This is a genomic window from Qipengyuania xiamenensis (assembly GCF_019711495.1).
GTDB classification, from domain to species: domain Bacteria; phylum Pseudomonadota; class Alphaproteobacteria; order Sphingomonadales; family Sphingomonadaceae; genus Qipengyuania; species Qipengyuania xiamenensis.
The window spans coordinates 1,571,767-1,627,558 of sequence record NZ_JAIGNM010000001.1 but is presented as its reverse complement, the minus strand read 5'-3'; the positions used below and the strand labels follow the sequence as shown (position 1 = coordinate 1,627,558).

Genomic DNA, 55,792 nt, shown 5'->3' with positions numbered 1-55,792 from the left:
TCGGCGAGCTTGTCCTCGTCGACCGGCTTCATCAGGTAGTTGACCGCGTTCGCCTCGAAGGCGCGTATCGCGTGTTCCTGGAAAGCCGTGACGAACACGAAGAGCGGCGGATCGATCTCCATCACGCCCTGCACGACCGAAAAGCCGTCGAAGCCGGGCATCTGGATGTCGAGGAAGACGAGATCGGGTTTCAGCGTCTTGATCGCGCGGATCGCCTCGCGTCCATTCTGGCAGGTCTCGATCACCTCGACGTCCTCGAACGGTTCCAGCCTCAACTGGAGGCCCTGGATGGCGAGCTTCTCATCATCGACGAGGATCGTTCGGATAGTCATTTTACCTGGCTTACCTTTTGGGGGGGATTCGGGGATTCAACGATCGAAGGGCTGGCCGGTTTCACCTCCCCTGTCGAACGCGCTTCGGTAGACGGCTCCGCAGCGTCGGCGAATTCGTGCGGAATCTCGATCAGCACGGTGAATCCACCGCTTTCGGGGGAGCGGATTTCGAAGCGGTGATCGTCGCCATAGGCCTGCGCGAGCCGGTCGCGGATATTGGCAAGGCCGACGCCGGTCGAATCGCGGCGCTTGTGGGTCGCCATCACGGCCGGGAGGTCGTCCGCCACGCCGCCGACATCGACGCCGGGGCCGGTGTCCGAAACGGTGATCCGCAATCGCGGCCCGACGATCTGCGCGAGCAGCGAAATGGTCGCCCCTTCTTCCTGCGGGCTGACGCCGTATTTGATCGCGTTCTCGATCAGCGGCTGGAGCAGCATGGAGGGGATCTGCGCCTTGGCGGCGGCTTCCTCGACGCGGAATTCGGTCTGCAGGCGCTCTTCGAAACGCATACGCTCGATATCGAGATAGAGCATCAGCGTCTCGACCTCCTGCGCGACCGTAACCTTGCCGCCCGGCTGGGTGATCAGAGTATGGCGCAGGAAGCTCGACAGGCGGGTGAGCATCGCGTTGGCAGGCTTGGTCTGGTTAAGGAGCACCAGCGTCGAGATGGAATTGAGCGTGTTGAACAGGAAGTGCGGGTTGAGCTGGTAGCGCAGCATGGCCAGCTGCGCGCTGGTCGCCTGCGCCTCGAGCCGTTCGAGCCGGTCGGCTTGCTGTTCGACCTGCAGGAAGAAATTGATCGCGTAATAGAGCGCCGACCAAGCGCCCAGCAGCGTAAGGTCGAAGAAGTAGATGCCGATGAAGATTCGCACGAAGCCGGTTTCGGCCGTCGAGCGGGTCAGACCGAGCACCCAGCTGTCGATGAAGGCATAGGCGCCCACCGCCACGCCAAGCACCAGCGCGGTCCCGCCCCAGGTCACGAGCGGTCGCTGCCGGATCAGGTAGCCGTAGATCACCGAGAGGATCAGGCTGATCGAGAAGCCGGTGATCGTGGCGATCAGGATGACGAAAAAGAATTCGAGAGGCTGGCCGTTGGCGAAGGCCGACATGGCGCGCAGGAGCGCGGTTCCGCCCCAGCCGGCCAGCTGGAGGTTCCAGAACGCCTGGTTCTTGTTTGCAAAGAAGGGCGTTGGACTGAGGGGCAACACGGCCATTCCCCAAGGCCCTAGCGCAATTGCAGCGCATTGCGCCAGCCGCTACTATGCATGGCGGAGAAGGAGAGACCGATGAACAAGCCCGAAAACCTTGCCCATTCGCTTAGCGAACGCGCCAAGTTCCGCGAAATGAAGGAAGGCACCAAGGAAGACTGGGCGATCATCGGCGCGGAATATCGCGAGTTTGCCAAGGACTTGCCCGACCGCGTGCTCACGCATCTCAAGCTGCTCGACGGCGATTTCGGCGGCTTCCCGGTCGACCGCCTCGAACATTCGCTGCAAACCGCGACTCGGGCGCATCGCGACGGGCGCGGCGAACAATATGTGGTCATGGCGCTGCTCCACGACATCGGCGACACGCTGGGCAGCTACAACCATCCCGAAGTGGCAGCGGCAATCATCAAGCCGTTCGTGACCGAGGAGATCCACTGGATCTGCCAGAACCACGGCGCTTTCCAGGGTTATTACTATTTCCACCACCTCGGCATGGACAAGGACATGCGCGAAAAATTCCGCGACTCCCCGCATTTCGATGCCTGCGCGGAATTCTGCGAGAAATACGACCAGTCCGCTTTCGATCCCGATTACGAGAGCGAGAGTCTCGAGTTCTTCGAGCCGATGGTCCGCCGCGTGATGGAGAAGCCGCTCGCCTCGATGTACAAGACCGCGATCGAGGAATAGCTCCTACCGGTCGAGCTTCTCGGCCAGTTCCTGCCGGAAATGGGTGCGCCAGTCGGCTTCGCCCGGCTCCCAGCCGTGCTCGGCGATCAGCGCGTTCAGAGTGACGATTTCCGCCTCGATGAATTCGACGCGTTCGTCCCAGCCGTCATGCGTGCGTTTGCGCAGCAGCCCGCCGCCATGCCTGGGGCCCCAGCGCTCCATCCAGCGAACCGCTCCACGCGGATCGTAGCCCGCGTTCCATAGCAGCCACGGCATGATCCGGTCGGCATCGCGTTCGGACAGCCGGGTGAGGCGACGCTTGCGCCCGGTTTCCTCGAAGGTCGAAAGGTGGCCGAGGAGATTGTGGGCCAGCTCGTGCGCGACCGAGCCTGCGAAGGCGTCCTCGTCCCCATAGGAGAACGGGGGCCATTTGCGGCCCATCGCGACACGCTTGCCGTCGGCCCATGCATCGTCGCCGGAATCGAGTACTTCGAAGCGCGAGGCGCAGACCGGCACCGTCGGGATGGCGAGGCGGATCATCTCGCTGCCCGGCCGTGCGACGATCAGGTCGAGCGTGCCGTCCTCGCCCTCGCTGGCGATTGCACCGATGAGGGTCAGTGTGCGTTGCCACCCTTCCTTGGTCGGCGGCCAGGTGGGCTCGACCATGCGTCCGCCGATGGCGAGGATGGTGTCGTTCTGTCTCAGCCCTGCCACTGCAGCTGGTGATCCGTCGACGACGGCCTGCACGCCGATGTCGCCGCGAAGGCCCAGGTTGGCGCGCACCTGTTCGCTCTGGCCGTAGGATGCGGCGTCATGGATGGCGAAGCCGCTGGCGGGCAGGGTGGTCTCGCAGAAGGGAGCATTGGCCGCCGCGAGCCTGTAGCCCGCGGTGAACAGCTGCTCCTCGAGCTGCTGGTATTCGCGCAGCGCATCCTTCTCCTCCGCCGCGAGCGGGGAGGCGAGAAGAGCGCTCAGGAGAAGGGCGAGCCGCCGGATCAACTGTCCGCGTCGCTCACCGCGGCCTTGAGCTCTTCAAAGCCGACCGCGCCCTCGAAAGCGGCGTCACCGGCGATCCAGCTCGGCGTGCCGGAGAAGCCAAGCTGGCGGGCATAGGCGAAGGTCTGTTCGAGCTCTGCCGTCGCCTCTGCGCTCGAGCCGAAAGCCTGTGCAGCCTCCATGTCGATCCCTGCCGCGCGGGCGGCGGCATTGATGCTTTCCGCCGTTGGCGGTCCGGAAGCGAACATCGCGTGGTAGTAGGCGTCGAACTTGCCCTGCTGCGCTGCGGCGAGACCCATGCGCGCCGCGGCCTCGCTGCCGAGGATCGGATATTCGCGGATCACGACGCGCAGTTCGGGGTCTTCCGCAATCAGGCGGTCGATGTCGGCCACGCTCGCGCGGCAATATCCGCATGCGTAATCGGTAAACTTCACGAGTGTCCGCGAACCATTCGGGTTACCCAGCACTGCGCCGGCGAAAGGTTCGCGCACGTCGTCGGACACCGAGGCAAGGCGGTCCTGCTGCTCCTGCGCCTGATAGGCCCGCGCCATTTCGGGCAGGATATCGGGGTTTTCGAGCAGGTATTCGCGCGTCTGGGCATTGCCCACGCCGGTCAGCGACCAGATTGCCGCCCCGGCAAAGCCAGCCAGCAGTGCAATCAGCACGGTCAGTACGTCTCTCATTGTCTTGCCCCTCGTGTCAGCGCCGCAGGTCGGCGCAACCACGCCCGTTCTTGATCTCGCATTGCTGTTCCATCAGCGCCCGCGCTTCCATCGCGATGTCCTGCGCGCGCAGCCAGTCGGGCGAACCTTGCGGAAGCCCGGCCTCTGCCGCCTGCGCACTGCGCAGGGCGAGCGGATACTGCCGGTTCATCACCTGCTGTTCCGCACTGGCGAGGCGCGCGCGGGGCATGTCGCCGCGCGCTGCATAGACTACGCCGAGCTGGTACCAGGCAAAGGGATTGTAGCGGTCGCGTCCCACCGCGGCACGCAGCACGCGTTCGGCCTCTTCGTAATTCGTCTCTTCCTCGGTGGCGATAAGTGCGTGGCCCAGCAATGCGGCAATAAGCGGTTCGGCGCGGGTGAGTTCGGTTGCCTGCCGCAGCGGCCCGATGGCTTCGCCCGGACGCCCCGATTCGAGAAGGACCTGGCCCTTGAGCTCAAGGAAATAGGGATCGGTCGGATCACGCGCGATCAGCGCATCGGCGGTGTCGAGCGCGCGGTCGATGCGCGCTTCCTTGTGATAGGCGTAGGCGCGCGCCAGCAGCGCGGGGGTCGACTGGTCGCTTTCCGGATAGTCGCGGTAGGTATATTCGGGCTTGGCGACATAGCCCTGCAGCTTGGCCTTCACGCGCTGGAAACGGCGTTCCCAATCAGGGTCGAGTGGGGCTTCCCATGCAGGATCGGCCTCGTAGGTCTCGCGCAGTTTGGAGATACGATCGCCCGAAAGCGGGTGGGTGCGATAGAAACCGGCCTCGTCGTCCTGACGGATGCCGTAACGCACTTCCTTGTTGAGCAGCTTGCCGAAGAAAGCGAGCGAACCGCGGCCGGAAATGCCGGCGCCGGAGAGGTACTTGGCACCGGCGGCGTCGGCACTGGCTTCCTGCGTACGGCTGAAGGCGAGGAACTTGCCGAGCGCGGCCTGCTGGCCCGCCATGATAATGCCCATCGCAGCATCGCCCGCGCCGGCCAGCGCGGCGCCGATCCCGGCCAGCATCGACAGCAGCGTGATGTTGGTCGCCGCGCCATAACCTTCGCGGATGCGGATGATGTGGCCGCCGGTTATGTGCCCGAGCTCGTGCGCAATCACGCCCTGCACCTCGTTCGCCGTGTCGGCGGCGTCGATCAGGCCGGAGTGGAGGTAGACCACCTGCCCGCCTGCAACGAATGCGTTGATCGACGGATCGTTGATCAGCACCACATCGACATTGCCGGGCACCAGTCCGGCCGCCTCGACCAGCGGGGCGGAGATATCGTCGAGGAATGCCTCGGTCTCCGCATCGCGCAGGATCGATTGCGCCGCGACAGGTTGGCCGGCGAATGTCGCCAGGGCCAGGAAAGCGAGAAGGTGGGCAAACAGGCGCATTGGCGGCGAGCCTAAGGGGTTTGCGGCTGAACCGGAACTGAAACCTTTGCCGCCTCGCGCATGAAGGCGAGCACGCGGTTGTGCACCTGCGGGTCGCGGCGCCACGGATTGGCGAGGCCCAGCAGCGGGGCATTGTGGTCGCCTTCGGGGAGGAAGAGCGTATCCGCGCGCCCTCCGGCCCCGCTTACCGCCTTCGCCAGCGCGCGCGAATTGCGCGGTTTCACCAGCGTATCTGCCTCGCCATGGACGAGCAGCATGGGCGGTGCATCGGCGCGCGCGTGATTGACCGGCTGGCTTTCCGCACCCGCCCCTGCCGTGCCGAAAGCAGCCTCGGTCGAAGGCGAATCATACGGGTAGAAATCGTAAGGCCCGGCAAGCCCGATCACGCCGCGAAGAGCGCCTTGCGGAACGCCCTCCTCCTCGAGCCAGCGCCTTTCGAGCGCGACCTGCGCGACATTGTAGGCGCCGGCCGAATGCCCGCCGAGGAAGATACGCTGCGGATCGCCGCCATGCTCTGCGATATTGGCATGAACCCAGCCTACGACTGCCGAGGTGTCTTCCAGCATCGCGGGGTAGCGGCCCGCTTCGCCAAGCCGGTATCCGCCGAGCACGACGACGAAGCCCTCTTCTGCAAAGCTGCGTGCGGCAAAGCCGTAGTGCTGCGGGTCGCCATGCGCCCAGCTGCCGCCGTGGAAGAAAACGAGGACCGGCAAGGCTTCTGCGGCATTTTCCCCGCGATAGACAAGCAGGCGTTGCTGCCGGTGCGGGCCGGTGCTGGCTTCCACGACCTGCTCGACCGAGGTCGAGGGGCCGGCAATGCGGTCGACCGTATCGAGCACGGCATGGGGGTTCTGCCGCAGGGCATAGGACAGCCCTCCGTATCCCACGAGTGCAATGATGATGAGCGAACCTGCGATCCACATGAGCCTGGCCTTCAAACCGTTTCTTCCTTGCTGGCATCCTGGGCATGACCGACGGATTTCACGATCGCTTCGGCATCCTCGTCATCGAGCAGTCCGATCGACCTCAGGAACTTGCGCCCCTCTTCATAGCCCTCGCCCAGCCACAGTGGAATATTGGCTGCCTTGAGCGCTGCCTTGGCGGCGACTTCTTCGGGGCTCATCGCCTCGCCCACCTTGCGGATGAACACTGCTCGCACGCGGTCCGGGTTGTCGATCGCGATGGCGGAGAATGCTGTCAGGTCGCCCTGTGAATCGTCGCCTAGCAGCGCGAACTTGATGTCCGGATAGGTCGCGAGGATCCCCTCGATCGCCGCGCGCTTGTGCGCCCCGTGGCTCGACGAACCGAAGGTCTCGCGGTTCAGCCCCCAGTCGCGCAACTGGATCGGGCCGAGCGGAAGCCCGCGCCCGCGCATGTAGCTGACGAGGTAGGAGAACAGGTTCCATGGGCTCGATGACACGTAGAAGAAGGGGCGGCGTGGTGCGGGCAAATGTTCGCCAGCATGACCCTTGCCCTCGGGCAGGCCCTCGTTCCCGCCCAGCGCATTGTAGAACATGTCCGCGCCAGGCACGAGGATGCGCTCTTCGGGCATTTCCATCAGCACACGGCGCCAGTTGCGCAGGACCGCGCGAAAATCGCCGGTGATGCCGGTCTCGATGATCGTGTCGTCGATGTCCGAAATCATCGCGAGGCCGGTATCGCGTCCCGGTGCGAGAACGTGGCCGTCGGCGCATTGCTTGCCCCGGCCATTCTCCCAGTGGAAGGTGACCGTTTCCCACTCGGGGTGTTCGCCATAGGGCCAGTCCCCTTCGAGCGGGATGTCGAAATGCGCGAAGCCTTCCTTGTCGGTCAGGCCCTGGTGGCGACGCGTTTCGCCCGATGGCGAGACGATCTCCAATTCGACCGGCAGTTCCTTGACCTCGTGGCTCGCGAACTGGCCCATCATCGTGCGCATGGCACGCCACTTGCCGCGCTTTTCGAAATTGCCGACGCGAGAGCGCAGCGCCCGGGCAGTGATGAACAATCGCTCGCGATTGCGGTATCCGAAATAGGGCTGGATACGGACGGGCGCGGTGCTGAAAAACGGCATGGGCCCGGTCGCTAGCGCGCCGGGCCCTGCTTACTCAAGATATTTATCCTGAAGGGGTTACTTGGAAAGCAGCTTGCGCGCGGCACTGCCGATCAGCGCCTGCTCTTCTGGCACTTCGCCAAGAACGGTGAGTTCGCCATTCGGACCGCGCCGGACCATGACGAGCGCGAATTCCGGACCGCGGACCGACAGGTCGTACAGCGTGCGTCCTTCGAGTTCGCGCAGGCGGCCCGCGAGTGCGTCGATGCTTTCCGAAGCATCCTGCGTTACCGCCGGATTGCCCTCGTCGCGCAGGTAGTTCGCAAGATCGTAGGCGAGGCGGACAGCCTCGTAGAGCGCCTTGCGGGTTTCCGCGTCGTCTGCCGCTTCCGAGTTTGCGAGATGGTTCGCGACTGCGAGGCTGTCTTCCAGTTCGCTCGCGGTGATCGGAGCGGGAGCTGCTGCTTCGACCGGTTCCCCGGCTTCGACTGCCTCTTCTGCGACCGCCGAGAAATCGGGCTCGGCATAGACTTCGGCCACCGCTTCGACTTCGAAGTCCGCTTCAGCTTCCGCCTCGGGTTCGGCCACGACATCCGCCTCGGCCAGTTCGAGGACGTCGTCCTCGATCGCTTCAGGGGCGTCCTCTTCGAAGGTTTCGACAGGCTCGGGAGCTTCGAGCACGATTTCCGGCTCGTCCTGGACCGCCTCTTCCTCGACCACGTCCTGAACTTCGGGAGCCTCGAGCACGATTTCGGGTTCTGGTTCCACGTCCACGACGGGCTCGTCCTGCGCTTCGGCTTCGAGCTCTTCGGGCACGATCTCGTCGACCAGCTCGAGCGGCTCTTCGTCGAATGCTTCATCGTGCTCGACCTCGGCATAGGCTTCGACCGGCTCGACAGCTTCCAGAACTTCGGGCTCTTCCGGCTCTTCCTCGAAAGCCACCTCTTCGGCGGCAACGAGTTCATCTTCCGGCTGCTCGACGGCAGGCTCTTCAACCGCTTCGGGTTCCTCGGCGGCGAATTCCTCGACCGCTTCGGCTTCCGGTTCTTCCGCGAACTCGACCGGCTCGGCGAAATCCACCGTTTCTTCGGCCGGATCGTCGCTCGTTTCCTCAGCTGCGAAATAGGTCGCGTCGATTTCGCCGCGCTCCTCCGCTTCCGGAGCGTCTTCCTGATCGCCGGCAGCCTGCTCGTTCCCATGCAGGTCGAGCGATTTCTTTACACGCGCCTGCGGGTTCACGAGCGAGAGCAGGCGGCTGTTGAGATCAATATCGGCGAGCGGGTTGATCACCTCGTCGACGTCGTCATCTTCATATTCGTCCTCGTCCCATTCGGGCAGGCCGTAATCGGCTGCCGTCATCGGACCGCTGTAACCCTGCTCGGGTTCGTCTTCGCCTTCGTCAGCGGGTGCACCGCCGATCGGATTGCCGAGGGCATCGACCGCGCGGCCTTTGCCGCCCAGCGAGGGCGCCGGTGCGGGCCCTGCTTCGACTTCTTCGAAGGCAACCGGCTCGATTACCGGCTCTTCGATGATCGGATCGGGATCGGAGAGCTGGAGCGGATTGCGCTTGCGCAGCGGCGTCGGGTTCGGCGCCTGCGACAGCTGCTGGTTGGCCGTGTCGAGTGCCTCGTCGATCTGCTGCATGAGCGCGTCAGCCGTTCCGGCGTCGGCGACCTCTTTCCAGTTGATGACGGCGTAGACGAAATCGATCGTGTCGCTGTCGCTCGAATAGGGCAGCAGGATGCCGCGATAGAGTACAGTTGCACCCTTGGCGTTGACGAATTCGGCTTCGAAACCGGTCGGTGCCTGTTCGGCGAGGATCTTGAGGTAATTGTCGGCGACCTGACTCAGCAGCGAGGCTTCGGGAACCTCGTTCAGTTCCTCGATGGCCTCGTAAAGGCCGCATTCCTTGCTCAGCGCATCGCCGATGAACTGGATCGTCGGCGTGCTGCTGCCGGTCGAGAAATCGAGCAGGACAGAGTGCGGGCCGAAATCGCCGAGGAATTCGGGCTCGAGATCCTCGATCAGCGGAAAGCGCTTGTTACCCAGCAGGCTCGCCCAGTGGTTGTAGGCGCGCACCTGCATGCGACGCTCGTCCTGGCCAACCGGAGAGGGAGGGGGATTCGAGGTCGCGCTCTCATCATCGACGAAATCGTCGAAGTGATCGTGACCGTCGAACGAATCGAATGCGCCGCCAAGCCTGTCCATAGGTGCAATAGCCCTTGCAAATGCGAGTTTATGTATCCTCGCAGGCTATGGCCCGAGTGTAGTAAAATTAGCGTTAAGGTTACCTGCCGGGCGAGCGGCGGGCGCCCTAGAGCATGTAGCGCATGCGGATCGTCAGGGCCTTGTCTTCCTCGCCCAGTTCGAAAACCGCATCGGAGAATTTGGGCGGCCCCATGCGCACCTTTGCGTCGCGAGAGAAGCCGAAACCTTCCTTGGGCATCATGCCCAGCGCGCGGTCGGCCTTGCCGTTGTCGTTCTCGTCATGCAGCAGCGCGATCGCATAGTGTCCGGGCTTCACGCCCTCGAACGTCAGCGTGACCGAACCCTCGTGCGCGGCGACCTTGGCGGCATGGGCGCCGGCAATGCCCCGGCACTTGGGAAAGCTCTTTTCCTGCGTCGTCATGCAGGCGCGAATCACGCCCTTGGCATTGCGCAGCTCGGTGATCGTGACGGTAACGCTGGCGCCATCGGTCTCGGCCGCCGGAGGCGCGCCCGCGCCAAGCGCGAGTGCTGCGAGCGGGAGGGCGAACAGGCGGGTCATGCGTTGGGGCTCAGCCCCTTGTCGGTCCCGCAAAGCCGATCCCAGAAGCGGAAATAGAGGCCGTAATTGCATCGATACTCTTCATGATGTCGCTGGTGATGGCTGGCGGTTATCAGCCATCCCCCTAACCTCGAGTGAACCATGCGCCGCGGAAACATTTCCCAGCCCATGTGGTTGGTGACGCCCATCACGGTCATCACCAGCAGCACGATGCCGAGCATGGCGACATGGATCGGCACCAGGAACACCAGCGTGGGGATTACCACGGCGCCGGTTATCGCTTCCCACGGGTGGAAGCTCATCGCTGCCCATGCGGTCGGCGGGCGGCTGGCGTGATGGACGGCGTGCATGGTGCGGAACCATGCCGGGCGGTGCATCAGCCGGTGGGTCCAGTAGAACCACGTGTCGTGCAGCGCGAGATAGATCAGCGGGGCCACGGCCAGGTACCACAGCGGCATCGCGTCCCACTCGGTATAGATGCGGGTCCAGCCATGCTCCTGCCAACCCCATGCTATGACGCCTGCGGGGATGCCGTAAATCGCGGCCGAAGCGAGCGACCAGCCGATCTCCTTCCTGATCTGCGGGCCCAGCTTTGCATGATAGCCGGGCAGCTTCCGGTTGGTCACCAGTGCGAAGATCCCGCTCGAGGCGAGATAGCGCAAGGCGACGATCGCGGTCATCGCTAGGGCGGAAAGGATGATGGCGGTCCACATGGCTCAGCCCGGTCTATGGCGCATGGACGAGCCGGATGACAGTGCGAAAGCCTATTCGGTGTTGCCCCATGGCGCGCAGTGTGGATCGCCGGCTACGGTTGCGCGGCGCATGGCCGCACGGGCGAGGCGTTCGACCTCGGTCTTGCGGCGCGCGGCGGCCAGCGGCTGGAGCGGCGCAGGCCGCACGATTTCCCCGTCATAGCCGTCTGCCACCACGATCCCGCAGCAATCTGGGCGATAGTCGTCGTGATCGAGCACGCCGCGATCGAGGTGCGGCGGCAGGCCCCAGTAGAACCGGTCGCAGAAATCGAGATAGTCGGGCCACTTGCCATCACCCAGCAGGTCGCCTCGCTGGACCTTGACCTCGACGATGATCACGCGGCCCTTGGGATCGACACCCATCAGATCGGCGCGCCTGCCGTTGCGAAGCGGCATTTCGGGCAGCAGCCAGACGTCGTTGCGCGCGAACAGGCGCTGGATGCCGCGGCACACGCCAAGGGCGTCGCTCGCGGGTTCGATGACAGGTGAATCGCTCATGGCGACTGATTGGAACAGAATGGGAACGCGGTCAAGCCGCGAAGCGAGTGTCAGGCCTCGCTTGCGAGTGCGGCAATCGCGTCGCGCGCCTTATGGAATTCGCGCCACAGGGTGAGCGCGGCGCTGGTCGTATCCTGGCCCTTGTCGGTCATTGCGAGAAGCGCGCGCAGGCCAGGCTGCATGACCGCTGCCAGGTCGTCGATCCCGCGTGCGACCAGCTCGTATTGCGCTCCGCCGGCCTCGCTAGCCCTTTGCGGGAGGTCGCGCAGACCTTCGTCGAGTTCTTCGGGGCCGAGCTGCGCGAGTGTCGCAACTGCCGAAGCTGCCTCGTGCACCGCATCCCACTTTGCGGCAACCTGCGCGGGCGTAAGCACCGCATCGCTGCGCTCGCCGCGCGGCGGGAGCATGGTGGCATGCGAAAGGTCGAATTCGTGCGACATTGAGCTCATGGGGGATGAAGCTACGCAAGGCCGATTGCTAAAATCCTAATGAGCCGGTTACCGTGGTTGAAATGGGCGGGGGCCGATTTCACTGGCGAGCAGCCGCCCGCCTTGCTAAGCGCCCGCGCCACGGCATGCACCCGTAGCTCAGCTGGATAGAGCGCTGCCCTCCGAAGGCAGAGGCCACAGGTTCGAATCCTGTCGGGTGCGCCAATTTCTCCATGCATTCACGCTCTGTCGCCATCGGTCAGGCGCAGCGGAAGTCGAACTTCCGGAAATGCGTCACGCCTGGAGCGCTTCGACCGCCTGCTTCACGACGTCGCCCTGCATCTTTTCGAGGCACTCGAGAATGCGCCGGGATTCGCTTTCATGGTTCGCGCTCATCTGCTCGATCTTTTCGAGGATGCGGCCGACGCCGGGCTCCCTGATGTCGAACAGGTAATCCTGCTGCCGGAAATGGGCGGCAAGGTCGGAATACTTGCTCGCCCATCCGAGGATGATCGCCGGAACGCCGCTGCGATAGGCGAACACGACCGAATGATATCGCGAGGCGACGACGTATTTGAACCTAGCGATGATGTCGATCAGCTCGGGACTGGCGTACTCGCCCCGGATCACTTCCACGCGGTCCCTGTTACGGGTTTTTTTCAGGACTTCCTCGACCGGCTCGATATCGGCGGTGGAGGTCGTCAGGACGCAGACTTTCTCCCCGTCGTCGACGAGCTTGTCGAGCATCTGGGCATAGAGGTCGAGCACCGCATCGGGCTCGCCGATCCGGAAGACGTTCTCGTTGATGATGAAGCCGACGGAATCGGGCGCGGGATAGCTGACCTCCCGCGCTTCGCCCGGCGCATAGATGTCGCTGGCACTCGGGAAGAACTTTTCCCTGATGACGAGGTCCGTCGACAGCTCGACATTGTCGAGGCCGAGCGCGGTGAGGCAGTCATACCCCTCCTGCTCGCGCGCGAATATCTTTGTGCAGTAGCTCAGATCTTCCCTGACCTGCTTGAGGAATTCCTCGCTGCCTTCCTCGTCCCAGTCGAAGGGGCCGAAGCTTTGCGGCATCAGCACGATCGGCTTGCCGTAGCGCTTCGCCAGCTCGATCGTCTGCAGCAGGAGGCCGCCGCCCGCCATGCTCCACCCCGAACCGAGCGTATAGCCGCTTGCATCGAAGATGGCGTCCGCTTCCTCCAGCGCCTTTTCCATCTCGGCGATCTTGCCGTCCCACTTGTCGCTCTTCTTCCACTGGCTGGCGAGCGACGTCAGCACGGGCGCAAGGAAGGGCACCTCGTTAAGCCGGTATTTGAAAACCTTGCGGGTGTAGTCGTCATAGGGAAGCAGCTTGAAGCTGTACTGTTCCGAGGTGTCGTACTTGTTCGAAAAGCCGACGATCTCGCTGTCGGGATAGATCGATTTGAGCGCGTAGTAGAGCGAGAGAAACATGGCCTGCGAGCCTTTGTTTCGCATCTGTATTCCGGTGATGATGAACTTCTTCATCAGACTGCGTCGCCCCCGCTCATGTCTGCGCTTTTGCCCAGAAGAACCGAAATACCGCTCACTCCTCTTCGGCACCGACGAGGCCGCCGGCGTCACAATCGACGAGGCGGCTGTCGTCTCAATTGCTGCATTCCTGCATGCCGAATTACCAGTCCGTGCCCGAGGCCGCAGCTTCAATAGGGGATTACCACATTATCGACCGGGTTTGACGAGGAATAGGAATCCGCAACATGCCTTTGGGGGCTGCTAACCGGCTGGTATAAGGCCGGTTTGGAGCTCGCGGGTGTCTAGCGTCCCGACCTTTCCGAAGGTCCGTACCAGTGACCCAGAGACTGCCCGCTCATCTTCTCCAGCGCCTCGATCGAGGGCGCGTAATAGTCGTTCAGGCGCTGGCGCAAATCGTCCGTCAGAGGCGGGTATTCGGAATTGCGGACGAACAGCCCGCGAGCGGCCTCGAAGGCCGGATTTCCGCGCAGGGGACGCACGATCGGCTTGAGCCACGCAAGGCGCTTGCGCATGTGGGGCGGGATACGCGGGTCGGTCTTGTCCTTGACCTTTTGCCGCGCATCCTCCTCCAGTTCGAGCGGCGGCAGCCCAAGGTGTGCGCGGACCTGCCGGATCTGGCCGTCAGGGTCATCGGCGACACCTTCGAAAAAGGTGATCAGGAGTTTATCGCGCCCGAAAAGATCGATGAATGCCTGAAGGTGGGAAGCGAAATTGCCCGAGCCGAGGAGCCTTTCGTCGGGGTTTCCGGCAGGATCGAGATGCGTCTCGATATCCGCCCCGATCTCGCCGCGCCGGTATAGCATGCAGTAGCCCGAATAGGCCCGCGCGACCGGGTTCCGCAGCTGGGCGACCAGCTTCACGTGCGGCAGGTCGCGGTGCAGGCGCTCTGCCGCCTGCGGTTCGTAGAGGTAGGAATTGGATTTCTCGCCGACCGTCTTGCCAAGCCCCTCGTCGCTGAATTGCGAAAGGTACCATTCCGCACCACGATCGTATTCGCGGGAGAAATAGTGCAGCTCGGGATCGGGCATGTAGACGGCGGGATCCGACTGGAGACGCCTTTGCAGCCAGGTAGTGGCCGATTTGGCGGCTCCGATAATGACGAAATCTATGTCGTCGAACTGCATTGGGCGGCGGGTACTCCGGTTGGGTGACGTGGGTTGGGGCGAATAGTCGATCGTGCCTCGCAAATGCGAAGCGGAACCTTATCTTGGGAAATTGAAATACCAGCCGTCGCGAGCTGCCGCAGCTACGATACCGGATTACCACATTATCGCCGCCCGTCAGGAGCATGACCGGAAGCGCCCGGGCCGCCTCTTGCTGAGGGGAGCAACCACTTCTGTGGGAAATACTCGCGGCACTCGCCAAACTGCTGCAAATTGCCTAGACCCCGCGCCGAGAGAAAACATGGAGCGCAAGATCTACCAATTCGACGATCTCCCGACGCAAGCGGAAATTGCGGCGGCGCGCCATGCGGATGACGGTACGCAGGCGCAGCGTATCGGCGTGATCTTCAGTGCGCGCAGCCATCACAACAAGGGTCGCGAGCCCGATTTTGGCAACCGCTCGAACGTTACGATTGCGCGCCCCTCGACCCGCAAGGAGCTGGCCGATGCGCTGGTCGGTTTCGCGCGTGACGGGATCGGATTCCTCGTTATCAGCGGCGGCGACGGCACGGTGCGCGATGTGCTTACCATGGGGCAGGCCGTATTCGGCGACAGCTGGCCCGAACTCGCTGTCCTTCCGCGCGGCAAGACCAATGCGCTCAACGTCGATCTGGGCAGCCCGCGCGACTGGTCGCTCGCCCAGGCGATCGCCGCTTTCGAGGATCGCGCAGGCGGCCGCCGGATCATGCGTCGCCCGCTGACTATCGCCAAGGTCGGCGACGACAACCCGCCCATGCTCGGTTTCATCTTCGGCGCGGGCGCGTTCACGCTTGGGGTCGATGCCGGGCAGGATGCGCATAAGGCGGGCTTCTTCAACTCGCTCGCCGTCGGCGTGACGAGCGCCTGGGGTGTGGTCCAGTCGCTGCTCGGAAGCGACAGCAATGTCTGGCGCCGCGGCACGCGGATGGAGCTGGAATATCTGCCCTCGGGCGATCCGATGCCGCACTCGCGTCACGGCAATCCTTCGCTTCGCAACCTGATCCTCGCTTCGACGCTCAAGATGATGCCGCTCGACATCAAGCTGTTCGGCAAGGGGCAGGACGGGATCAGGCTGCTGGTGCTCGATCATCCGCGCCGACGGATCATGTTCTCGGTTCCCGCGATCCTCGCTGGCTGGCATCCGCGCTGGCTGGCCGATGCGGGCCTGCATCACCTTTCGGCCGAGGGCTTTGCCATCACGCTGGATTCGCAGTTCATCCTCGACGGCGAACATTTCCCCGCGGGCAGCTACCGGGTCGAACAGGGCCCCGAACTGACCTTCGTTACCGGGTGACCGACACGCTGGAAAAACGGATCGCGCAATCGCTGGAGCGCGAGGTGCGGGGCGAAGTCGCGGCCTATGCCCGGATGCTGGGCGAGGAGGCCGGGGCGGACGCGGTGCTGTTCTACGGCTCCAATCTCAGGACCGGCTCGCTCGAAGGGGTGCTCGATTTCTACATCCTCTTGCCAGGCCCGCAGCAGGAGCGTGTCTGGCCAAAGGTCAGCTACCGCGAATGGGAGCATGGCGGGGAAATCCTGCGCGCCAAGATCGCCACCATGAGCCTCGACAAGTTTGCCGAAGCCGCACGGGGCGATAGCCGCGATACGACGATCTGGACGCGCTTCGTGCAGCCGAGCGCGCTGATCTGGAGCAAGAGCGAGGGCACGCGCGAAAAGGTTTCGGACGCAATTGCGCAGGCGGCTCGGACCGCAGCGCGGTTTGCGGCGGCGCTAGGCCCCGAAAGCGGCACACCCGACGATTACTGGCGCGCGCTCTTCCAGGCGACCTATCGGGCCGAATTCCGGGTCGAAAACCCGGGGCGCGAAAATTCTATCCTGTCGGTCAATGAGGACCATTTCGAAGGCTTGCTGCCGCTCGCATGGGAAGCGGACGGCATCGCTTATACGCGCGATGGCGCGATGCTTAACCCCTCACTGGAGGATGGCAGGCGGGCATTGATCCTGAAGAGCTGGTCGGCACGCGAACGGCTGGGCAAGCCGCTCAATATCCTGCGGCTGGCCAAGGCCACCACGACCTTCGAGGGCGCGGCGCGCTACGGCGCGTGGAAGCTGGAACGCCACACCGGCATCAGGCTGGAAGTGACGCCTTTCCGCGAAAAGCACCCGCTGCTTGCGATGCCCGGAGCGGCGTGGGAGCTGTGGCGCGCGAGGCGCCGTCAGCGGTAGCGCATGCGGATCGAGATTTTCTCGACCCTGTCGCCCACATCGAAACCGACCTTCTTGTAGCTCGGCCTGCCGAGGTTGAAGATGTTGATGCTGGGATCGTTCGACATGGCGCCGCCATCGCCGAAGATGTCGGTCTCGCCATCACCATCGAGATCGTGGCGTACGGCAATGCCGTAATGGCCTGCGCCGGGCAGGGGCATGCAGAAGCGCATCGAGCCGGCCTTGGCCGGGGCTTCCATGCGATAGATCCAGCGGCCCTTCTTCAGCCAGTCTTCCTTCGTCGCGCGATAGGACTGGACCCGGATGGTGCCCTTGCTTTCCTTGATCTCGTTGATCGTCACCCAGACGCCGGCACCCTTGCCCGCCTCGCAGCGCGACGGGTCGTGCGTGATCTTCTCGCGGTACTGGGCTTCGGCGGGCGTGGCGAGCGCAAGGCCCGTAAGCGCGACAGCCGCGGCACCGGTTACGGCAGCAAGTTTGGTGGTCATGGTCATGGCCCCCTTCAATAAGTGGTCACCGCCTGCGTTCAAGCGCATGGCGGGATGGCGCGATACTGCGCCGATATGCTGCCGGTTATAGGGAAGGGCGCTGAATTGCGGCTGAATTCGCCGTTCAGTCGCTAGCGATGCGGCCCTTGTCGATCCGCACGACCCGGTCCGCGATTTCGGTCAGCAAGCCCCGGTGGGCAATCGCCAGCACGGTGCGCTTGCCGGTCATTTCGTGCAGCGCTGCGGCAATCGCCTGTTCGCTTTCGGAATCGACTGCGCTGGTTGCCTCGTCGAGCACGATGAGGTCCGGATCGCGCATCAGCGCGCGTGCGAGCGCGATACGCTGGCGCTCGCCGCCGGACAGCGCGCGGCCGCCTTCGCCCAGGTCGCAGTCGATTCCCTCGGGCAGCGAGAACACGAACTGTGCGGCGGCTTCCTCGAGCGCCCGCCTCACCTGCGCCTCGTCCGCATCGGGGCACGCCCAGAGCAGGTTCTGGCGCACGGTGCCGGAAAAGAGCAGCGGCTCCTGCTGGACGTAGGCAACCCTTCCCCGCCACGCGCGGCGGCTTGCGGCGTCGAGTTCCGACCCGTCGATGCTGACCGTGCCCGCATCGGGGCCGATCAGGCCCGAGGCGAGGTCGGCCAGCGTGCTCTTGCCCGCTCCCGAGCGGCCGGTCAGCGCGAGCATCGTGCCCGCTTCTATGTCCAGCGAGACTTCCGTCAGAGCAGGGCGGTCCGGACGATGTGCCAGCGAAACGCGGTCGAACGACAGCATGCGCGAAAGGCGCGGTGCAGAGGCGGCCGCCGCGGGCTCTGCGGCGGCTCCGGCCCGCTCGATCATGGTCAGCGCGTCTTCGATGGCAGGGCTGGCGTGGCCCCATCCCTGCATTGCGACCTGCGCCTCGCCAAGAAGGGGAAGGGCGCGCACGAAGATGGCCGCAAGCGGGAGCACGATCGCCAGCGGCAGGCCAAGCCAGGCCAGCGCCAGCCAGGCGAGGCAGGCCGCCACCAGCGCACCGCCGACCTGCAGTGCCGCATGGCCGATGGCGGCATCGCGGACATAGCCGCGCTCTGCTGCGCGCAGGTTTCGCAGGTCCTCGGATAGCGATTGCGCCGCTTCGCGTTCGCGCCCGAAGCTCTTGATGATCCGCATGGCGCCCAGCGTTTCGCCGAGCCGTCCGTGCAGCGCGTCGTAGCTTCGCGACAGGGCATTGCCGAGCGAACGGGCGCGGTGCGTCAGGGGCCGGTAGAGGAGGAGCACGATCGCCCCCGCTGCCCCTCCGGTCAGTGCGGCGGCTGGAGAAACGACCATTGCGGCGGCCACCAGTGCCACCAGCGCGAGCACGAGGCGGACCAGCGTGGTTGCCATTTCAGCCGCATAGCCGGCGCGGTCGATATTGGTGATGATGAGCGCCTCGCTCACCCCGCGCCGCTGCGTCATCGTCCAGCGCCAGTTCGCGCCAAGCAGCGCTGTCACTGCCTGCATCCGAAGGCTGTCGACCAGCCCCGCGCGCAGGTCCTGGGCGACGAGCCGTCTCGCAATCTCGGCCACTGCGCGCACGGCGACCAGCAATACGAAGATCGCGAGCATCGCCGAAAGCGGCACGTCGGGCAGGGTGAGGGGAAGCGGCGTCGCGGGCTCGCTGCCGGAAAATAGGGCGATGATCGGTACCAGCAGCACGAAGCCCAGCCCTTCGCTCGCTGCAGTGATGAGCGACAATATTGCCAGCGCGGCAGCCTGTCGGCGCGATGCGATGGCGAACATGGCTTTCAGGGTCCCGTCGAATGTCACCGCGTCCCTATGGCGCAGCGACGTTGCGGCGCATAGCCCGGTCAGAATTCATTGCGGTTTTCGACATGTCCGATGAAGCGGGCGGCCAGGATCGCGCGCGGCAGTGCGAGGCGGCGCGGAAAGTCGCTCTCCCAGCTGAAGTCGGGAGCCTCTGGCCACTCTTCGACCAGGCGCTTCAGGCGATCGATGTCGAGCGTGTGCCCGAGGAAGTCGTGGTCGCGTGCTCGTTCGAGCAGGTCGAGCATGTCCTGCCGTGCGGGCGTCATGCGCGCATGCCAATCGACATTGTGCTGGCCATGCAGGCGATTGACCCGGATCGCCTCGGGCACGCGCCCCTTGCCCATCAGCCGGGCAAGGCGGCGTTCCTCGCCATCCCATGCGAAAGCTTTCGTCGGCAGCGACATGCAGAATTCGACCAGCGGGCGATAGGTCAGCACATCGCGTTTGCGCACACCGTATAGCTGCTCGAAGGCGAGGTCGACGTCGCGACCTGGCCCGTCGGCATCCCGCCATTCGCGCTCGACCGTTCCCGCGCGGCTGAGGTCGTTGGTGAGGTCGGACCAAGCGCTCTTCGATCCACGAGCGCGGGCTCTTGCGGCCTGTCTTTCCCGCGCTTGTGCAGAAAGCGGCGTGATCAGCGCGGTCATGTCGGTGCGCTCGGGGTGCACGAGGCTGCGTAGATGTTGCCGCAATGCGCGCGGCAGGTGAGGCAACAGGCTCATGGCGGCCAGCTTGCGCCAGAGCGGCCTTGCGTCACCGGGGCGGTTCTTCAGCAGGCGGATCAGCTGCTTCCACTCTCCCGCTCTCGCATATTCGGCATAGGCGCTGCGTCCGGCATCGCTGATCGTCGAATTGCCGAAGTCGGCCGTGAGGAGCGCGTCGCAACCCAGCTCGCGCGCCTTTGCATAGACCTTGTGGTACATGCCGACATTGGCGAGGCCGGGAGCGAAGGTCTCGCTCGCAGCAAAGATATCGCGCGCGCGGCGATCGTGTGGACCGTGGTCGTCGTCGGCAATGTGCCAATCTATCCGGTCATGCGCGCGTGCGAACAGCTGCGCTAGGGGGCGCTCGTCACCCATCGTGCCCGGCGCGCATTCCCCCTGCCAGTTCCGGTCCGGCACGAAAGTGATCGCGTGCAAGTGCCTTACCGCGGGTGAGGCGCGCAGCATGGCGTCGGCGACGAGGGTGGAATCGAGGCCTCCGGATAGCGCGACGGCAGGCCGCGATGCCCAGGCGGCGGCCCGTGAGGCAGCTTCCTCGAGCAAGGTCCGCGCCTTTTCGACCGTTGCGCCTTCGTCATAATCCGCAGGCCGCATCGGCTCTGGTGGTTGGTACCAGCGGGTGACCTGCCGCACGGCGCCCCTGATGCGGACATGGGAGCCCAGCGGAACCATGGAGATTTCGCGGTACCATGACTGTTCGTCGCCGGATCGGAAATCATAGGCCAGTTCATCGACAACCCGATCATAGTCGGGCTCGCGCGGGGCACCGGCTGCGAACAGGGCCCGCAGCAACGGCGATGCGATGATCCGGCCTTCCGCGTGATGATAGTAGAGCGGCGGCGCATCCCATGGTGCGCGCGAAAGGTGCAACGTTCGGTCGGGCAGCAGGGCGGCAGCGGCATAGCTTCCGACAACCCTGCGATCCGCATCCTCGCCCCATTGCGCTAGGCATGCTGCATAAAGCTGTGCGGGATTGTCTGTGGCGGCGCCGGTCAGGTCCGAAAGCTCGGCCGCATTGTCGATCCAGCCGGTGAAGGCTGCCACCGTGCCACCGCTTTCACCCACGTGGTCACGGCTTCCTGCCAGCGCGATCGATGCCGGGCCGGACAGGACGTGCGCCGACTTGCGATCAAACCGTTCCAGCGCCTCGCTCAACGCGTCGAGCGGAGCGTGCCGGTCTCCATGCGCTGCATGCCAGAAGGCAATCATATCGACCTAAGCGCAGATGCGCCGGTTCAGGATCTCTTGTTGTTGTTCGCTTGGTCGAGCGGAATGGGACCCTGGGCGATATCGCGGATCGTGCCGAGACGGACCAGTGCGGGCTTTTCCCACTGCGGCTTGTGGCCTTGTGCGTTGTCGTCAGTCGTCTTCATGTCAGCAATCCTTCTTCGCGCACCCTAACAAACCGTCCGGGAAGGTCAAAGCGGCTTGTGCTGCCCCCGCTCGATCAGGGAGGCGTCCTCGAACTGGCCGAGGAGGCCGGCGACATCGTTTGAAATCACCTGCGGATCGGCTTCGTAGAGCTGGGCCATCTGGCGGGCGATCTCCTCCTCGCTGCGCTGCCCGTCGATGGCCTGCCACACCGCTTTCGCCGTTCCCGTAAGCGAAAACAGCTCGCCCCCCTCGAGGTCCACGATCAGGATCTCGTCATCGACCTGCGTTGCGACGAAATTCCCGGTGCATTTGCGGATGGCGCCCATGTCCACCTCCCTAGCGTTGCCTTTAATGCAATCCAAGCCCGATCGCTCGTGGATAAGCCTGCGCATAAGCTTGTGGAGGTTCGGTGGAGACCTGTATTTCGCAGCAACGCTTCCCGACCCGCGTCAAGGCAGGCCTGCATGACCACTCCGCTGATTTCGCCCTCGATCCTTTCTGCCGACTTCGCGCGGCTTGGCGAAGAGGTGCGCGCCGTGGACGAGGCGGGCGCCGACTGGATCCACATCGACGTGATGGACGGGCATTACGTGCCCAATATCACCATCGGTCCGGCGGTGGTGAAGGCGCTGCGCCCGCACACGAAGAAGACCTTCGACGTCCACCTGATGATTGCGCCGGTCGATCCCTATCTCGAAGCCTTCGCCGAAGCGGGCGCGGATATCATTACCGTGCATCCCGAGGCGGGGCCGCACATCCACCGCACGCTCCAGGCGATCAAGAACCTCGGCAAGAAGGCGGGCGTGGTGCTCAACCCGGGCACGCCTGCGAAGATGCTCGACTACCTCATCGAGGAAGTCGACCTCGTGCTGGTGATGAGCGTCAATCCCGGTTTCGGCGGGCAGAGCTTCATCCATTCGCAGCTCCGCAAGATCGAGGCGATCCGCAAGATGATCGACAAGACGGGCAAGGACATCCGGCTCGAAGTCGATGGCGGTGTCGATCCGACCACTGCGCCGCTGTGTGTCGATGCGGGTGCCGACGTGCTGGTCGCGGGCTCGGCCACCTTCCGCGGCGGGCCGGAGAAATACGCGAGCAACATCGCTGCGCTGAAGGGCCAGGGATGAGCGAGGGGCACTCCGACCTGCTGAACGCGGCGCGCGAGGACGCGGCCGACGAGATGCAGGTCGCGCTGCCCCTGTTCGACGACCCCGAGCCCCACGTCGTCGAGGGCGACGAGCCCGAGGTTCAGGCCGAGGAATCTGCAGTCGAAGCTCCGCCAGAACCGGCGCCGCAGCCCAGATCCGTTCCGCCGCCTGCCAATGATGCAGAGCCCGAGCCGCTAGAGCCTGCGCGCGCATTGGTGCCGGCAGATTTCGCCCTGCCGCGCACCGGTCCGATCGAAAGCGTCATGCGTTGGGGCTACCGCCTCGGTATCCCGGGGCCGATCCTCGCCGCACCCTTGCGCAAGCCGGCAAAGCCACGCCTGCTCGGCACAGTCGAAACGCCGCTTGCAGGTGATCGCATCGCAGGCATTTCGCTGCGTGCGGGGCAGATGCAGGTTGCCGGGCTCAAGGCTCCGCTCGACAAGATCGACTACAATTCGCCGTCCAAGCTCACACCGCCCTTCGTGCGGGCGGTGCACGGCTTCCTCTGGATGCGCGATCTCTCTTCCTGCGCGACCCGCGCGCAATGCGCCGGGACGGCAGGCCCGATCTTCGCCGCATGGCTCAAGGCCAATCCGCAGGTCGGCAAGGGTCCGGCATGGAGTGTGGAGCTGGCCGGGCTGAGGCTGCTCAACTGGCTGGTCCACGCACCGATCCTGCTGATCGGCGAGGGCGAGAAGCACAAGCCCGCCATGCTCGAAGCGATGGAGACCACCGCGCGCTGGCTTGACCGGCAAGTCGCGAGCGAGAACGACCGGCTGGCACAGGTTTGCGGCTGGGCGGGGATCACCGCCGCCGGCCTGCTCATGCCCGATGGCAAGCCGCGCCGCCTCTATGGCGAGGCGGGGCTGCTGCGATCGCTGGGCGAACTGGTCAGCGACGACGGCGGCGTGCTTTCGCGCAGCCCGAGCGCGCAGGCCGAAGCGATTGCGCTGCTGATCGACCTTCGCGCCTGCTACGCCGCTGTCGGCCGCGAGCCGCCGCAGGGCATTGAATCGATCCTCGGCCTGCTCGTGCCCGCGCTTCTTTCGCTGCGCATGGGCGACCGCGGGCTGGGCAGTTGGCAAGGCTCTCCAGCGATGAGCGAGGAAGCGCTCGACGCGCTGGTCACTGCAAGCGGGGTGCGGAGCCGCCCGATGCTCGAATCGCGGCACTGGGGATACCAGCGCATTCGCGGCAAGGACGGCGTGCTGGTGTTCGACGCCGCGCCGCCGCCCAAGCCGCGCCATGCACGCCATGCCTGCGCCTCCACGCTCGCCTTCGAATTCTCGCATCGCGCGCAGCGGATCATCGTCAATTGCGGCGGCGCAGAGCTTGCAGGCGCGATGGTTCCGGCGCGCATCGAACAGGGCCTGCGCGGAACCTCCGCCCATTCGACGCTGGTGCTGGAGGAAACGAATTCTACCGCCGTCCTCCTCCACGGGCAGGTCGGCAAGGGTGTCGAGGAAGTCGATTTCTCCCGCGAGACGATCGAGCAGGGCGCGCGCAAGGCGACCAAGTTCGAGGCGGTCCACAATGGCTATGCCTCGCGCTTCGGCCTGCTTCACCGCCGCATCCTGATCCTGTCGGACGATGGCGGCGAATTGCGCGGCGAGGACGTGCTCGAACCCTCCACCCGCAAGGGCAAGCGCGGCAGGATCGGTTTCGCCATGCGCTTCCATCTCGGCCGCGGGATCGAGGCGCGGGTGAGCGACGATGGACACGGTGTGCACCTTGCCCTTCCCGACGCAAGCTACTGGCAATTTCGCCTCGCAGGCACTAGCGGCGAGGCGCACTGCACGCTCGAGGATTCGCTGTGGGTCGATGGCCACGGCCGTCCGCACGAGGTGCAGCAGATCGTGGTCGAAGGCATGGCCGCTCGCAGCGGGGAACGCTTCCCCTGGCTGCTCAAGAAAATGGGATAGAAGTTTCAATGGCAGACGTGGCGATCAAGCGGGCGCTTCTCTCGGTGTCCGACAAGAGCGGTTTGGTTGAGCTGGGCAAGGCGCTGGCCGCCAAGGGCGTGGAACTGGTGTCGACCGGCGGTACCGCAAAGGCGCTGCGCGAGGCGGGCCTCGAGGTGAAGGACGTCTCCGATCTCACCGGCTTCCCCGAGATGATGGACGGCCGCGTGAAGACGCTGCACCCGATGGTCCATGGCGGCCTGCTGGCCGTGCGCGACAATCCCGAACATGCCGCTGCCATGGAAGAGCACGCGATCGGCGCGATCGATCTCGTGGTGGTGAACCTCTACCCGTTCGAAGCCACCGTGATGCGCGGTGCCGAGCGCGACGAAATCATCGAGAATATCGACATCGGCGGCCCCAGCATGGTGCGCAGCGCGGCCAAGAACCACCAGTTCGTCACCATCGTCACCGATCCGGGTGATTACGACACTCTGGTGGGCGAACTCGAAGCAACCGGCGCGACCTCGCTCGACTTCCGCCGCAAGTGCGCGGCCAAGGCCTTCGCGGCGACTGCGGCCTATGATTCGATGATCAGCCAGTGGTTCGCCTTCGCCGACCAGCAGCAGCTCTTCCCCGATTTCCTCGCGGTCAACGGCAAGGCGCCGGTCGAGCTTCGCTATGGCGAGAACCCGCACCAGAAGGCGGCGCTCTACACCCCCAGCGGACCCCACGGAAAAGGCATCGCGCAGGCCGAGCAGCTGCAGGGCAAGGAACTGAGCTACAACAATTACAACGATGCCGACGCCGCGCTCGAACTGTGCGCCGAATTCGCCGGTGACGAACCGGCAGTCGTCATCGTCAAGCACGCCAACCCCTGCGGCGTGGCGCAAGGCTCGACGCTGATCGAGGCTTGGAACGAGGCGCTGGCATGCGACAGCGTGTCGGCCTTCGGCGGCATCGTGGCCGTGAACACCGAACTCGACGGCGAGACCGCCCGCGCGATCTGCGAGATCTTCACCGAAGTCGTCATCGCCCCCTCGGTTTCGGACGAGGCGCGCGAGGCCTTCGCCAAGAAGAAGAACCTGCGCCTGCTCGTCACCGGCGACCTGCCCGATCCGCGTCGTGGCGGATTGCTGGTCAAGCCGATCACCGGCGGCCTGCTGGTGCAGACGCGCGACAATGGCGCGATCACCGAGGCCGATCTCAAGGTCGTCACCAAGCGTGAGCCGACCGAGCAGGAACTGAAAGACTGTCTCTTTGCCTGGATGGTCGCGCGCCATGTAAAGTCGAACGCGATCGTCTACGCCAAGGACGGCGCGACCGCGGGTATCGGCGCAGGCCAGATGAACCGCCGCGATTCCTCGCGCATCGCCGCGATCAAGGCTGCGGAAGCTGCCGAGAAGTATGGCTGGGAGCAGAGCCGCGCCGTCGGAAGCGCGGTGGCCTCGGACGCCTTCTTCCCCTTCGCCGACGGCCTGCTGGCCGCTGCCGAAGCGGGTGCGACCGCGATCATCCAGCCGGGCGGTTCGATCCGCGACGAGGAAGTGATTGCAGCGGCGGACGAGCAGAATCTCGCCATGGTGTTTACCGGAATGCGACACTTCCGGCACTAATCGGGCTGCCCTGCCACGGGGTGGCCGACTGATCGGCTGAACCGTTCACAACCATCGCATTCAGCACGTTGCAATTGGGCGGCGTGTAACCACGTGGGGTATTCCCACGAAAGATAACACTATGAGCCTCTTTACCCCCGACCTCTATCGCAATTTCGGCATCGGATTTTTCGCTGGCGCCATCATCGTCGCTTTTTCGAACGGCGCGGAAATCGTCTCCGCCGTGGCCGCTATCGTCTGATGAAGCGCTTTGCCCTCCTCCTTGCCGCAGGCGCGCTTGCTACGACCGCCGCCTGCCAACAGCCCGCGCTTGCCGCCGAAAAGGTGGTCGAGGCACCTGCTGCAGCGCGCAAGGCGAACGAGGGCACCGGTCTCAAGACGGCGATCTTTGCAGGCGGCTGCTTCTGGGGCGTGGAGGCTGTCTTCAGCCACACCAGGGGCGTCACCAGCGCGGTCTCCGGCTATCACGGCGGGACCAAGCGGCAGGCTGACTACAAGCTCGTCTCCTCCGGCATCACCGATCATGTCGAGGCGGTAAAGGTCACTTACGACCCCAAGGTCGTGCGGTATGATCAGCTGCTGCAGATCTTCTTTTCGGTCGTGATCGATCCGACGCTCAAGAACCGCCAGGGCCCGGATCGGGGCGCGCATTACAATGCCGAGCTGATCCCGGTATCGGCCGAACAGCGCCGTGTTGCCGCGTCCTATCTGGCCCAGCTGAAGAAGAGCGGGCTGTGGGACAAGCCGATCGTCACCAGCATCGAACCGGCCCGCACTTTCTATGCTGCGGAAACCTACCATCAGGATTTCGCCGACAAGAACCCGCGCCACGGCTACATCGTGCGCTGGGATGCGCCCAAGGTCGCCGCGCTCAAGCGTCTTTACCCCTCGCTCTACCGCGCCGAGTTCCGCCGCAACTGACTTGCGCGCATCGCCGTGTGATCCTACCTGTTTCGCATGGCAGGACACTCGCACGCGCATAAGGAACATTCGGGCGACGATCTGATCGACGCAGCCCGCATCACGCTCACCGATTCCGGCGAACAGTGGACGGGCATGCGCCAGTCCGTGTTCGAGGAACTCGCGCGTCACGAAAAACCCGCCAGCGCCTATGACATTGCCGACAACCTCTCGGCAGCGCGCGGCAAGCGCGTGGCGCCCAACAGCGTCTATCGCATCCTCGACCTCTTCGTGCGCACCAATCTTGCGAACCGGATCGAGAGCGCGAACGCCTATCTGGTCAACACCCACCCCGGCTGCCGTCACGATTGCATCTTCCTGATCTGCGACGATTGCGGGAAGGCAACCCACATCGACGACGAGCGCGTTACCGGCGCGCTGCGAGACGCGGGCAAGGACGCGGGCTTTACCGATGTCCGGCCCGTGGTCGAGCTACGCGGGCTGTGCGACGACTGCGCGGCCTAGCCTGCGCCAAGTTGTGCATTTTCAGCGATAAACCGTTCATCGACAGTTCGGAAAACCGCGTGTAAGGCATTCGTATGAGTGAACGCCCCAAGACGCCCCTGCTAGACACGGTCGACACCCCCGCCGACCTCCGCAAGCTAGAGAAAAGCCAGCTTCGCCAGCTCTCCGACGAGCTGCGCGCGGAGATGATCGATGCCGTCGGCACGACCGGGGGGCATCTCGGTTCGGGCCTCGGCGTCGTCGAACTGACTGCGGCGATTCATTACGTTTTCGATACGCCGACCGACAAGCTTGTCTGGGACGTCGGCCACCAGTGCTACCCGCACAAGATCCTGACCGGTCGCCGTGACCGTATCCGCACACTGCGCCAAGGCGGCGGCCTCTCCGGCTTTACCAAGCGCGCGGAGAGCGAATACGACCCGTTCGGCGCAGCGCACAGCTCGACCTCGATCAGCGCGGCACTCGGCTTTGCCATGGCGAACAAGATGCAGGATCGCCCGGGTCGCGGCATCGCGGTCATCGGCGACGGCGCGATGAGCGCGGGCATGGCCTATGAAGCGATGAACAATGCCGAACAGGCGGGCAATCGCCTGATCGTGATCCTCAACGACAACGACATGTCGATCGCACCCCCGGTCGGCGGACTGTCCGCCTATCTGGCGCGGACCGTGTCGAGCAGCGAATATCTCGGCCTGCGCAGCCTCGCCTCGCGCTTGTCGAAGAAGCTCAGCCGCAAGGTGCATGACGGTCTCGAGAAGGCCGAGGAATATGCCCGCGGCATGGTCACCGGCGGCACGCTGTTCGAGGAACTCGGCTTCTATTACGTCGGCCCGATCGACGGCCACAATCTCGACCACCTCATCCCGGTGCTCGAGAATGTGCGCGACAGCGAACAGGGCCCGGTCCTGATCCATGTCGTCACCAAGAAGGGCAAGGGCTACGCGCCTGCCGAGAACAGCGCCGACAAGTATCATGGCGTCGCCAAGTTCGACGTCGTCACCGGCGAACAGAAGAAGTCGAAGGGTGGCCCGCCCGCCTACCAGAACGTCTTCGGCGAAACGCTGGCGAAGATCGCCAATGACGATCCGCGCATCTGCGCCATCACCGCCGCCATGCCGAGCGGTACGGGCGTCGACAAGTTCGCACAGGCGCATCCGGACAAGGCTTTCGATGTCGGCATCGCCGAACAGCACGGCGTGACCTTCGCCGCCGGTCTTGCCGCCGAAGGCATGCGTCCCTTCGCCGCGATCTATTCCACCTTCCTTCAGCGCGCCTACGACCAGGTCGTGCACGACGTGGCGATCCAGAACCTGCCCGTCCGTTTCGCCATCGACCGCGCTGGCCTGGTGGGCGCCGATGGCTGCACCCACGCGGGCTCGTTCGACATCACCTATCTCGCGACGCTGCCGAACATGGTCGTCATGGCCGCTGCCGACGAGGCGGAGCTGGCCCACATGACCTATACGGCCGCCGAATATGACGATGGCCCCATCGCCTTCCGCTATCCGCGCGGCGCAGGCACGGGCGTCGAGATCCCGGAGAAGCTCGAGAAGCTCGAAATCGGCAAGGGGCGTATCGTGCGCGAGGGCACCAAGGTCGCGATCCTCTCGCTCGGCGCGCGCCTTGAAGAAGCCAAGAAGGCTGCCGACCAGCTCGAGGCCAAGGGCCTGTCGACCACGGTTGCCGACATGCGTTTCGCCAAGCCGCTCGATACCGACCTGATCGAAAAGCTGATGCGCAGCCACGAGGTCGTGGTAACTGTCGAAGAAGGCGCGATCGGCGGCCTCGGCGCGCATGTGCTGACCTTCGCATCGGACGAAGGGCTGACCGACAACGGCCTCAAGGTCCGCACCATGCGCCTGCCCGATGTCTTCCAGGACCAGGACGATCCCGCCAAGCAGTATGACGAGGCGGGCCTCAATGCGCCGCAAATCGTCGACAAGGTGCTGAGCGCACTGCGCCATAACAGCACGGGTGTGGAAGAGGCGCGGGCCTGATCGAAGATACCCGCCCGTACTGCGGGAGGTAGGGGGTCCGGGATTAGATACCGCGGGCTCTTGCCAGCGCGGCTTCCATCTGTGTCTCGGCCCCTTCGCGGGCGAATGCATCGCATTCTTCGTTTTGCCTGACCTGCCAGCGAGCGGGTTTGGGATGGGACCAGCAGATATGCTTGATCGCGGCGTTCACACGCTTCCTCATCTCCGCTTCACCCTCATCGGTGGAAAGGTCGAGATCGCCGATCTTCACCGCCTTCGATACGGGCTCGGTCCCCGGCGGGACATCGCGCGGCGCCGTCACCACGATATCGCTATCCTGGGCGATTGCGGCCTGTGCGGATGACGCAAGGCAGACCGCTGCGGCGACAAACGCCAATTCTTGCAAACCTTTCCCCATGACAGATCCTTTCGGCTAACTTGCCGTCTCTCTTTCGACGCGCCTGCCCGGCACCTCGATCCGAGTATTTACAGTGCGCGGGCAACGGGAAGAGCAACATCCGTAAACCTCCTAGGGCCACGTTGTCGGGGGAGAGCACGCGCAGTGCAGCGGAGGGACAGGGTGACGGGCGTCCCGTGTGCTGCCATGGAAGCCGAGAAAGGACCCCACGCCCATGAGCCTGCTGACCATAGACAATGCCGATCACGTTACGACCCTCACGCTGAACCGCCCGGACAGCATGAACCCGCTCGGCGCAGCGGGAGACGGCGATGCTTTCGTCGCCGCATGCGACGCGATCAATGCCGACATGGATGTACGCTGCGTGATCCTGACAGGGGCTGGCCGCTCCTTCAGCGCGGGCGGCGACATCAAGGCGATGAAGGAGAAGACCGGCAATTTCGGCGGCACCGCGCCCGAGATCGCCGACGGCTACCGCAACAACATCCACAAGATCCTGCGCGCGCTCTATGGCCTGCGCGTGCCGCTGATCGCAGCCGTCAACGGGCCGGCAATCGGGCTCGGCTGCGATCTTGCGTGCCTCGCCGACATGCGCATCGCGAGCGACAAGGCCAAGTTCGGCGTCACCTTCCTCAAGCTCGGCATCATTCCGGGCGATGGAGGTACGTGGATCCTGCCGCGGATCATCGGCGAGGCACGCGCGGCAGAGCTGTTCTACACCGGCGATGTGATCGACGCGCCCACCGCGCTCGACTGGGGGCTGGTGAGCCGTGTGGTCGACCATGATGCGTTGATGGACGAGGCGCAAACGCTCGCTGCCAAGGTCGCCGCCATGCCTCCGCATGCGCTGCGACAGGCGAAGAACCTGATGCGGCAGGGGCGCTCGACTTCCTATGACGCGGCGCTCGAGATGGCCGCAAATGCGCAGGCTCTGATGCACTCGACGCAGGATCATATGGAGGGCGTCGAAGCGCTGATCGAGAAGCGCGCGCCGAAGTTCACCGGGCAATAGCCATGGGCGCGGCGCTGGGAATTCCCGAGTGGTTGGCGGGCACCCTGTTCGTCGTCGGTTTTCTCCTGATCGTGGGTGCGGTTGCCTGGCGAAACACGGCACGCCAGATCGCGCGCACCGAGGCGAAGAGAGTTTCTCCAACGCGAGACCAGTTCATCGCGATGATGGCGCCGGATGTATCCGGGGAAACGGCTTGCTTCCTGTGGGACACTGCAATCGAGTATCTGGAACCCCGGCTTGCCCCGCATCCCGATGATGATCTCGCCAAGGACCTGCCCATCGCGGATGAGGACTGGAGCATTTACTGGCCTGACGAGTATGCGGAGATGAAAGGCTTCAATGCGAGCAATCTCGCCGACTGGCCCGACGATTGGCCGCCGACACTGCGCAATTTCGGCAAGTGGCTCGATATGTCGCCTAAGGCCTAGCCGACCCAGCGCCAGATGCCTGCGGGCATGCCGTTGGCATGGATGTGGCCGAAGGTCGCCAGAAGCCAGATCACGATGCCGCCGATCCACGCCGCAGGCCCGGCTTTCAAGAGCGCACCGAAGCGCGGCCAGTAGCTGGTCTTCGCCTCCCATCCGGTCCAGGCGCTGCCCATCAGCACCTCTTTCTTGCGGTCCTGCATATGCGCGCCGACCAGCGCGAGGAATCCGATCGCTCCCGCAAGGATGAACTGGCGCGGCGTGGGGCTGACCAGCACATGCACCAGCGCCCAGAGGGCAAAGGACCACATCATCGGGTGGCGCGTGATCAGGAAGACGCCATGCGGCTCTTTCGCGGCGAGCTTTTCGGCACCGGGAGCAGGCAGGGCAGGATTGCCGATGTAGGAGCCGGCCAGCATGACCGAGGCGACCAGCATGATCAGCGTAGCTGCGATCCAGATCACGTCACCCGAACCGTTCCATGCCGGTGTCCCGCCGGGCCCGACGTCCCTAAACGCAAGAACCATCCAGACCAGCGTCGCCAATGCGACGATCGAATAGATTCCGAGGAAACCCTTCTCCCCCGCTCTGGCCACGATGGGCGCGCGCAGCGGGTGCGACAGGGCGAAATGCGTGCCGACAAAGGCAACCGAGGCGGCAAGAAGCGCAAGCATAGGTGTCATAGGTCCCTCCCGATGGAGGGAAGCTATCACAAGCCGCTCCGGCGGCAAATCTCGCTCAGTTGTTCTCGATGCCGATCAGCTTGACCTTGAACAATAGGGTCGCCCCGCCCGGGATCGGGCCCTTGCCCTTCGGACCATAGGCGACGTCCGCGGGCGCAGCGATCTCGATCGTGTCGCCGACGCCCATCTGCGGGATCGCCATCTGCCAGGCCTTGATAAGGCGGCTCAGCGGGAAGGTCGCCGGTTCGCCGCGGTCGAAGCTGGAATCGAAGGTCTCGCCGTCGATGAAGGTGCCCGCGTAATGCACGGTCACCGTATCCGCGACACTCGGCTTATCCTGCGACCCGGTATATTCGACATATCGCCAGCGCAGCCCGCCATCCATCGAATACCAGCCATCCTCGGCCTTGAGACCGGCGAGATAGGCTTGCTGCGCGCTCATCCACGCAAGGTCCTGCGAGCGGTCGGGCCCGCTCTCGTCCTGCGCGGTGGCAGCCTGGAAACCGACAGCCGCAAAGGCCGCCAGCAGGGCGAGTATCATCGAACGCATCGGTCTTTGGGTCCTTACCAGTCGAATGCCTTGGGAAGATCGCTCTCGTCGAGGTCGCGGTAGCGATCCTTGAGGCGGCTCTGATGGTTTTCGAGCGGCTGCGCAACCCCGTCGATATAGACCTGCGTCGGCACCGAGCCGACCTCCAGCGGATCGCCGTCCCAGACCACGATATCGCCAGCGGCACCCGGCACGAGCGACCCTGCGCGTCCAGCCAGGCCGCTGATCTCGGCAGGGACCGAGCTGATCGCAGCAAAGGCCTGTCCCCAGCTCAGCCCGTCGGCGCCCGGCACGCGGGTCAGCGCGACGAGGTTGCCGGCATACTGGTTGAGGTTGCGCGGGTTCTCCATTGCAGAAGCGTTGATCGCGACCTTCACGCCTGCTGCCGCCATGCGACCGACATTCGACTGGGTGCTGGCGAGTTCTTCAAAACTGCGCGGCAGATCGTCGAGGCCATCGGCAATCACGGGGACACCGGCCGCTGCGATTTCGGGAGCGACCAGCCAGCCCTCGCTTGCGCCGACCAGCACGAGATCGAGCGAGCGGTATTCACGCTTGAGGCCGAGCACGGCACGAATGTCCGAGGCACGTTCCACCGCGACATACAGCTTCTGACGGCCGTTCACGACTGGCACCAGCGCCTCTGCATCGGCGCGGGTGAGCATGGCGCTTTCCGCGTCCCAGCGGCCATTGGCGAAGTCGCGGGCCTCGCGCAGCGCATTGGCGAACTCGGCGTAGGTCGCAGCACGGCTTCCGCCTGCAAGACGCGCCCCGGTTTCACCGAGGTGCACGACCTGGAAGGCACGCGGCGTGGTGACCGGATCGGCATCGTCGCCGAGGTCGATCACCGTGCCCTGACCACCGAAGATCGAACCGGTGTTGGTCAGCACGGTCGCAGCGCGGGTCACACCTGCAGCGCGGTGGATCTTGATATGCTGCGAATCCGGGTTGATCGCACGGCTCACGTCGAGCGCTGCATTGAAGGGCGAATCCCCGGCGCGCGTATCGTTCGATTCGCTGACCGCGCCGACGTCCCACAGGCCGAGCGTCGTGACCGTGGCGAAGAGGCCGGGAGTGACCCACGTATCCGCAGGAAGCTCGATCAGCTGGATGGGTGTTTCGGGCATGCCGGAAGCGGGACCGGCATAGACGACCTTGCCGCCGCGTACGAGGACGGCGCCGTTCTCGATCGGTTCGCTGCCGTCGCCAGTGGCGAGCGTTACGCCGCTCAGCGCGAAGTCCTGTGCCATGGCCGGAGTGGCCGCGAGCGCGATTGCGCTGGCGGCAAGTGTGAGGAGGCGCATCATTTCACATCTCCTTCACCGGGCTGGCCGAGCTCGAAATCGCTTACCGGCCGGCGCTTGCGGTCCATGGAATCGTACATCAGGGCGCCGTCGATCCAGACCTTTTCGGGCCGCGAATAGACGGATAGCGGATCGCCGTTCCACAGGACGACATCGGCCATCTTGCCCGGCTCGAGGCTGCCGGTCATCGCGTCGATGCCCATCGCCTTTGCTGGATTCAATGTGATCCACGAGATCACCGTCGCATCGGAAATCTCGATGCCGGCGCGGCGACCTGCCGCCTGTGCCTTGGCGGCTTCCTGGTTGAGGCGCTGGATGCCGTTCGCATCGTCGGAATGGATGACCACGCAGGCATCCTCGCGCTGGAGGTAGGCGGCGTTTTCGAGGATGCCGTCATAGGCCTCCATCTTGAAGCCGTACCAGTCGGCCCAGATCGCGCTGCAGACGCCGTTTTCGCGCAGCAAATCGCCGATCTTGTAAGCTTCCACAGCGTGGTGGAAGGCGGAGACTTTGTAGCCCATCTCCTTGGCCATATCCATCACCAGCGCCATTTCGTCGGCGCGGTAGCAGTGGTTGTGGACGAGGATGTCGCCGTCGAGCACGCCGACCAGCGTTTCCTTGGCGAGGTCGCGCTTCTCGCGGTCGCCCTCGGCATAGGCACGGGCATCGAGCCATGTCTGCCGGTTGACTGCGAAGTTGCCCATGCGGGTCGAAGGCATGCGTCCGCGGCCGCCATAGACGCGCTTGGGGTTCTCACCACAGGCCATCTTGAAGCCATAGGGCGCGCCGGGGAACTTCATTCCCTGCACGGTGCGCGCGGGCACGTTCTTGATGGTGGAGCTGCGGCCGCCCATCAGGTTCGCCGAGCCGGGCAGGATCTGGAGGCTGGTCACGCCGCCATTGGCAAGCGCGCGCGAGAAACCCGGATCCTGCGGCCAGATCGAATGTTCGGCCCAGACTTCCGGGGTCGTCGGGCTGGTCGCCTCGTTGCCGTCCGAATGCGCATCGACTGCGGGGCTGGGGTAGTCGCCGAGGTGCGAATGGATGTCGATGATGCCGGGAGTGACGTATTTGCCGGCCGCATCGACGCGGTCATAGCCGTCGGTCGAAAGCGAGGCATCGCCGATAGCCACGACTTCGCCGTCGCGGAACAGGACCGTGCCGTTGTCGATCCTGCCGCCCTTGCCGTCGAATACGGTAGCCCCGACCAGCGCAGTCGGGCGTCCGGGATAGGGACGGTAGGTGCTGGGGAACGGCTCGTTGCCGTCCTGGCCGGTGGGCACCGTCCATTCCTTGTCCGGCTTGGACGCAGACGCGGTTTCGTTTCCGGTGCCAGAAGTGGCACATGCGGCGAGGCCTGCGGCGAGCGCAAGCGGGGCAAGTCTTTTCATGCAGTCCCCCAAAAGTGAACGGGCCGGAGCATTGCTGCCCCGGCCCGTCCGGTCAATCCAATTTGGTCGAGGGAAATCGTCCGTCGGACGATCCCCCGCCCGTTATCAGCTGCGCGACGTCGGGTGGACGCCGGCTTCCTGCGCCTCGAGACCGGCTTCCGCCTGACCTTCGAGCGCATCGTCCTTGATCGTGTCGAGGTGCATCAGGCGCTTGATCAGCGGGCTGACGACCATGACGCCGACACCGATGGCAATCGCGTACCAGCCGACGGTCGAGTAGACGTCGAGCACGACCTGCTTGCCGGCTTCCTCGCCGACACCTTCGCCGCCGGTTGCGGCAGCGATCAGGCCGGCTGCGAAGTTACCGGTGGCCGAGGCGAAGAACCAGGTACCCATGATGAGCGAGGCCATGTGGGCCGGGCTCAGGCGGTTCATTGCCGAGAGGCCGACAGGCGAAAGGCAAAGCTCGCCGGTGGTGTGCAGCAGGTAGATGAGGAAGATGAAGATGACCGGCGTCGGTACGTTGATGCCAACGCTTTCCGCGCCCCACACGAGGACGAGGAAGCCGAGACCGACCTGGATCACGGCGAGGCCGAACTTCATCGGCGTGCTGGGTTCCGCGCCCTTGCGAGCGAGGCCCTGCCACAGCATCGCGAAGAGCGGGGCCAGCAGCACGATGTAGATCGCGTTGATCGACTGGAACATCGATGCGTTCACGCCCTGCGTATCGACATGGCGATCGGTAAAGACGTTCAGCGACGAACCGGCCTGCTCGAACAGCGCCCAGAAGACGATCGAGGTCAGGATGAGGAACATGGCCGCGAAGATGCGGTCACGCTCTTCGGGAGCCAGCTTGGTCACTGCGGTGAACAGCACGTAGAGCACGAGACCGCCGCCGAACACGCCGAGCACGGTGCCGACCAGTTCCTGGTACTGGATAGCGGCCCAGCACAGTGCGACCATTGCAAGGCCCGCACCGTAGATGACGAATTCCTTGCCGCCCTTGATCTTGGCCGGGTCCTTGGGTTCGCCCTGGCCGAGCAGCAGTGGCTTGCCGATGACGAAGAAGATGAGGCCGATGAGCATGCCGATGCCGGCAAGACCGAAGCCGTATTCCCAGCCGTAGGTCTGGCCGAGATAGCCGCAGATGATCGATGCGGTAGCCGCACCGACGTTAATGCCCATGTAGAAGATGGTGTAGGCCGGATCGCGGCGCACGTCGGTGCGCGGATAAAGCTGGCCGACGATGACCGAGATGTTGGCCTTGAGGAAGCCCGAGCCCACGATGATGAGGGCAAGTGCCAGCCAGAAGACGTTGATCATCGGATCTGCCTGTCCGCCCGACCCTTCGAAGGCCATGAAGAAGTGGCCGAAGGTCAGCAGGACTGCGCCGAAGAGGACCGCCTTGCGCTGGCCGATATACTGGTCGGCCAGATAGCCGCCCACCACCGGTGCGATGTAGACGAGCGCGGTGTAGGCGCCGTAGATCACGTAGGCCTTTTCTTCCGCGAACATCCAGTGCTGGATGAGGTAGAAGATCAGCAGGGCGCGCATGCCGTAGTAGGAGAAACGCTCCCACATTTCGGCCATGAACAGGAGGAACAGGCCCTTGGGGTGCCCGATAACCTCTTCCTGCGGGCGGGTGATCAGCACCACGCCGCCGATGAGAAATGCTGCCAGTGCGACCACGGCAACCCTGAAAGTCCACATTTCGAACGCTGAGTCGAATGTGAAGAAGACGCCTTCTACCATCGAATCCGGTATCCCTTGTTTTGTCGAAAGGCCGGCTTCGTGCGCGACCCCTCCCCGAAGAAGCGCGCACCCTAGCGGTCTGGCGCGCAATGTGAAGCATTAGTTACAGGCGAGACCAACTGTCACGAGATTGTCGGGAACCTTGCGCGCCGCGCTGTATTATGGCACTGATGCACTATACGACAATCGGGGATTCGCCATGAGCAACCAGTCCAAGCCCGTCTACCTCAAGCTGCGCGACATGATCGCGGCGGCGATCATCGACGGGCAGTACCGTGAAGGCGAGATGTTGCCGTCGGTACGCGCGCTGGCGGCAGAGCAGGGCGCCAACCCCCTTACCGTTGCGAAGGCCTACCAGCAGTTCCAGAACGACGGCCTCGTCGAAGTACAGCGCGGCGTCGGCATGTATGTGGCCAAGGGGGCATCTGCCACTTTGCGCGAGCGCGAGCGTGAAGCCTTTCTCAAGGAAGAATGGCCCGAGATCCGTACGCGGATGGACCGCCTTGGAATCGCTCCTGCAGACCTGCTCGCGGACGCCTGATCAAGGGCGCATACCGGCAAGTAACTGACAGCTTGCGGAAATCCACCTTATCTGCCACAAAATCGACTTGAGGGGTCGTCTCGATTACGCCCGTAAGGGTCGCATAAAAGGTATTTGACTACCGCGTAAGCGTTAGTCAGGAGAGCGTAGATGATCCGATCCGAACTTCTCACGGCGATTGCTGAAGACAATCCCGAACTGCGCGCCGAAGAGGTGGAGCAGGTCGTCGACATATTTTTCGAGGAAATCGCCCAGCGCCTGTCCGAGGGTGGCCGTGTCGAATTGCGCGGCTTCGGTGCCTTCTCCACGCGCGAACGCGAAGCCCGCAAGGGCCGCAATCCGCGCACCGGCGAAATGGTCGACGTGCCCGCCAAGCGCGTGCCTTATTTCAAGCCGGGCAAGGAAATCCGCGAGCGCCTGAACGAGAAGTAATCGCGCCGCCGCTCCGTTTGAGCGATTGCAGCCAATCCAATCAATGGCTAGGCACGCTCCCTGCTGATCAAGCGGGTGTGGCGGAATGGTAGACGCCGGGGACTTAAAATCCCCTGTCCCTTGGACGTGTGGGTTCGAGTCCCACCACCCGCACCAGGCCCTTTCCCGAACCATCGTCGCAGGCGCGGCCCCCAGTCGCGCAGTGCCGGGCCGGGCATCTTATATTCGTATTAACCCGTAGGCCGATAATAGACGAAACCGAAGGGGCATTAGGCCAAGACCATCGCCAGCGGACATCGCGTCCGTGACCGATCTTGGGGGTACGAAATACGATGGATTACTCCGCTGCGCTGAATGCGGATGACAGGAACGAAGCCGACGCGGTCGAGCTGCGCGGGGCACCGCGGTTCACATCGCTGATCCGGGCCGCGAAGATCGTGAGCGGGCAGGGCGAGTTTCTCTGCGTCATCAGGGACGTGTCGGCCACCGGCATCTCCTTCCGCAGCTTCCATGCCCTTCCCGACGACACAAAGCTCGCGCTCGAGCTCCAGAACGGCGAGAGCTACGAGATCACCGAGGTACGCCGCGACGGTTTCGAGGCGAGCTACCGTTTCGAAGAGCCGGTCGAGGTGGAAAAGCTGATCCACGAGACCTGGAATTTCCCCAAGCGCCAACTGCGCCTGAATCTCGCGATCCCGCTGACCATTTCGACCCTGTCGGGCAAGGCGCAGGCGACGACAGTCAACCTGTCGCAGCAGGGTGCGCGCGTCGAGTGCGACGAGGCTTTCGCGATCGACCAGCGGCTCGCCGTGACCGGGGAAGGGCTTCCGGAGACGCGCGCGACCGTGCGCTGGCGCCGCGATGCCGAATACGGCCTGGTGTTCGACAACACGCTCTCGCTGAGGGAATTCGCGATGCTCGCCGCCGCGGTCCAGTGCCCTGGCATGTTGCAGGAACAGCCCCTCTGACGCTGTTTTTGCTCAAGGCATTAAGTACCTTTTAACCAATATCCTTCACTTCCGGTTTGACAACAAATCGGGGGTATTCATGGGTACGACCAACAATCCGCTCAAAGTCGACGTTGCAATCATCGGAGCGGGTCCTGCCGGTCTCACTGCAGGCTATCTGCTGACCAAGCAGGGCAAGACTGTCGCGATCATCGAGAAAGACGACACCTACGTCGGCGGCATCAGCCGTACGGTCGAACATGAAGGCTACCGCTTCGACATCGGCGGCCACCGCTTCTTCTCCAAGAGCCAGCAGGTCGTCGACCTGTGGAACGAGATCCTGGGCGAGGACGACTTCATCCAGCGCCCGCGCATGAGCCGCATCTATTACGAGGGCAAGTTCTACAGCTATCCGCTGCGTGCCTTCGAAGCGCTCTGGAACCTCGGGATCCTGCGCTCGACCGTCTGCATGGCGAGCTACCTCCAGTACAAGCTCTTCCCCAAGAAGGACGTGAAGAGCTTCGAGGACTGGACCGTGAACCAGTTCGGCCACAAGCTCTATTCGATCTTCTTCAAGACCTACACCGAGAAGGTGTGGGGTATGCCCTGCGACGAGATGAGCGCCGACTGGGCCGCCCAGCGCATCAAGGGCCTCTCGCTCTGGGGCGCGGTGGTCGATGGCCTCAAGCGCAGCCTCGGCCTCAACAAGAAGCCGAACGACGGCATGGCAACCAAGACGCTGCTCGAAACCTTCCGCTACCCGCGTCTCGGCCCGGGCATGATGTGGGATGCCGCGCGCGACAAGATCATTGCCTCGGGCAAGGGCCACATCATCATGGGTCATGGCCTTAAGCAGCTTTCGGCCAACACCGATGGCAGCTGGCGCATGAGCGCCGAAGGCCCCGATGGCGACATCGTCATCGAAGCGGAACACGCGATCAGCAGCGCGCCGATGCGCGAGTTGTCGAAGCGTCTGCACCCGCTGCCGCAGTCGACGCTGCAGGCGAACGACCTCAAGTATCGCGACTTCCTGACCGTGGCGCTGATGGTCGAGGGCGAAGACCTCTTCCCCGACAACTGGATCTACATCCACGACAGCAAGGTGAAGGTCGGCCGCGTGCAGAACTTCCGCAGTTGGTCGCCGGAAATGATCCCGGACGAAGACATGGCCTGCGTCGGTCTCGAATACTTCTGCTTCGAAGGCGATGGCCTCTGGTCGATGGATGACGAAGACCTCGTCAAACTCGCGACCGACGAAATGGAAATTCTCGGCCTTGTCGACCGCAAGAAGGTCAAATCGGGCGCCGTGGTCCGCCAGGAAAAGGCCTATCCGGTCTATGACGAGGACTATGCCGCCAATGTCGATGCCATGCGCATCGAGCTGGAGGAAAAGCACCCGACGCTGCACCTCGTGGGCCGCAACGGCATGCACCGCTACAACAACCAGGATCACGCCATGATGACCGCCATGCTGACGGTGGAGAACATCATCGCCGGCGAGCGCGTCTATGACACCTGGTGCGTCAACGAGGACGCCGAATATCACGAAGCCGGCGACGAGGGTGCCGAAAGCACGCTGCCCAACCGCCAGCTGACCGAAGACCAGGCCGCCGCGCTGAACTCGGTCCGTGATGTTCCGACCAAGGTCGACGCCAAGGATCGCGAGGCCGCTTAAGGCCTGACGAACGAGGGGGAACGGGGCATGAGTGAAGTGATCTCGAGGCTGCAGCGCATACGCCTCCTGCGCTACGGTTTCGCCAGCGTTGCGGCGCTGGCGGTGGACATGGGCCTCTTCCTCGCCCTCCTCGCCTTCGCGGTTCCCGCCGCACTCGGGTCGGCGGCCGCCTATTCGGCCGGCATCCTGACCCACTGGCTGATTTCCAGCCGTGCGGTTTTCAACGACACCGTCGCCGAGCGCGGTCCCGAACGCACCCGCCAGAAGGCACTGTTCGTGGGCTCCGCGCTTGTCGGCCTTGCGCTGACCACGGCAATCGTAGGCCTGGGCGAGATTGCCGGTATCGATCCGCGTCTCTCCAAGCTGGCTGCAATTGTCGTCAGCTTTGCGGCGACCTGGCTCTTGCGCAGCCGCGTGGTCTTCCGCTCTAACGCCTGACATGGCTTACGACCGGCGTGCGCGCCTCGGGGAATTTCCCCTCGGACAGATCATTCTTGCCTGGCTAGCAGTCAGCGCGATCCTGTTCCTGACCGGTCTGCCTTCGCTGTTGAAGGGCCAGTTTCCCGATCCCGACGACGTGCTCCGCCTCGTGCAGGTGCGCGATTTGCTGGCGGGACAGGCATGGTTCGATCCGATGCAGTATCGCATCGATCCGCCCGCAGGCACGGCGATGCACTGGTCGCGGCTGGTCGATGTGCCGCTTGCCGCCGTCATCATGCTCTTCACCCCGCTCGTGGGGCAGGCGAATGCCGAACAGGTGGCGCTGATCGCGCTGCCGATCATCACCTTCGGCCTGGCCGCCGCCGTCATCGGCCGCCTCGCATGGCGCCTGCTCGGCACCCGCGCCGCGATCTTTGCCGTGCTTGCCTGCGGTTTCCTGCCTGCGCTGCTGTTCCAGTTCCGCCCGATGCGGATCGACCATCACGGCTGGCAGATATTCAGCGTCGCGGTGGCGCTATGGGCGATCAGCTGGCGCGATGCGCGCAAGGGCGGCTGGGTAGCGGGTATCGCCATGGCGTTCGGCCTGTCGATCTCGCTCGAAATCCTTCCCATGGCCGGCGCATTCGGGGCGATCCTGTTCGTGCGCTGGTGGCTCGACCATGCGCAGCGCGGCTGGCTGGTGGCCTATATGCAGGCGCTGTCGGGCGGCTTGCTGCTGTTCTATCTCGCGACCCGTGGCCCCTCGGCCTGGACGCAATATTGCGATTCCATCTCGCCCGCGCATCTCGGCTTCTTCCTTGTTGCCGCGCTCGGAACTTGGATCCTGGCCAAGACGACCAAGTTGCGCGGCTTCGGCCTGATCCTGCTGTTCTCGCTGGTCGGGGCGGCGGCATTTGCGACCTACGCCCTGTCTTCGCCCGATTGCCTGCGGACACCCTTTGCCGCACTCGATCCGGCGGTCGATGCCTTCTGGTATCGCCGCGTCCTCGAAGGCCAGCCCTTCTGGGTGCAGGCCGCGGCGGTCGTCGTCCCTGCCCTGATCCAGATGACCGCGGCTGTCGGCGCGACCATTGCGATCCGCGCGCAGTCCATGGGCTGGATGCGCGTCTGGTGGACCGAATATCTCGCGCTGCTGCTCGCATCGATCGTGCTGGCCCTGCTGGTCGCCCGTTCGCTCGCGCTCGCATCGATCATTGCCGCGATCCCGCTCGGCTGGCTGGCAACCCGCCTGCTGGAACGTGTGCGGATGGAGAAAGCGATCGCGGCGCGTATCGCCTCGGTCCTGATCCTGATCATGCTGCTCGTGCCCATGACCCCGGTCACCCTGTGGCAGAACCTTGCGCCCGATACGCAAGTGGAAGGAAAGCCCGCTCGCAGCGTGGATGAGGCGCGCTGCGTCATCCGCGAACAGGCGGGCCTGCTCGGCAAGCTCCCGCAGGGGACCGTCTTCGCGACGCTCGATATCGGACCGTCGATCCTGCTCGAAAGCCATCACGGTGTGGTCGCGACGGGGCATCACCGCGCCAACGAGGCGATGGCGGACGTCATCAACGGGTTCACGAAGGCGGCAGACGAGGCGCGACCGATCATAGCATCGCGCGGTGCAGACTACGTCGCGCTGTGCAGCGACCTGGTCGAAGCTTCGATGTTCACGGCGCTCGCGCCGGACGGGCTTGGCGCCGATCTGGTAGCTGGCAATCCGCCCGAATGGCTCGAGCCTGTGGACCTCGGCGGGCCGGAAGAATTCCTGGTCTACCGCGTAGTCGACTAGGCCGGGACGAAGTCCATCGCGGCACCATTGATGCAGTGACGCTTGCCGGTCGGCCGGGGCCCGTCGTTGAAGATATGCCCCAAATGCCCGCCGCAATCGGCGCAATGCACTTCGGTGCGCGGGTAGCCGATCTTGTAATCGGTGCTGGTGCCCACCGCGTCGGGGAGGGCTTTCCAGAAACTGGGCCAGCCGGTGCGCGAATCGTATTTCGTCTTCGAGGAATAGAGCTTGTTGCCGCAGCCGGCGCACACGAAGGTGCCTGCCCGCTTCTCGTCATTGAGCGGGGAGGAGTAGGGCCGTTCGGTGCCCGCCTCGCGCAGGATGTAGAACTCGCTCTTCGTCAGCTTCTTGCGCCACTGCGCCTCGCTCAGCGAGATCGGGAAATCCTTCGCCTGCGCCGCACTAGATCCGCAGGCCGCAAGCGTGGTTGCAGCCACGCCTGTGCCCAGCAGTCCGAGAAAGGCGCGCCGGTTCCTGAGTGTATCGTGCATGGGTCTTCTCATAGGCTCCTGCCCATGAATACGCCCGGAACGCGCGAAAGTTACATCAGAACTCGGTGATCTCGACCTCGAGCTTGCGGAAGCCGTGGACGAAGTTCGCCCGCACGCGTTCCACGTCGCCTGCAAGATGCACGCGCATGCGGCGCTTGTGCATTTCCTCGAGCAGGACGCGCAGTTGCAGTTCGGCGAGACGCGCACCGACGCAGCGGTGGATGCCGTAGCCGAAGGCGATGTGGCGCCGGGCATTCTCGCGCGTGATGTCGAGCTTGTCGGGATTCTCGAAGACGGTCTCGTCGCGATTGGCCGACAGGTACCAGAGCACGACCTTGTCGCCCTTCTTGATCTGCTGGCCGAAAACCTCGGTATCCTCGGTGCAGGTGCGGCGCATATGCGCCAGCGGGGTCTGCATGCGCAGGATTTCCTGCACCGCGTTAGGGATCAGGTCGGGCTGCTGCTCGAACAGCTTGCGCTGGTCGGGGTTCTTGTCGAGCTGGTAGATGATCCCGCTCATCGAATTGCGGGTCGTGTCGTTGCCGCCCACGATCAGCAGGACGAGATTGCCCATGAATTCTTCCGGGCGCATCTGGTTCATCGCCTCGGAGTGGATCATCATGCTGATGAGGTCGTCGCCCGGCTCCTTGTCGTGCGTACGCTCTACCCACAGCGACTGGAAATAGGCCGCCATCTCGTGGAGGAAGCCCCAGCGCATCTCGTCGAGCGAGCGGACTGTGGCGAGTTCGGTATCGCCCGACCAGTCGGACCAGAACGTCAGCAGGCGGCGGTCTTCCCAGGGGAAGCCGAAGAGGATGGCGAGCATGCCGGTGGTAAGCTCGATGGAGACCTTGTCGACCCAGTCGAAAACCTCGCCGCGCGGAAGCGAATCGAGCAGCTCGCCCGTGCGCTGGCGGATCTCGCCTTCCATCTCGGCCATGCCGGAGGGCGTGAACTTGGGCGCCACGGTGCGGCGCTGGCCGGTATGCTGCGGGCGGTCCATCGCGATGAACATCGGCAATTCGCGCCGGTCCACGCCTGCCTCGGCGATTTCTTCCTCGCTCAGGCGGTTGAGGATGGTGATCCCGCCATGCTCCCAGCTGGACGAGAAGGTCTCGGGCAGCGCCTCGATATGCTGGATCGCCTTGTGGCCGACCACTGCCCAGTAGGGGCCGAAGGGGCTTTCGGGGATGTAATGAAGCGGTCCCGCCTCGCGCATTTCGCGGAAGATCGGCTGCCAGGTGTTCTCGGCATAGATATCGCTGCGGCTGACATCCCACTTGTGGGTGTGGTTCAGACGTTCCTCGGGATGCTCGGCGAAATGCTTCTTGAGCGCTTCATATGCCGTCGGCGAGGTGCGGCATTCTGGCCGCGCGGGCGCGATGGTAGCCATTGGATTCTCCTCTCGCACACCATCCTGCCTTAACTGACAGGCGTGTCAATAGTGCGTTTCAAAAGCGAACCTATCGCAATGAAATGGCGGCTCATTGCAAGGATACGACGCCGCCAGGCCGGAGGTCTATGTGCCCTGTTTGCGCGCGAAGAGGCCGAATATTCCCTTGCGTCCGCCTGAGCCCTTGCCCGATTTCATCACCCGGCGGCGGAACAGCGTCGCCCCGCCCTTGATGAAGAGCGCCACCCACAAGGCCTGCCATCCGAGCGCCAGGATGTGCGGCCAGATGTCGGGCGATTGTGCCGCGCGTGCGAGCATTGCGAAGGGCGAGGAAAGCGGGAAGACCGCCGCGAAGATCTCGAGCGGCGTTCCGGGCGAGGTCATCGCGTAGGCGGCAAGGAAGAAGACCACCAGCTGAGCCATGGTGACCGGCATGGACAGCGTCTGCACTTCGCGCACGGTGGTCGCCATGCTGCCGATCGTCAGGAACAGCGATCCGAGCAACAGGTAACCCATGGCGAAATAGGCGACACCGAGCAGTGCGAAGAGTGGCCAGCCCAGCGCGGGGTCGGGAATGTCGGGCAGGGCTTCGCCGGCGAGCAGGAACAGCGCCCCGCCAAAGCTCCCCCAGACCGCGATGCCCACGAAACTGACGCCGAGCATCGCGAAGAGCTTGCCGAAGAACACTGCGTCCATCGGGATTGCCGCGGCCAGCACCTCGATCACCTTATTGGCCTTTTCCTCGACCAGGTTCGACAGCACCATGCCTGCCAGCAGCATCATCAGCAGGAACAGCAGCAGCTGGCCCGCCTGTGCCGTGCGTATGCGATCGGAGCGCGCAGCGGCCGCCGTATCGGCAAGCGGGCGCTCCTCGATCTTCGGGAACGTGGTCGGCGCACTTCCGGTCGCCATGGCGGCCATCAGCGAGACGGCCCCGTCCCAGCGGTGGATCTGGATATGCGGGCCGGTGAGGACGGGGTTCTCAAGGTCGCCGCTAAGCAGGACTGCGTGATTAGTCCTCCCCAGGACCTCCTCGGCTTCCTCGCCCTCCTCGGGCGTCAGGACAACCAGTTCGGGCAGTCCATCCATCGTGCCGAGCGCGCGTTCGCGTGCCGCGAGGATCGCCGCGCTATCCTCTTCGGACATGACGAGCGCGATCGAATTGACCGACACTTCGCGCTGGACCTGACCGCCTACACCGCTTGCCAGGCTGGCAACGATGAAGGGGAACAGCGGGCCGAGCAGGAAGATGAAAAAGGCGCGGCTGAACAGGATCGCCTTGAAGTCGCGTCGGGCGACCACCCATGCCGCCTGCAGGAGCGAAAGGCGTGACGCTTCGTCGGACGTGTTCATTGGCCTGCCTCCGCTGTGCCTTCCTCGAGCGCCCGTGCCGCCGCCTCGCCGGCGATTTCGACGAAGGCATCATGGAGCCCCGCGCGTTCGATCGAGAGCGAGAGGATGCCCGCCTCGCCGTCGATCAGGCGCTTGAGCAGCGCTTCGATCCCGCTATCGGGAATAGGGAAATACCAGAAATGCCCACCGCCCGACTTGGTGTCGTGGCGCGCATCGTCGGGCAGGGCGGAACGCCACTCGCCGCTCTCGTTGCGGGTTTCGAGACGGACCTGCGCCGGAATGCGGTCACGTGCCGCGTCGACCGAGCCGGCATAGGGCACGCGCCCCCCGGCGATGATTGCGACATCGTTGCAGAGCCGTTCGGCGTGATGGATCACATGGGTCGAGAAGATGACCGTGGTCCCCTGATCGGCAAGTTCGCGGATCAGGCCTTCGAGCTTACCCTGGTTGATCGCGTCGAGCCCGCTGAAGGGTTCGTCGAGCACCACGAGCCTCGGCCTGTGTACCAGCGTTCCGAGCAGCTGTACCGTCTGGGCCATGCCCTTGGAAAGCTGGCGGATCTGGCGGTCGATGGCATGGCCGAGACCGTGGTTCTCCATCAGCTCGCGCCCGCGCTTGCGCCCTTCGTCGAGCGACAGGCCGCGCAGCGAACCCATGAAGGCGATGGCCTCGTCGCATTTCATGGCGGGATAGAGGCCGCGCTCCTCGGGCAGGTAGCCGATCCACTTGGCGATTTCGTGCGGGCGGTCATGCCCGAAAACGCGGCGCACGCCTTCGTCGGGATCGATAATGCCGAGCAGCATGCGCAGCGTCGTGGTCTTGCCGGCGCCATTGGGGCCGAGGATGCCGTAGATCGCACCTTCGGGAACGGATATGTCGACCCCGTCGACGGCAAGCGTGTCGTCGAAGCGCTTGACCAGCCCGCGCGCCTCGATGGCGAGCTGGCGGTTGTGTTCTGCGGGATTTCGCGACATCGCACCTGTCTTGGTCAACATGGACCCAAGGCATAGGCGCGCGAAGTGAACGGGAGCAACAGCAAGTTTGGTTAAGGCCGCATCACCCGATGACCTGCAAATGGCCCTGAGGGAGGAGGCGAAAGCACTCGGCTTTTCCGCCTGCGGCTTTGCGCCTGCCGGTGAAGACGTGCTGCGTTCGGAGCGGTTCGAACAGTGGCTTGCCGAAGGGCGTCACGGCTCGATGGAGTGGATGGAGAGCCGCAAGGTCGAGCGCGCCAGCCCGCAAGGCCTGTGGCCCGAGGCGAGGAGCGTGATCGCGCTCGGCATGAGCTATGCGCCCGATGTCGACCCGCTGGCGCTTGAGGAGCATCCCGACAAGGCGCGCATCTCGGTCTATGCGCATGGCCGCGACTATCACGATGTCGTGAAGAAGGCGCTGAAGGCGCTGGCGCGCTGGCTGATCGCGCGCGAGCCGGAAAGCGAACTGAAGGTCTTCGTCGACACCGCTCCCGTTATGGAAAAGCCGCTGGGGCAGGCGGCAGGTATCGGCTGGCAGGGCAAGCACACCAATCTGGTCAGCCGCGAACAGGGCTCATGGCTGTTCCTCGGCGCGATTTATACGACGCTGGAATTCGCGCCCGACGCGCCGCACCGCGACATGTGCGGATCGTGCCGCGCCTGCCAGGATGCCTGCCCGACTGACGCCTTCCCGCAGCCTTACAAGCTCGATGCGCGGCGCTGCATTTCCTACCTCACGATTGAGCACAAGGGGCCGATCCCGGAGGAATTCCGCGAGGCGCTGGGCAACCGCATCTACGGCTGCGACGATTGCCTCGCCGTGTGCCCCTGGAACAAGTTTGCCGACACCGCGCATCGTCACATGAAGCTGGCCCCGCGCGAAGAACTCGCCGCGCCTGCGCTCTCGCAATTCCTTGCGTTCGACGATGCCGGTTTCCGGCAATTCTTCTCCGGTTCGCCGATCAAGCGGGTCGGGCGCGATCGTTTCGTGCGCAACTGTCTTTACGCCGCCGGGAACAGCGGTGATGCGACGCTTCTTGCGCAAGTCGAAGCGCTCAGGAGCGATCCCGACGCGGTGGTAGCAGAAGCGGCCGACTGGGCAGCCCGGCGGCTCAGCCCATCTCCTTGAGCGGGGTCTCGGTGTCGGCGAGCAGGTCCGGATCGATCTCGGCCCGGCCCATCACCAACTTGCGCCCCTGCGCATAGTCGCGGGTGTTGTTCACACAGTCGAGCGCGATCACCACACCTTCTTTCAGGTAGATCAGGCTGAACTTGCGCTCTGCCGGATCGCCGCGCAGCACGGTCGCATCATAGCCATTGGCAATGCCCACCGTCTGGAGGCGCAGGTCGTACTGGTTCGACCAGAACCACGGCACGGCGTCGTAATCCTGCTTGTCGCCCATGATCGCCTTTGCGGCGACGGTCGCCATGTCATTGGCATTCTGGACCGATTCGAGACGGATGACCGCATTGCCGGCATAGGGATTGGGATGCGCCGCACAGTCTCCGATGGCGTATATATCGTCGAGCGATGTGCGGCAGAACGTATCGACGTCGACGCCGTTGCTGCCCGCTGCGCCCGCCGCGATCAGCGGTCCGACGGCCGGGACGATACCGATGCCGACGATCACGATATCGCAGGCCACGGTCTCTCCGGTCGACAGCGTGACGCCGGTCACCTTCTCTCCGTCGCCCTCGATCCGCTCGACGCCGGTTTGGAGCCTGAGGTCGACGCCATGCGAGCGATGTTCGGCGGCGTAGAACTGGGAGATTTCCGGCCCTGCGACGCGCGCCAGCACGCGGTCCTGCATCTCGACCACGGTGACGTCGCAATCCATCTTGCGCAGCACGGCGGCGGCTTCCAGACCGATGTAGCCCGCACCGATTACCACGGCACGGCGCGCGCCTGCCTCGAGTTCGTCCTTCAATGAGTCGGTATCGCGGCGCGTGCGGATCGTGTGGATGCCGGCCAGTTCCGCACCCGGACAGCCGAGACGGCGGGCATCGCCCCCGCCAGCCCAGATGAGCTTGCGATAGGTGACGCTACTGTCGTCCGACAGCCTGAGGACGTGGCCGACCGGATCGACCTCGTTTACATTGGCGCCGGGGTGAAGGGTCACGTTCCGGTCTGCCCAGAACTGCTCGGGCCGGATCAGGATCTTCTCGAAGGGCTTGTCGCCGGCGAGATATTCCTTCGACAGCGGCGGGCGCTCGTATGGCGGGTTGCGGTCGCGACTGACCATAAGGATCGAATCCTCATGGCCCGCCTGGCGCAAGGCTATCGCAGCCTGCGCGCCGCCGTGTCCCGACCCCACGATGACGACGTCGTAATGCTCCATGGCGCAAATGGCTGGCGTCAAACGCCCGCGCGGTCAAGCAAAGAGAGGCAGATCACCGGGCGAGCAGGTTGCGCGCCATGCTCGCAATCTGCGCCAGCATCGCCGCCGCGACAGGCGTTTCGGCCTGCGCACGATCGACCATTGTACGGAACTGGGTCATCGCGACCGACTGGTCTTCCGCCCAGTTGGCCACGACCTGCGGCATGTCTTCCTTGGCGTCCTTGCGGCGCGAAAGACGGCGCAGCAATTCGAGCCGCATCTGCTGGAAATCGCGCGCAAGGTTGGACACCAGGAGGCGCTCCCACACGTCGGAAGAATTCATCTTCGCCGCCGTGCTCTGTGCCCAGTCGATACCCATGCGTGCGCCGATCGCGGTAAAGCCGCGCGTCACCAGCTTGGGATCGATTTCCGTATCGGCGGCGAGGCGGGCAAGACCGATCGACCCGTCGAGGTCGAACATGTGGGTCACGCGCGTTGCGATCGCTTCGGGCGCTCCGGCGGCAGTGAAGACTTCCTTCTGCGCCGCCGACTGGCTCTTCAGTTCGCGGCCGAGCAGTTCGTCCGAGCAGTTGATGAGCACGGTGACGTTCTTGCCGAGCTCTTCCACGAGTGCGCTCGGATTGACCGAGCCGGCGCTCGTGCGGAGCACGTCCGACATGAGGTTGGCGGTCGCGGCGGCGAGCCTGTCGAACATGAGCAGGCGCGCGCTTTCGTCCATTTTCGCCGTGTCGAGATCGGTCCACAGGCTGCGGACATCGAAGAGGTGCGCCACCGCCACGAACGCCGCGGCTACCTGGCACAATTCGACGCCTTCTTCTTCGGCGAGCTCGAAGGGGTGGATCATGCCGAGGCGGTTGACCATGGCATTGGCAAGCTTGGTCGCGATGATTTCGCGACGCAGGCGGTGGTTCTCGATCTGCGTCTTGAACTTCTTGCGCATCGGCTCGGGGAAGCTGCGCAGCAGCAGGTCCTCGAGGATCGGATCGTCGGGCAGGTCGCTGTGCTCGATTGCGTCCTGCAGCACGAGCTTGGCCGAGGACAGCAGCACGGCCAGCTCGGGCCGCGTGAGGCCGATGCCATCGGCAGCGCGGCGCTGCAGTGTCTGGTTGTCCGCAAGCCCTTCGGTGCGGCGGTCGAGATTGCCGCCCGCCTCGAGCGTTTCGATCAGGTGCAGCTGCGGCGCCATCGAGCGCGCGCCGCCGATCTCGGCGATCGACAGGGCAAGCGCCTGCAGGCGGTTGTCTTCGAGGACAAGCGCGCTGACCTCGTCGGTCATCGCCTCGAGCAGCATTACGCGCTTGGGTTCGGTCAGCTTGTCCGCACGCTTGGCAGCGGCGAGCGCGATCTTGATGTTGACCTCGTTGTCCGAGCAATCGACGCCTGCCGAATTGTCGATGAAGTCGGTGTTGCAGCGTCCGCCATGAAGCGAGAACTCGATGCGGCCTGCCTGCGTCGTGCCAAGGTTCGCACCTTCGCCGATCACCCGGGCGCGCAGGTCCTTTGCATCGACGCGCAGCGGATCGTTGGCGGGATCGCCGACCTGGACGTTATTCTCGGTGGAGGCCTTGATGTAAGTCCCGATGCCGCCGAACCAGATCAGGTCGACCTGCGCCTTGAGAATTGCGGAGATCAGGGCTTCGGGCTCGATTTCCTTGACTTCGAGGCCGAGCATCGACTGCACTGCCTTGGACAGCTTGATCGATTTCGCATCGCGCGGGAAGACGCCGCCACCGCGCGAGATGAGCTTGGGGTTGTAATCCTCCCAGCTCGAACGCGGCAGGTCGAACATGCGCTGGCGTTCCTTCCAGCTCTTCGCCGGATCGGGATCGGGATCGAGGAAGATGTGGCGATGGTCGAAGGCTGCGACCAGCTGGATCGCCTTCGACAGCAGCATGCCGTTGCCGAAGACGTCACCCGACATGTCGCCGCAGCCGGCGACGCGGATCGTGTCGGTCTGCACGTCGATCCCCATTTCGAGGAAGTGTCGCTGGACCGATACCCATGCGCCCTTGGCCGTGATGCCCATGGCCTTGTGGTCGTAACCCTTCGAGCCGCCCGAAGCGAAGGCATCGTCGAGCCAGAAGTCGCGGTTCTCGGCAATCGCATTGGCAACGTCGGAGAAGCGTGCGGTGCCCTTGTCGGCGGCGACCACGAAATAGGGGTCTTCACCGTCGGTGATGACCACGCCTTCGGGGTGCACGACCTTGTCGTCGACGATGTTGTCGGTGACAGACAGGAGCGTGCGGATGAAGACTTCGTAGCTCGCCTGGCCTTCCGCAGCCCAGCCATCACGGTCGAGCGCGGGGTCGGGGAGCTGCTTGGGATAGAAGCCGCCCTTCGCGCCGGTCGGCACGATCACCGCGTTCTTCACGCGCTGGGCTTTCATCAGGCCGAGGATCTCGGTGCGGAAGTCGTCGCGCCGGTCGGACCAGCGCAGGCCGCCGCGGGCGACAGGTCCTGCGCGCAGGTGGATACCCTCGACGCGGCGCGAATAGACGAAGATCTCGCGCCAGGGGATCGGCTTGGGCAGGTTCGGAACCAGCGAGCTGTCGATCTTGAACGCGAGCGCCTCGTTCGCTGCGGGGGCGAAGGAGTTGGTGCGCAGGATCGCGTCGATCAGCGAGTTGTAGAGCCGCAGCAGACGGTCGTCGTTGATCGCCTTGACCTTGGCGAGGCCGCGCCTGATCGAAGTCTGCGCTTCGGCAGTGGCCTCTTCGCGATTGCCCTTGAACTCGGGATCGTGACGCGCCTTGAACAAAGCCATGAGCGCACGGGTGATGTCCGGGTTCTTCGCCAGCGCGTCGACCACGGTGTAGATGGTGAAGCCCATCCCCGCCTGGCGCAGGTAGCGATAGAAAGCACGCAGCCAGTTCGCTTCGTCGGCATCGAGCCCGGCATCGGCGACGAGGCGGTTGAAGACGTCGTTTTCCGCATGGCCGTTGAGCACGGCAGCAACCGCTTCCTCGATCTCTTCGGCGCGCGCCACGAGGTCCTCGGCCTTGACGCCGGGCGCCATCTGCAGGGCGAAATCGTGGATCGTGCCGAACATGCCTTCGTTGAGCACGGTCGGGGTCTCGGCCTGCACGTGGAAGCCGAAATTCTCGAGCACGGGCACTGCGTCCGACAGCGGCAGGCTGCCTTCGGCCTGGTAGAGCTTAAGGCGCAGGCAGGCCTCTTCCTCGCGCTCGCACAAGTAGAGACGGGCGCCGCGGTGGGGCGCATCGCCGTCCTCGTCATCGTCCGCATGGATGCCGAGTGCGCGCAGGCGGGCGATGTCCTCGGCCGCTTCGCGCGGGCCGAAACGGGCGCGGTAGGAAGTCGGGAAATGCTCTGCGAAACGAAGGGTAAGCGCAGCGGCGCGGCCCTTTTCGACCATGTCGAGAAGTTCGTTCTCGACCGCTTCGCTCCAACCGCGAAGCAGGGTCTGGAGCTGCTGTTCGAGCGCCTTTTCATCGGGCGCCTTCGCGCCGTCGCGAATGTCGAGGACGAAGCGCAGCATGGCAAGGTTGCCGCCTTCCACCTCGAGGCTCCAGTCGAGCAGGCGGGCAGCGGCATTGTCTTCGAGCAGCGCCTTGATCTGCAGGCGGACCTGCGTGGCCAGCATGTCGCGCGGAAGCCAGACAAAAGCGAACAGGTGGCGGGCAAGCGGAGCCTCGACCAGCGCCAGGCGCGGACGCGGACGATCGACGAGGCCCATCATGGTGGTAGCCACGCGCTCGCAATCTTCCTCGCTGAAACCGATCAGAAGGTCGTGCGGCAGCGCGGTCATGGCGTGGACCAGCGCCTTGCCGGCATGACCGCCCTCGTCGAAATTCAGCTTGTCGCGAATACGGTCGAGACGTTCGCGCAGGACAGGCACACCGCGCGGCGGAGCGGCCAGTGCAGCGCTGGTCCAGACACCGGCATGGACCGATAGGGCGACCAGCTTCTTGCCTTCGCGGCGGGGCACGATGAACAGGTCCAGCGGAACATGGCGATGCACGCGCGACAGGTGGTTGGCCTTGATGATCAGCGGATTGCGCTTCTCGCCCTTGCCTTCGAACCACTTGAAGGCGCGCTCGAAGCTTGCATCGACCAGAAGTTCGGGTTCGCCTGCGCGGCAGATGCCCAATGCACCGGTCTGCTCGCCATCGCGCATGCGCACGACATGGCCGAGCTGGGTCAACATGCCGGAATCGAGCCATTCGAGCAGTGCCTTGCCTTCGTCGTCATCGATCGAGGCGGCATCCTGCTGCATCTGTTCCTGCAGCTTGGGCCAGTCGGTCACTGCGGCGCGGACGTCGGCCAGCGTCTTTTCGAGATTCTCTTCGAGCAGGCGGCGCTGCTTGGCATCGACGCGCGCCGTTTCGAGATAGATCATCGATTCCCAATAGGCGTCTTCCGGCTCGCCCTCTCGGATGGTCGCCAGCGAGCAGTCATCGGCGCGCTCTACCGGTACGACGGGGTGGACGAGGCGGTCGATCGAGATGCCGAGCGCAGCGATCGTGCTCGCGGTGGAATCGACGAGGAACGGCATGTCGTCGTTGATGATCGCGATACGCGTGTAGCGGTGTCCTTCGGTGACCGATTCCACCGCCATCGCCACTTCGCCATACTTGCGCTGCTGCGCGGCTTCGGTGACGAATGCCGCGGCGTCCTTGAGGCGTGCGGGATCGAAGGGCGTGTCCCCGGGCAGCATGGAATCGCGCATGTGCTGCGCGAGGGCTTTTGCTTGGGCGGCGGGGGTAGTGGCGGTCTTGGAACCCATCGGGGGCCTCTCGCTTGCGGCGCACGATATGTGCGGCGCCGGGAAATTTCCGAGTCGTCAAATGCGACGGTCTGGAGGGCGATTAGGCCTGTTGTCGGACCACTTCAAGGCAACTCGCGCGCATTTTTGCAATCCTATGCACGGCGTCCTTTCCGTAGCGTCAGGAGGCCAGTGCGCGCATCGCCTTTTGCAGCGAAGAAATCCGCGCCTGCGGATCGAAGGTCGGCCCGGCGAAGATGATCTCGTCCGTCCGGGTGCGCTCGACAAATGCACGCACCGCCTCGGCGCATTGCTCCGGTGTTCCGATGGCGCTCGCCTGACCGATATGGGCGAGCATGGCCTGTGCCGGAGCGGGCAACTGGTCGCGATATCCTTCGACGGGCGGCTTGAGCTTCGACGGCTTGCCGGTGCGCAGGGCGACGAAAGCCTGCATCTGCGAGGTCGCGAGGGTTTCTGCCTCTTCCTCGGTATCGGCGCAGAAAAGGTTCATCGCCGCCATCACATGCGGTTTCTGGCCCACCTCGCTGTGGCGGAAATCGCGGCGATAGACTTCGAGCGCGCTGTCGAGATGGTCGGGCGCGAAGTGGCTCGCAAAGGCGTAGGGCATGCCGAGCCGCGCGGCGAGTTGCGCGCCGAACAGGCTCGAGCCCAGCATCCAGAACTCCGGTTTTGCCCCGCGTCCCGGTGTCGGATGAATCTCGCCGTCACCCGCCATCAGAGCCATCAGTTCGACGACGTCCTGCGGGAACATTTCTGCCGCCCTGTGCAGGTCCTTGCGCAAGGCGCGCTGGAGTTCGGGGCCTGCTCCCGGCGCGCGGCCAAGCCCGAGGTCGACCCGCCCGGGGAAGAGCGCATCGAGCGTGCCGAACTGCTCGGCAATCTGGAACGGCGTGTGGTTGGGCAGCATGATGCCGCCCGACCCTATGCGGATGGTGCTGGTCGCATTGCCGACATGCGCGAGCACGACCGACGTCGCGCCGCCCGCGATGCCTTCCATCGCATGATGTTCTGCTACCCAGTAGCGCTTGCAGCCTGCCTCTTCGGCGGCGCGGGCAAGGCCGGTTGCCGCCTCGAATGCCTCGCCCAGCGTCCCCCCTTCGCGGACGGGAACGAGATCGAGGATCGAGTAAGCGGTCATTCGGGGAAGTTGTCCTCTTCTGGCGCGAGCTGGTCGAGATAGCGCTGGGCACGTTCGGCCTCGCGGCTGCCGGGCGCAACGTCGATCACCGACTGGAAGCTGGCGCGTGCATCTCCTTCGCGCCCCGACATGGCGGCGATCACGCCGGCTTCAAGGCCTACCTGCGGATTGCGCGGGTTGAGCAGTGCAGCCCGCTCGATCTGTGCCTGTGCCTCGCCGAGGCGTTCGAGCCTGCGGGAAAGGGTCGCGGACAGCAGCCACGCCTCGGGATCGTCGCCATCGGCTTCGCGTGCCTCGGCTAGCGCCATCGCGGCATCTTCCTCGCGGTCCAGCCTTACGAGGACGCGGGCGAGATCGACGCGGAGATCTGCGGCGAGCGCCCCGTCGTTTGCGGCCAGCGCCTGTCCGCCGGCGCGATCGAGCAACGGCAAGGCGCCCTCGGGATCACCCGATGCAAGCGCGGCATTGCCGGCCATCGCGGCAAGTCGTGCTGAATAGGAGAGGTTGTCCGCCGGAGCTTCGCCGCTCGCGACTTCGAAAGCACGGCGGGCTTCGCCGAGCCGGCCCTGCTGCACTAGCGCGAGGCCAAGGCAATGCGCGGACTGTGCGAATTCGAGATCGGTCTGCGCTTCCTCGCGCCACGCCTGTGCGCGATCGAGCGCCGCCTGCGGGTCCGAGGATGCGATACGCAGGCAGGTGGCGAGCGTATCTGTCTGGGGTTGCGGCTCGCTCGCCCCGGGACGCTCGGGCCGGTTGGCCAGCTCGTCCGGCAGGCCAGGCATGCCGCCTGCAGAGGGGTCGGGGCCGACCTGCATGAGCAGGAGGAAGGCGGGAAGGAGAGTTGCGGTCACGTGGTCTCCGAAAGGTCTAGCAGTCCGCCGATCGTACGCAGCAGCAGGTCGATATCCTGCGGGCGCGACAGGCGGTGGTCGCCGTCCTTGACGAAGGTCACTTGAACCTCGTCCGAA

The 55,792-nt window shown here is 64.5% G+C and carries 52 protein-coding genes and 2 tRNA genes (2 of these 54 running past the window's edge); 20 read left to right on the top strand and 34 right to left on the bottom strand.

Translation table 11 applies throughout. The features are described 5' to 3' along the window. Window positions 1–332: the beginning of a LytR/AlgR family response regulator transcription factor gene (locus tag K3165_RS08230; protein WP_221548256.1), read on the bottom strand. Its footprint begins 466 nt before the window's first position; only the first 332 of its 798 coding nucleotides appear in the window; the start codon lies at window positions 330–332; the stop codon falls past the left edge of the window. Beyond that, window positions 329–1,546 (bottom strand): sensor histidine kinase, encoded by a 1,218-nt coding sequence (locus tag K3165_RS08225; protein ID WP_221548255.1) that lies wholly within the window; start codon window positions 1,544–1,546, stop codon window positions 329–331. Before K3165_RS08225 ends, K3165_RS08230 begins: the two co-directional genes overlap by 4 nt. A gap of 72 nt (window positions 1,547–1,618) precedes the next feature. Here K3165_RS08225 and K3165_RS08220 point away from each other — a divergent pair, with 72 nt between their 5' ends. Then, entirely contained in the window at window positions 1,619–2,227 is a 609-nt protein-coding gene (locus K3165_RS08220; RefSeq protein WP_221548254.1) for an HD domain-containing protein, read from the top strand. A gap of 3 nt (window positions 2,228–2,230) precedes the next feature. Here the strand turns inward: K3165_RS08220 and K3165_RS08215 are convergent, their stop codons facing one another. The 10 genes from K3165_RS08215 to K3165_RS08170 all read right to left on the bottom strand — a co-directional run bounded on the left by K3165_RS08215 (window position 2,231) and on the right by K3165_RS08170 (window position 11,782). After that, window positions 2,231–3,205, bottom strand: coding sequence for a PDZ domain-containing protein (locus K3165_RS08215; protein WP_221548253.1), 975 nt, complete (start codon window positions 3,203–3,205; stop codon window positions 2,231–2,233). Beyond that, on the bottom strand, window positions 3,202–3,885 hold the full coding sequence (locus K3165_RS08210) for a DsbA family protein (RefSeq protein ID WP_221548252.1): 684 nt from the start codon (window positions 3,883–3,885) through the stop codon (window positions 3,202–3,204). The genes K3165_RS08215 and K3165_RS08210 overlap by 4 nt, the downstream gene beginning before the upstream one ends. A 16-nt stretch (window positions 3,886–3,901) precedes the next feature. Beyond that, entirely contained in the window at window positions 3,902–5,287 is a 1,386-nt protein-coding gene (locus tag K3165_RS08205; RefSeq protein ID WP_221548251.1) for a M48 family metalloprotease, read from the bottom strand. 11 nt (window positions 5,288–5,298) lie between these two features. Then, a complete protein-coding gene (locus K3165_RS08200) occupies window positions 5,299–6,225 on the bottom strand; it encodes an alpha/beta hydrolase (RefSeq protein ID WP_221548250.1) in 927 nt (308 codons plus the stop codon). Beyond that, window positions 6,222–7,337: a phosphatase domain-containing protein gene (locus tag K3165_RS08195; protein WP_221548249.1), complete on the bottom strand. Its 1,116-nt coding sequence runs from the start codon at window positions 7,335–7,337 to the stop codon at window positions 6,222–6,224. The genes K3165_RS08200 and K3165_RS08195 overlap by 4 nt, the downstream gene beginning before the upstream one ends. Before the next feature lie 57 nt (window positions 7,338–7,394). Continuing rightward, window positions 7,395–9,524, bottom strand: coding sequence for a PAS domain-containing protein (locus K3165_RS08190; RefSeq protein WP_221548248.1), 2,130 nt, complete (start codon window positions 9,522–9,524; stop codon window positions 7,395–7,397). Between the two features lie 106 nt (window positions 9,525–9,630). After that, window positions 9,631–10,083, bottom strand: coding sequence for a DUF2141 domain-containing protein (locus K3165_RS08185; RefSeq protein WP_221548247.1), 453 nt, complete (start codon window positions 10,081–10,083; stop codon window positions 9,631–9,633). After that, a complete protein-coding gene (locus K3165_RS08180; protein ID WP_221548246.1) occupies window positions 10,080–10,796 on the bottom strand; it encodes a sterol desaturase family protein in 717 nt (238 codons plus the stop codon). Before K3165_RS08180 ends, K3165_RS08185 begins: the two co-directional genes overlap by 4 nt. A gap of 51 nt (window positions 10,797–10,847) precedes the next feature. Next, on the bottom strand, window positions 10,848–11,333 hold the full coding sequence (locus K3165_RS08175; RefSeq protein WP_221548245.1) for an MmcB family DNA repair protein: 486 nt from the start codon (window positions 11,331–11,333) through the stop codon (window positions 10,848–10,850). Between the two features lie 50 nt (window positions 11,334–11,383). Next, window positions 11,384–11,782: a hypothetical protein gene (locus K3165_RS08170; protein ID WP_221548244.1), complete on the bottom strand. Its 399-nt coding sequence runs from the start codon at window positions 11,780–11,782 to the stop codon at window positions 11,384–11,386. Window positions 11,783–11,909: 127 nt separating this feature from the next. Between K3165_RS08170 and K3165_RS08165 the strand changes: the two genes are divergently transcribed. Beyond that, window positions 11,910–11,986 (top strand) — tRNA-Arg (locus tag K3165_RS08165). A gap of 69 nt (window positions 11,987–12,055) precedes the next feature. Here the strand turns inward: K3165_RS08165 and K3165_RS08160 are convergent. After that, window positions 12,056–13,270: a polysaccharide pyruvyl transferase family protein gene (locus K3165_RS08160; RefSeq protein WP_221548243.1), complete on the bottom strand. Its 1,215-nt coding sequence runs from the start codon at window positions 13,268–13,270 to the stop codon at window positions 12,056–12,058. A 287-nt stretch (window positions 13,271–13,557) separates the two neighbouring features. After that, complete coding sequence (locus K3165_RS08155; RefSeq protein ID WP_221548242.1) at window positions 13,558–14,400, bottom strand: sulfotransferase family protein; 843 nt, start codon at window positions 14,398–14,400, stop codon at window positions 13,558–13,560. A 280-nt stretch (window positions 14,401–14,680) separates the two neighbouring features. Between K3165_RS08155 and K3165_RS08150 the strand changes: the two genes are divergently transcribed. Further along, a complete protein-coding gene (locus K3165_RS08150) occupies window positions 14,681–15,712 on the top strand; it encodes an acylglycerol kinase family protein (protein ID WP_221548241.1) in 1,032 nt (343 codons plus the stop codon). After that, window positions 15,709–16,605 (top strand): hypothetical protein, encoded by an 897-nt coding sequence (locus tag K3165_RS08145; protein WP_221548240.1) that lies wholly within the window; start codon window positions 15,709–15,711, stop codon window positions 16,603–16,605. Before K3165_RS08150 ends, K3165_RS08145 begins: the two co-directional genes overlap by 4 nt. Here the strand turns inward: K3165_RS08145 and K3165_RS08140 are convergent. From K3165_RS08140 to K3165_RS08120, 5 genes are all read right to left on the bottom strand, one after another. Continuing rightward, window positions 16,596–17,093: a DUF2141 domain-containing protein gene (locus K3165_RS08140; protein ID WP_221548239.1), complete on the bottom strand. Its 498-nt coding sequence runs from the start codon at window positions 17,091–17,093 to the stop codon at window positions 16,596–16,598. The two genes, K3165_RS08145 and K3165_RS08140, sit on opposite strands and share 10 nt — an antisense overlap. Before the next feature lie 124 nt (window positions 17,094–17,217). Then, window positions 17,218–18,885, bottom strand: a complete 1,668-nt coding sequence (locus tag K3165_RS08135; protein WP_221548238.1) for an ABC transporter ATP-binding protein — start codon at window positions 18,883–18,885, stop codon at window positions 17,218–17,220. A gap of 41 nt (window positions 18,886–18,926) precedes the next feature. Then, on the bottom strand, window positions 18,927–20,816 hold the full coding sequence (locus tag K3165_RS08130) for an asparagine synthase-related protein (RefSeq protein WP_221548237.1): 1,890 nt from the start codon (window positions 20,814–20,816) through the stop codon (window positions 18,927–18,929). A 26-nt stretch (window positions 20,817–20,842) separates the two neighbouring features. Next, window positions 20,843–20,980 carry a hypothetical protein gene (locus tag K3165_RS08125; RefSeq protein WP_221548236.1) on the bottom strand — a complete coding sequence of 46 codons (138 nt, stop codon included), beginning with the start codon at window positions 20,978–20,980 and terminating at the stop codon, window positions 20,843–20,845. A gap of 45 nt (window positions 20,981–21,025) precedes the next feature. After that, window positions 21,026–21,307 (bottom strand): PqqD family protein, encoded by a 282-nt coding sequence (locus tag K3165_RS08120; RefSeq protein ID WP_221548235.1) that lies wholly within the window; start codon window positions 21,305–21,307, stop codon window positions 21,026–21,028. A gap of 138 nt (window positions 21,308–21,445) precedes the next feature. On the opposite strand from K3165_RS08120, the gene rpe reads away from it, so the two are divergent. From rpe to dxs, 6 genes are all read left to right on the top strand, one after another. Next, window positions 21,446–22,108, top strand: coding sequence for a ribulose-phosphate 3-epimerase (rpe, locus tag K3165_RS08115; RefSeq protein ID WP_221548234.1), 663 nt, complete (start codon window positions 21,446–21,448; stop codon window positions 22,106–22,108). Beyond that, the gene (locus K3165_RS08110) at window positions 22,105–24,051 is read left to right on the top strand and encodes a heparinase II/III family protein (protein ID WP_221548233.1); all 1,947 of its coding nucleotides are present in this window, start codon (window positions 22,105–22,107) and stop codon (window positions 24,049–24,051) included. Before rpe ends, K3165_RS08110 begins: the two co-directional genes overlap by 4 nt. An 8-nt stretch (window positions 24,052–24,059) precedes the next feature. Continuing rightward, the gene (gene purH, locus K3165_RS08105) at window positions 24,060–25,646 is read left to right on the top strand and encodes a bifunctional phosphoribosylaminoimidazolecarboxamide formyltransferase/IMP cyclohydrolase (protein WP_221548232.1); all 1,587 of its coding nucleotides are present in this window, start codon (window positions 24,060–24,062) and stop codon (window positions 25,644–25,646) included. 240 nt (window positions 25,647–25,886) lie between these two features. Next, window positions 25,887–26,567 (top strand): peptide-methionine (S)-S-oxide reductase MsrA, encoded by a 681-nt coding sequence (gene msrA / locus K3165_RS08100; RefSeq protein ID WP_221548231.1) that lies wholly within the window; start codon window positions 25,887–25,889, stop codon window positions 26,565–26,567. A 36-nt stretch (window positions 26,568–26,603) separates the two neighbouring features. Further along, entirely contained in the window at window positions 26,604–27,071 is a 468-nt protein-coding gene (locus K3165_RS08095; protein WP_221429809.1) for a Fur family transcriptional regulator, read from the top strand. A gap of 74 nt (window positions 27,072–27,145) precedes the next feature. After that, complete coding sequence (gene dxs / locus K3165_RS08090; protein ID WP_221548230.1) at window positions 27,146–29,068, top strand: 1-deoxy-D-xylulose-5-phosphate synthase; 1,923 nt, start codon at window positions 27,146–27,148, stop codon at window positions 29,066–29,068. A gap of 43 nt (window positions 29,069–29,111) precedes the next feature. Here the strand turns inward: dxs and K3165_RS08085 are convergent, their stop codons facing one another. Continuing rightward, window positions 29,112–29,465: a UrcA family protein gene (locus K3165_RS08085; RefSeq protein ID WP_221548229.1), complete on the bottom strand. Its 354-nt coding sequence runs from the start codon at window positions 29,463–29,465 to the stop codon at window positions 29,112–29,114. Between the two features lie 214 nt (window positions 29,466–29,679). Between K3165_RS08085 and K3165_RS08080 the strand changes: the two genes are divergently transcribed. After that, on the top strand, window positions 29,680–30,477 hold the full coding sequence (locus K3165_RS08080; RefSeq protein ID WP_221548228.1) for a crotonase/enoyl-CoA hydratase family protein: 798 nt from the start codon (window positions 29,680–29,682) through the stop codon (window positions 30,475–30,477). A 2-nt stretch (window positions 30,478–30,479) separates the two neighbouring features. Then, complete coding sequence (locus K3165_RS08075) at window positions 30,480–30,905, top strand: hypothetical protein (protein ID WP_221548227.1); 426 nt, start codon at window positions 30,480–30,482, stop codon at window positions 30,903–30,905. On the opposite strand, the gene K3165_RS08070 is transcribed toward K3165_RS08075, so the two are convergent. The 5 genes from K3165_RS08070 to K3165_RS08050 all read right to left on the bottom strand — a co-directional run bounded on the left by K3165_RS08070 (window position 30,902) and on the right by K3165_RS08050 (window position 36,582). Further along, window positions 30,902–31,585 carry an NnrU family protein gene (locus tag K3165_RS08070; protein WP_221548226.1) on the bottom strand — a complete coding sequence of 228 codons (684 nt, stop codon included), beginning with the start codon at window positions 31,583–31,585 and terminating at the stop codon, window positions 30,902–30,904. The two genes, K3165_RS08075 and K3165_RS08070, sit on opposite strands and share 4 nt — an antisense overlap. A gap of 55 nt (window positions 31,586–31,640) precedes the next feature. Then, complete coding sequence (locus K3165_RS08065; protein ID WP_345720686.1) at window positions 31,641–32,135, bottom strand: FKBP-type peptidyl-prolyl cis-trans isomerase; 495 nt, start codon at window positions 32,133–32,135, stop codon at window positions 31,641–31,643. 14 nt (window positions 32,136–32,149) lie between these two features. Then, window positions 32,150–33,442 carry an amidohydrolase family protein gene (locus tag K3165_RS08060; protein WP_221548225.1) on the bottom strand — a complete coding sequence of 431 codons (1,293 nt, stop codon included), beginning with the start codon at window positions 33,440–33,442 and terminating at the stop codon, window positions 32,150–32,152. Beyond that, entirely contained in the window at window positions 33,439–34,830 is a 1,392-nt protein-coding gene (locus K3165_RS08055) for an amidohydrolase (protein ID WP_221548224.1), read from the bottom strand. The genes K3165_RS08060 and K3165_RS08055 overlap by 4 nt, the downstream gene beginning before the upstream one ends. 105 nt (window positions 34,831–34,935) lie before the next feature. Beyond that, the gene (locus K3165_RS08050) at window positions 34,936–36,582 is read right to left on the bottom strand and encodes a peptide MFS transporter (protein ID WP_221548223.1); all 1,647 of its coding nucleotides are present in this window, start codon (window positions 36,580–36,582) and stop codon (window positions 34,936–34,938) included. A gap of 199 nt (window positions 36,583–36,781) precedes the next feature. Between K3165_RS08050 and K3165_RS08045 the strand changes: the two genes are divergently transcribed. From K3165_RS08045 to K3165_RS08015, 7 genes are all read left to right on the top strand, one after another. Then, on the top strand, window positions 36,782–37,123 hold the full coding sequence (locus tag K3165_RS08045; protein ID WP_221548222.1) for a GntR family transcriptional regulator: 342 nt from the start codon (window positions 36,782–36,784) through the stop codon (window positions 37,121–37,123). A 150-nt stretch (window positions 37,124–37,273) separates the two neighbouring features. After that, a complete protein-coding gene (locus K3165_RS08040; RefSeq protein ID WP_221548221.1) occupies window positions 37,274–37,555 on the top strand; it encodes an integration host factor subunit beta in 282 nt (93 codons plus the stop codon). Between the two features lie 71 nt (window positions 37,556–37,626). Further along, window positions 37,627–37,711, top strand: a tRNA-Leu gene (locus K3165_RS08035). 176 nt (window positions 37,712–37,887) lie between these two features. Beyond that, window positions 37,888–38,523, top strand: a complete 636-nt coding sequence (locus K3165_RS08030) for a PilZ domain-containing protein (RefSeq protein WP_221548220.1) — start codon at window positions 37,888–37,890, stop codon at window positions 38,521–38,523. A gap of 79 nt (window positions 38,524–38,602) precedes the next feature. After that, window positions 38,603–40,177, top strand: coding sequence for an NAD(P)/FAD-dependent oxidoreductase (locus K3165_RS08025; protein ID WP_221548219.1), 1,575 nt, complete (start codon window positions 38,603–38,605; stop codon window positions 40,175–40,177). 27 nt (window positions 40,178–40,204) lie between these two features. Beyond that, the gene (locus K3165_RS08020; RefSeq protein WP_221548218.1) at window positions 40,205–40,615 is read left to right on the top strand and encodes a GtrA family protein; all 411 of its coding nucleotides are present in this window, start codon (window positions 40,205–40,207) and stop codon (window positions 40,613–40,615) included. 1 nt (window position 40,616) lies between these two features. Then, entirely contained in the window at window positions 40,617–42,389 is a 1,773-nt protein-coding gene (locus K3165_RS08015) for a hypothetical protein (RefSeq protein WP_247713916.1), read from the top strand. On the opposite strand, the gene msrB is transcribed toward K3165_RS08015, so the two are convergent. The 4 genes from msrB to K3165_RS07995 form a co-directional block, all read right to left on the bottom strand. Further along, window positions 42,386–42,880, bottom strand: coding sequence for a peptide-methionine (R)-S-oxide reductase MsrB (gene msrB, locus K3165_RS08010; protein ID WP_221548217.1), 495 nt, complete (start codon window positions 42,878–42,880; stop codon window positions 42,386–42,388). The two genes, K3165_RS08015 and msrB, sit on opposite strands and share 4 nt — an antisense overlap. A gap of 55 nt (window positions 42,881–42,935) precedes the next feature. Beyond that, window positions 42,936–44,273: a cytochrome P450 gene (locus K3165_RS08005; RefSeq protein WP_221548216.1), complete on the bottom strand. Its 1,338-nt coding sequence runs from the start codon at window positions 44,271–44,273 to the stop codon at window positions 42,936–42,938. 126 nt (window positions 44,274–44,399) lie between these two features. Continuing rightward, window positions 44,400–45,626 (bottom strand): ABC transporter permease, encoded by a 1,227-nt coding sequence (locus K3165_RS08000; protein ID WP_221548215.1) that lies wholly within the window; start codon window positions 45,624–45,626, stop codon window positions 44,400–44,402. After that, a complete protein-coding gene (locus tag K3165_RS07995; RefSeq protein ID WP_247713915.1) occupies window positions 45,623–46,621 on the bottom strand; it encodes an ABC transporter ATP-binding protein in 999 nt (332 codons plus the stop codon). Before K3165_RS07995 ends, K3165_RS08000 begins: the two co-directional genes overlap by 4 nt. 79 nt (window positions 46,622–46,700) lie before the next feature. On the opposite strand from K3165_RS07995, the gene queG reads away from it, so the two are divergent. Next, a complete protein-coding gene (gene queG, locus K3165_RS07990) occupies window positions 46,701–47,729 on the top strand; it encodes a tRNA epoxyqueuosine(34) reductase QueG (RefSeq protein WP_221548214.1) in 1,029 nt (342 codons plus the stop codon). Here the strand turns inward: queG and K3165_RS07985 are convergent. From K3165_RS07985 to K3165_RS07965, 5 genes are all read right to left on the bottom strand, one after another. Then, window positions 47,713–48,939, bottom strand: a complete 1,227-nt coding sequence (locus K3165_RS07985) for an NAD(P)/FAD-dependent oxidoreductase (protein ID WP_221548213.1) — start codon at window positions 48,937–48,939, stop codon at window positions 47,713–47,715. The genes queG and K3165_RS07985 overlap by 17 nt on opposite strands. Window positions 48,940–48,991: 52 nt before the next feature. Further along, window positions 48,992–53,686, bottom strand: coding sequence for an NAD-glutamate dehydrogenase (locus tag K3165_RS07980; protein WP_221548212.1), 4,695 nt, complete (start codon window positions 53,684–53,686; stop codon window positions 48,992–48,994). Between the two features lie 160 nt (window positions 53,687–53,846). Further along, window positions 53,847–54,824: an LLM class flavin-dependent oxidoreductase gene (locus K3165_RS07975; protein ID WP_221548211.1), complete on the bottom strand. Its 978-nt coding sequence runs from the start codon at window positions 54,822–54,824 to the stop codon at window positions 53,847–53,849. After that, entirely contained in the window at window positions 54,821–55,675 is an 855-nt protein-coding gene (locus K3165_RS14185; protein ID WP_221548210.1) for a tetratricopeptide repeat protein, read from the bottom strand. Before K3165_RS14185 ends, K3165_RS07975 begins: the two co-directional genes overlap by 4 nt. After that, window positions 55,672–55,792 carry the final stretch of an alpha/beta hydrolase gene (locus tag K3165_RS07965; RefSeq protein WP_221548209.1) on the bottom strand. The gene runs 629 nt beyond the window's last position, so the window shows 121 of its 750 coding nt (coding positions 630–750); its start codon lies beyond the right edge, outside the window; its stop codon occupies window positions 55,672–55,674. The genes K3165_RS14185 and K3165_RS07965 overlap by 4 nt, the downstream gene beginning before the upstream one ends.

What these genes read in the sequence shown, in the direction of transcription:
- K3165_RS08225 (WP_221548255.1), bottom strand. Translation starts at nt 1,546, where the DNA reads ATGGCCGTGTTGCCCCTCAGTCCAACGCCCTTCTTTGCAAACAAGAAC.
- K3165_RS08220 (WP_221548254.1), top strand. Translation starts at nt 1,619, where the DNA reads ATGAACAAGCCCGAAAACCTTGCCCATTCGCTTAGCGAACGCGCCAAG.
- K3165_RS08210 (WP_221548252.1), bottom strand. Translation starts at nt 3,885, where the DNA reads ATGAGAGACGTACTGACCGTGCTGATTGCACTGCTGGCTGGCTTTGCC.
- K3165_RS08205 (WP_221548251.1), bottom strand. Translation starts at nt 5,287, where the DNA reads ATGCGCCTGTTTGCCCACCTTCTCGCTTTCCTGGCCCTGGCGACATTC.
- K3165_RS08195 (WP_221548249.1), bottom strand. Translation starts at nt 7,337, where the DNA reads ATGCCGTTTTTCAGCACCGCGCCCGTCCGTATCCAGCCCTATTTCGGA.
- K3165_RS08190 (WP_221548248.1), bottom strand. Translation starts at nt 9,524, where the DNA reads ATGGACAGGCTTGGCGGCGCATTCGATTCGTTCGACGGTCACGATCAC.
- K3165_RS08185 (WP_221548247.1), bottom strand. Translation starts at nt 10,083, where the DNA reads ATGACCCGCCTGTTCGCCCTCCCGCTCGCAGCACTCGCGCTTGGCGCG.
- K3165_RS08180 (WP_221548246.1), bottom strand. Translation starts at nt 10,796, where the DNA reads ATGTGGACCGCCATCATCCTTTCCGCCCTAGCGATGACCGCGATCGTC.
- K3165_RS08175 (WP_221548245.1), bottom strand. Translation starts at nt 11,333, where the DNA reads ATGAGCGATTCACCTGTCATCGAACCCGCGAGCGACGCCCTTGGCGTG.
- K3165_RS08170 (WP_221548244.1), bottom strand. Translation starts at nt 11,782, where the DNA reads ATGAGCTCAATGTCGCACGAATTCGACCTTTCGCATGCCACCATGCTC.
- K3165_RS08160 (WP_221548243.1), bottom strand. Translation starts at nt 13,270, where the DNA reads ATGAAGAAGTTCATCATCACCGGAATACAGATGCGAAACAAAGGCTCG.
- K3165_RS08155 (WP_221548242.1), bottom strand. Translation starts at nt 14,400, where the DNA reads ATGCAGTTCGACGACATAGATTTCGTCATTATCGGAGCCGCCAAATCG.
- K3165_RS08150 (WP_221548241.1), top strand. Translation starts at nt 14,681, where the DNA reads ATGGAGCGCAAGATCTACCAATTCGACGATCTCCCGACGCAAGCGGAA.
- K3165_RS08140 (WP_221548239.1), bottom strand. Translation starts at nt 17,093, where the DNA reads ATGACCACCAAACTTGCTGCCGTAACCGGTGCCGCGGCTGTCGCGCTT.
- K3165_RS08130 (WP_221548237.1), bottom strand. Translation starts at nt 20,816, where the DNA reads ATGATTGCCTTCTGGCATGCAGCGCATGGAGACCGGCACGCTCCGCTC.
- K3165_RS08125 (WP_221548236.1), bottom strand. Translation starts at nt 20,980, where the DNA reads ATGAAGACGACTGACGACAACGCACAAGGCCACAAGCCGCAGTGGGAA.
- K3165_RS08120 (WP_221548235.1), bottom strand. Translation starts at nt 21,307, where the DNA reads ATGGGCGCCATCCGCAAATGCACCGGGAATTTCGTCGCAACGCAGGTC.
- rpe (WP_221548234.1), top strand. Translation starts at nt 21,446, where the DNA reads ATGACCACTCCGCTGATTTCGCCCTCGATCCTTTCTGCCGACTTCGCG.
- K3165_RS08110 (WP_221548233.1), top strand. Translation starts at nt 22,105, where the DNA reads ATGAGCGAGGGGCACTCCGACCTGCTGAACGCGGCGCGCGAGGACGCG.
- purH (WP_221548232.1), top strand. Translation starts at nt 24,060, where the DNA reads ATGGCAGACGTGGCGATCAAGCGGGCGCTTCTCTCGGTGTCCGACAAG.
- msrA (WP_221548231.1), top strand. Translation starts at nt 25,887, where the DNA reads ATGAAGCGCTTTGCCCTCCTCCTTGCCGCAGGCGCGCTTGCTACGACC.
- K3165_RS08095 (WP_221429809.1), top strand. Translation starts at nt 26,604, where the DNA reads ATGGCAGGACACTCGCACGCGCATAAGGAACATTCGGGCGACGATCTG.
- dxs (WP_221548230.1), top strand. Translation starts at nt 27,146, where the DNA reads ATGAGTGAACGCCCCAAGACGCCCCTGCTAGACACGGTCGACACCCCC.
- K3165_RS08085 (WP_221548229.1), bottom strand. Translation starts at nt 29,465, where the DNA reads ATGGGGAAAGGTTTGCAAGAATTGGCGTTTGTCGCCGCAGCGGTCTGC.
- K3165_RS08080 (WP_221548228.1), top strand. Translation starts at nt 29,680, where the DNA reads ATGAGCCTGCTGACCATAGACAATGCCGATCACGTTACGACCCTCACG.
- K3165_RS08075 (WP_221548227.1), top strand. Translation starts at nt 30,480, where the DNA reads ATGGGCGCGGCGCTGGGAATTCCCGAGTGGTTGGCGGGCACCCTGTTC.
- K3165_RS08070 (WP_221548226.1), bottom strand. Translation starts at nt 31,585, where the DNA reads ATGACACCTATGCTTGCGCTTCTTGCCGCCTCGGTTGCCTTTGTCGGC.
- K3165_RS08065 (WP_345720686.1), bottom strand. Translation starts at nt 32,135, where the DNA reads ATGCGTTCGATGATACTCGCCCTGCTGGCGGCCTTTGCGGCTGTCGGT.
- K3165_RS08060 (WP_221548225.1), bottom strand. Translation starts at nt 33,442, where the DNA reads ATGATGCGCCTCCTCACACTTGCCGCCAGCGCAATCGCGCTCGCGGCC.
- K3165_RS08055 (WP_221548224.1), bottom strand. Translation starts at nt 34,830, where the DNA reads ATGAAAAGACTTGCCCCGCTTGCGCTCGCCGCAGGCCTCGCCGCATGT.
- K3165_RS08050 (WP_221548223.1), bottom strand. Translation starts at nt 36,582, where the DNA reads ATGGTAGAAGGCGTCTTCTTCACATTCGACTCAGCGTTCGAAATGTGG.
- K3165_RS08045 (WP_221548222.1), top strand. Translation starts at nt 36,782, where the DNA reads ATGAGCAACCAGTCCAAGCCCGTCTACCTCAAGCTGCGCGACATGATC.
- K3165_RS08040 (WP_221548221.1), top strand. Translation starts at nt 37,274, where the DNA reads ATGATCCGATCCGAACTTCTCACGGCGATTGCTGAAGACAATCCCGAA.
- K3165_RS08030 (WP_221548220.1), top strand. Translation starts at nt 37,888, where the DNA reads ATGGATTACTCCGCTGCGCTGAATGCGGATGACAGGAACGAAGCCGAC.
- K3165_RS08025 (WP_221548219.1), top strand. Translation starts at nt 38,603, where the DNA reads ATGGGTACGACCAACAATCCGCTCAAAGTCGACGTTGCAATCATCGGA.
- K3165_RS08020 (WP_221548218.1), top strand. Translation starts at nt 40,205, where the DNA reads ATGAGTGAAGTGATCTCGAGGCTGCAGCGCATACGCCTCCTGCGCTAC.
- K3165_RS08015 (WP_247713916.1), top strand. Translation starts at nt 40,617, where the DNA reads ATGGCTTACGACCGGCGTGCGCGCCTCGGGGAATTTCCCCTCGGACAG.
- msrB (WP_221548217.1), bottom strand. Translation starts at nt 42,880, where the DNA reads ATGCACGATACACTCAGGAACCGGCGCGCCTTTCTCGGACTGCTGGGC.
- K3165_RS08005 (WP_221548216.1), bottom strand. Translation starts at nt 44,273, where the DNA reads ATGGCTACCATCGCGCCCGCGCGGCCAGAATGCCGCACCTCGCCGACG.
- K3165_RS08000 (WP_221548215.1), bottom strand. Translation starts at nt 45,626, where the DNA reads ATGAACACGTCCGACGAAGCGTCACGCCTTTCGCTCCTGCAGGCGGCA.
- K3165_RS07995 (WP_247713915.1), bottom strand. Translation starts at nt 46,621, where the DNA reads ATGTTGACCAAGACAGGTGCGATGTCGCGAAATCCCGCAGAACACAAC.
- queG (WP_221548214.1), top strand. Translation starts at nt 46,701, where the DNA reads ATGGCCCTGAGGGAGGAGGCGAAAGCACTCGGCTTTTCCGCCTGCGGC.
- K3165_RS07985 (WP_221548213.1), bottom strand. Translation starts at nt 48,939, where the DNA reads ATGGAGCATTACGACGTCGTCATCGTGGGGTCGGGACACGGCGGCGCG.
- K3165_RS07980 (WP_221548212.1), bottom strand. Translation starts at nt 53,686, where the DNA reads ATGGGTTCCAAGACCGCCACTACCCCCGCCGCCCAAGCAAAAGCCCTC.
- K3165_RS07975 (WP_221548211.1), bottom strand. Translation starts at nt 54,824, where the DNA reads ATGACCGCTTACTCGATCCTCGATCTCGTTCCCGTCCGCGAAGGGGGG.